This is a genomic window from Bradyrhizobium sp. IC4060, from assembly GCF_020193715.1.
Lineage (GTDB): Bacteria > Pseudomonadota > Alphaproteobacteria > Rhizobiales > Xanthobacteraceae > Bradyrhizobium > Bradyrhizobium yuanmingense.
Genome location: NZ_JADYVJ010000001.1, coordinates 227,441 through 279,106, shown reverse-complemented (window position 1 = coordinate 279,106; position 51,666 = coordinate 227,441). Strand labels below are relative to the sequence as shown.

The 51,666-nt window shown below is 63.7% G+C and carries 66 protein-coding genes, 2 tRNA genes and 1 pseudogene (1 of these 69 running past the window's edge); 37 read left to right on the top strand and 32 right to left on the bottom strand.

The window, feature by feature from the left end; all coding sequences use genetic code 11:
- Nucleotides 1-31: 31 nt before the first annotated feature.
- A complete protein-coding gene (locus I6F16_RS01345; RefSeq protein ID WP_225173372.1) occupies nucleotides 32-697 on the bottom strand; it encodes a GntR family transcriptional regulator in 666 nt (221 codons plus the stop codon).
- Between the two features lie 117 nt (nucleotides 698-814).
- On the opposite strand from I6F16_RS01345, the gene I6F16_RS01340 reads away from it, so the two are divergent.
- From I6F16_RS01340 to I6F16_RS01305, 8 genes are all read left to right on the top strand, one after another.
- Complete coding sequence (locus tag I6F16_RS01340) at nucleotides 815-1,609, top strand: enoyl-CoA hydratase/isomerase family protein (RefSeq protein ID WP_225173371.1); 795 nt, start codon at nucleotides 815-817, stop codon at nucleotides 1,607-1,609.
- 9 nt (nucleotides 1,610-1,618) lie between these two features.
- Nucleotides 1,619-2,872 carry a CoA transferase gene (locus I6F16_RS01335; protein WP_225173370.1) on the top strand — a complete coding sequence of 418 codons (1,254 nt, stop codon included), beginning with the start codon at nucleotides 1,619-1,621 and terminating at the stop codon, nucleotides 2,870-2,872.
- Between the two features lie 52 nt (nucleotides 2,873-2,924).
- Nucleotides 2,925-3,917, top strand: coding sequence for a tripartite tricarboxylate transporter substrate-binding protein (locus I6F16_RS01330; RefSeq protein WP_225173369.1), 993 nt, complete (start codon nucleotides 2,925-2,927; stop codon nucleotides 3,915-3,917).
- An 11-nt stretch (nucleotides 3,918-3,928) separates the two neighbouring features.
- Nucleotides 3,929-4,411 (top strand): tripartite tricarboxylate transporter TctB family protein, encoded by a 483-nt coding sequence (locus tag I6F16_RS01325; protein WP_225173368.1) that lies wholly within the window; start codon nucleotides 3,929-3,931, stop codon nucleotides 4,409-4,411.
- Between the two features lie 12 nt (nucleotides 4,412-4,423).
- On the top strand, nucleotides 4,424-5,962 hold the full coding sequence (locus tag I6F16_RS01320; RefSeq protein WP_225173367.1) for a tripartite tricarboxylate transporter permease: 1,539 nt from the start codon (nucleotides 4,424-4,426) through the stop codon (nucleotides 5,960-5,962).
- A complete protein-coding gene (locus I6F16_RS01315) occupies nucleotides 5,959-6,963 on the top strand; it encodes a 4-hydroxythreonine-4-phosphate dehydrogenase PdxA (RefSeq protein ID WP_225173366.1) in 1,005 nt (334 codons plus the stop codon). The genes I6F16_RS01320 and I6F16_RS01315 overlap by 4 nt, the downstream gene beginning before the upstream one ends.
- Nucleotides 6,964-7,099: 136 nt before the next feature.
- Entirely contained in the window at nucleotides 7,100-7,315 is a 216-nt protein-coding gene (locus tag I6F16_RS01310) for a hypothetical protein (protein ID WP_074447910.1), read from the top strand.
- A 131-nt stretch (nucleotides 7,316-7,446) separates the two neighbouring features.
- On the top strand, nucleotides 7,447-8,508 hold the full coding sequence (locus tag I6F16_RS01305; RefSeq protein ID WP_057029103.1) for a glycosyltransferase family 4 protein: 1,062 nt from the start codon (nucleotides 7,447-7,449) through the stop codon (nucleotides 8,506-8,508).
- Nucleotides 8,509-8,696: 188 nt separating this feature from the next.
- Here the strand turns inward: I6F16_RS01305 and I6F16_RS01300 are convergent, their stop codons facing one another.
- Nucleotides 8,697-9,773 (bottom strand): methyl-accepting chemotaxis protein, encoded by a 1,077-nt coding sequence (locus I6F16_RS01300; RefSeq protein WP_225113566.1) that lies wholly within the window; start codon nucleotides 9,771-9,773, stop codon nucleotides 8,697-8,699.
- Nucleotides 9,774-10,059: 286 nt separating this feature from the next.
- Between I6F16_RS01300 and recJ the strand changes: the two genes are divergently transcribed.
- From recJ to I6F16_RS01285, 3 genes are all read left to right on the top strand, one after another.
- Nucleotides 10,060-11,901 (top strand): single-stranded-DNA-specific exonuclease RecJ, encoded by a 1,842-nt coding sequence (recJ, locus tag I6F16_RS01295; protein ID WP_225173365.1) that lies wholly within the window; start codon nucleotides 10,060-10,062, stop codon nucleotides 11,899-11,901.
- 82 nt (nucleotides 11,902-11,983) lie between these two features.
- Complete coding sequence (locus I6F16_RS01290; protein ID WP_036033467.1) at nucleotides 11,984-12,793, top strand: glucose 1-dehydrogenase; 810 nt, start codon at nucleotides 11,984-11,986, stop codon at nucleotides 12,791-12,793.
- Nucleotides 12,794-12,890: 97 nt separating this feature from the next.
- Entirely contained in the window at nucleotides 12,891-13,688 is a 798-nt protein-coding gene (locus tag I6F16_RS01285; RefSeq protein WP_225113568.1) for an aldolase, read from the top strand.
- A 39-nt stretch (nucleotides 13,689-13,727) separates the two neighbouring features.
- Here the strand turns inward: I6F16_RS01285 and I6F16_RS01280 are convergent, their stop codons facing one another.
- A complete protein-coding gene (locus tag I6F16_RS01280) occupies nucleotides 13,728-14,585 on the bottom strand; it encodes a LysR substrate-binding domain-containing protein (RefSeq protein WP_225173364.1) in 858 nt (285 codons plus the stop codon).
- Nucleotides 14,586-14,720: 135 nt separating this feature from the next.
- Here I6F16_RS01280 and I6F16_RS01275 point away from each other — a divergent pair, with 135 nt between their 5' ends.
- Nucleotides 14,721-15,410, top strand: a complete 690-nt coding sequence (locus I6F16_RS01275; protein WP_225113570.1) for an NAD(P)H-dependent oxidoreductase — start codon at nucleotides 14,721-14,723, stop codon at nucleotides 15,408-15,410.
- Nucleotides 15,411-15,461: 51 nt separating this feature from the next.
- Here the strand turns inward: I6F16_RS01275 and I6F16_RS01270 are convergent, their stop codons facing one another.
- Nucleotides 15,462-16,691 carry a lytic murein transglycosylase gene (locus I6F16_RS01270; RefSeq protein WP_225113571.1) on the bottom strand — a complete coding sequence of 410 codons (1,230 nt, stop codon included), beginning with the start codon at nucleotides 16,689-16,691 and terminating at the stop codon, nucleotides 15,462-15,464.
- A 191-nt stretch (nucleotides 16,692-16,882) separates the two neighbouring features.
- Between I6F16_RS01270 and I6F16_RS01265 the strand changes: the two genes are divergently transcribed.
- Entirely contained in the window at nucleotides 16,883-17,134 is a 252-nt protein-coding gene (locus tag I6F16_RS01265; protein ID WP_035999836.1) for a hypothetical protein, read from the top strand.
- A 35-nt stretch (nucleotides 17,135-17,169) separates the two neighbouring features.
- On the opposite strand, the gene I6F16_RS01260 is transcribed toward I6F16_RS01265, so the two are convergent.
- Nucleotides 17,170-17,688, bottom strand: coding sequence for a MarR family transcriptional regulator (locus tag I6F16_RS01260; protein WP_225113572.1), 519 nt, complete (start codon nucleotides 17,686-17,688; stop codon nucleotides 17,170-17,172).
- A gap of 54 nt (nucleotides 17,689-17,742) precedes the next feature.
- On the opposite strand from I6F16_RS01260, the gene I6F16_RS01255 reads away from it, so the two are divergent.
- Both I6F16_RS01255 and I6F16_RS01250 read left to right on the top strand, forming a co-directional pair.
- A complete protein-coding gene (locus I6F16_RS01255) occupies nucleotides 17,743-18,228 on the top strand; it encodes a carboxymuconolactone decarboxylase family protein (RefSeq protein ID WP_225113573.1) in 486 nt (161 codons plus the stop codon).
- A gap of 21 nt (nucleotides 18,229-18,249) precedes the next feature.
- Nucleotides 18,250-18,753, top strand: a complete 504-nt coding sequence (locus I6F16_RS01250; RefSeq protein ID WP_036022958.1) for a cupin domain-containing protein — start codon at nucleotides 18,250-18,252, stop codon at nucleotides 18,751-18,753.
- A 29-nt stretch (nucleotides 18,754-18,782) separates the two neighbouring features.
- Here the strand turns inward: I6F16_RS01250 and I6F16_RS01245 are convergent, their stop codons facing one another.
- From I6F16_RS01245 to efp, 3 genes are all read right to left on the bottom strand, one after another.
- Entirely contained in the window at nucleotides 18,783-19,769 is a 987-nt protein-coding gene (locus I6F16_RS01245; RefSeq protein WP_035999800.1) for a DUF808 domain-containing protein, read from the bottom strand.
- Between the two features lie 80 nt (nucleotides 19,770-19,849).
- Nucleotides 19,850-21,451, bottom strand: coding sequence for a M23 family peptidase (locus I6F16_RS01240; RefSeq protein ID WP_225113574.1), 1,602 nt, complete (start codon nucleotides 21,449-21,451; stop codon nucleotides 19,850-19,852).
- 45 nt (nucleotides 21,452-21,496) lie between these two features.
- On the bottom strand, nucleotides 21,497-22,063 hold the full coding sequence (gene efp / locus I6F16_RS01235; protein ID WP_028136595.1) for an elongation factor P: 567 nt from the start codon (nucleotides 22,061-22,063) through the stop codon (nucleotides 21,497-21,499).
- Nucleotides 22,064-22,225: 162 nt separating this feature from the next.
- Between efp and epmA the strand changes: the two genes are divergently transcribed.
- The 3 genes from epmA to I6F16_RS01220 all read left to right on the top strand — a co-directional run bounded on the left by epmA (nucleotide 22,226) and on the right by I6F16_RS01220 (nucleotide 24,692).
- Nucleotides 22,226-23,278: an EF-P lysine aminoacylase EpmA gene (gene epmA, locus I6F16_RS01230; protein WP_225113575.1), complete on the top strand. Its 1,053-nt coding sequence runs from the start codon at nucleotides 22,226-22,228 to the stop codon at nucleotides 23,276-23,278.
- Nucleotides 23,275-24,369: a lysine-2,3-aminomutase-like protein gene (locus tag I6F16_RS01225; protein WP_035999791.1), complete on the top strand. Its 1,095-nt coding sequence runs from the start codon at nucleotides 23,275-23,277 to the stop codon at nucleotides 24,367-24,369. The genes epmA and I6F16_RS01225 overlap by 4 nt, the downstream gene beginning before the upstream one ends.
- 68 nt (nucleotides 24,370-24,437) lie before the next feature.
- Entirely contained in the window at nucleotides 24,438-24,692 is a 255-nt protein-coding gene (locus I6F16_RS01220) for a hypothetical protein (RefSeq protein ID WP_035999808.1), read from the top strand.
- Between the two features lie 62 nt (nucleotides 24,693-24,754).
- Here I6F16_RS01220 and I6F16_RS01215 read toward each other — a convergent pair whose 3' ends face one another.
- The 7 genes from I6F16_RS01215 to I6F16_RS01185 all read right to left on the bottom strand — a co-directional run bounded on the left by I6F16_RS01215 (nucleotide 24,755) and on the right by I6F16_RS01185 (nucleotide 31,126).
- Nucleotides 24,755-25,840: a 3-deoxy-7-phosphoheptulonate synthase gene (locus I6F16_RS01215; RefSeq protein WP_225113576.1), complete on the bottom strand. Its 1,086-nt coding sequence runs from the start codon at nucleotides 25,838-25,840 to the stop codon at nucleotides 24,755-24,757.
- A gap of 236 nt (nucleotides 25,841-26,076) precedes the next feature.
- Nucleotides 26,077-26,655 (bottom strand): HdeD family acid-resistance protein, encoded by a 579-nt coding sequence (locus I6F16_RS01210; protein ID WP_057029113.1) that lies wholly within the window; start codon nucleotides 26,653-26,655, stop codon nucleotides 26,077-26,079.
- A 70-nt stretch (nucleotides 26,656-26,725) separates the two neighbouring features.
- The gene (locus tag I6F16_RS01205) at nucleotides 26,726-27,766 is read right to left on the bottom strand and encodes a PrsW family glutamic-type intramembrane protease (protein ID WP_036022963.1); all 1,041 of its coding nucleotides are present in this window, start codon (nucleotides 27,764-27,766) and stop codon (nucleotides 26,726-26,728) included.
- Between the two features lie 295 nt (nucleotides 27,767-28,061).
- A complete protein-coding gene (locus I6F16_RS01200) occupies nucleotides 28,062-28,304 on the bottom strand; it encodes a hypothetical protein (RefSeq protein WP_225113577.1) in 243 nt (80 codons plus the stop codon).
- Nucleotides 28,305-28,401: 97 nt separating this feature from the next.
- On the bottom strand, nucleotides 28,402-29,028 hold the full coding sequence (locus I6F16_RS01195) for a pilus assembly protein PilZ (RefSeq protein WP_036022965.1): 627 nt from the start codon (nucleotides 29,026-29,028) through the stop codon (nucleotides 28,402-28,404).
- Between the two features lie 214 nt (nucleotides 29,029-29,242).
- Nucleotides 29,243-29,833 (bottom strand): hypothetical protein, encoded by a 591-nt coding sequence (locus I6F16_RS01190; protein ID WP_225113578.1) that lies wholly within the window; start codon nucleotides 29,831-29,833, stop codon nucleotides 29,243-29,245.
- Between the two features lie 1,218 nt (nucleotides 29,834-31,051).
- Nucleotides 31,052-31,126, bottom strand: a tRNA-Glu gene (locus tag I6F16_RS01185).
- 225 nt (nucleotides 31,127-31,351) lie between these two features.
- Between I6F16_RS01185 and I6F16_RS01180 the strand changes: the two genes are divergently transcribed.
- The 3 genes from I6F16_RS01180 to I6F16_RS01170 are packed head-to-tail and all read left to right on the top strand — an operon-like array spanning nucleotide 31,352 to nucleotide 32,076.
- A complete protein-coding gene (locus tag I6F16_RS01180) occupies nucleotides 31,352-31,606 on the top strand; it encodes a PilZ domain-containing protein (RefSeq protein WP_057029117.1) in 255 nt (84 codons plus the stop codon).
- 48 nt (nucleotides 31,607-31,654) lie between these two features.
- Nucleotides 31,655-31,903, top strand: coding sequence for a hypothetical protein (locus I6F16_RS01175; RefSeq protein WP_225113630.1), 249 nt, complete (start codon nucleotides 31,655-31,657; stop codon nucleotides 31,901-31,903).
- Nucleotides 31,904-31,908: 5 nt separating this feature from the next.
- Nucleotides 31,909-32,076, top strand: coding sequence for a hypothetical protein (locus I6F16_RS01170; RefSeq protein ID WP_036022969.1), 168 nt, complete (start codon nucleotides 31,909-31,911; stop codon nucleotides 32,074-32,076).
- A 128-nt stretch (nucleotides 32,077-32,204) separates the two neighbouring features.
- Here the strand turns inward: I6F16_RS01170 and I6F16_RS01165 are convergent, their stop codons facing one another.
- The 7 genes and pseudogenes from I6F16_RS01165 to I6F16_RS01135 all read right to left on the bottom strand — a co-directional run bounded on the left by I6F16_RS01165 (nucleotide 32,205) and on the right by I6F16_RS01135 (nucleotide 38,374).
- A complete protein-coding gene (locus tag I6F16_RS01165; protein ID WP_225113579.1) occupies nucleotides 32,205-32,843 on the bottom strand; it encodes a glutathione S-transferase in 639 nt (212 codons plus the stop codon).
- A gap of 376 nt (nucleotides 32,844-33,219) precedes the next feature.
- Nucleotides 33,220-33,672 carry a VOC family protein gene (locus I6F16_RS01160; RefSeq protein WP_225113580.1) on the bottom strand — a complete coding sequence of 151 codons (453 nt, stop codon included), beginning with the start codon at nucleotides 33,670-33,672 and terminating at the stop codon, nucleotides 33,220-33,222.
- 787 nt (nucleotides 33,673-34,459) lie between these two features.
- Nucleotides 34,460-35,260, bottom strand: a complete 801-nt coding sequence (locus tag I6F16_RS01155) for a hypothetical protein (RefSeq protein ID WP_225125495.1) — start codon at nucleotides 35,258-35,260, stop codon at nucleotides 34,460-34,462.
- A 658-nt stretch (nucleotides 35,261-35,918) separates the two neighbouring features.
- Nucleotides 35,919-36,626 (bottom strand): hypothetical protein, encoded by a 708-nt coding sequence (locus tag I6F16_RS01150; protein WP_225113582.1) that lies wholly within the window; start codon nucleotides 36,624-36,626, stop codon nucleotides 35,919-35,921.
- Nucleotides 36,627-36,920: 294 nt separating this feature from the next.
- Entirely contained in the window at nucleotides 36,921-37,580 is a 660-nt protein-coding gene (locus tag I6F16_RS01145; protein ID WP_225113583.1) for an oxidoreductase, read from the bottom strand.
- A 202-nt stretch (nucleotides 37,581-37,782) separates the two neighbouring features.
- Nucleotides 37,783-38,069: pseudogene (locus I6F16_RS01140) on the bottom strand (type II toxin-antitoxin system RelE/ParE family toxin).
- On the bottom strand, nucleotides 38,066-38,374 hold the full coding sequence (locus tag I6F16_RS01135) for a type II toxin-antitoxin system RelB/DinJ family antitoxin (protein WP_225113584.1): 309 nt from the start codon (nucleotides 38,372-38,374) through the stop codon (nucleotides 38,066-38,068). The pseudogene I6F16_RS01140 and the gene I6F16_RS01135 overlap by 4 nt, the downstream one beginning before the upstream one ends.
- A 178-nt stretch (nucleotides 38,375-38,552) precedes the next feature.
- Between I6F16_RS01135 and I6F16_RS01130 the strand changes: the two genes are divergently transcribed.
- Together I6F16_RS01130 and I6F16_RS01125 are read left to right on the top strand one after the other, a co-directional pair.
- Complete coding sequence (locus I6F16_RS01130) at nucleotides 38,553-38,753, top strand: hypothetical protein (RefSeq protein ID WP_036033381.1); 201 nt, start codon at nucleotides 38,553-38,555, stop codon at nucleotides 38,751-38,753.
- Nucleotides 38,753-39,016 carry a hypothetical protein gene (locus I6F16_RS01125; protein ID WP_036033380.1) on the top strand — a complete coding sequence of 88 codons (264 nt, stop codon included), beginning with the start codon at nucleotides 38,753-38,755 and terminating at the stop codon, nucleotides 39,014-39,016. Before I6F16_RS01130 ends, I6F16_RS01125 begins: the two co-directional genes overlap by 1 nt.
- A 4-nt stretch (nucleotides 39,017-39,020) precedes the next feature.
- On the opposite strand, the gene I6F16_RS01120 is transcribed toward I6F16_RS01125, so the two are convergent.
- Together I6F16_RS01120 and I6F16_RS01115 are read right to left on the bottom strand one after the other, a co-directional pair.
- Nucleotides 39,021-39,173 (bottom strand): hypothetical protein, encoded by a 153-nt coding sequence (locus I6F16_RS01120; RefSeq protein WP_157783960.1) that lies wholly within the window; start codon nucleotides 39,171-39,173, stop codon nucleotides 39,021-39,023.
- Nucleotides 39,174-39,231: 58 nt separating this feature from the next.
- Entirely contained in the window at nucleotides 39,232-39,423 is a 192-nt protein-coding gene (locus I6F16_RS01115; RefSeq protein WP_035999694.1) for a DUF3072 domain-containing protein, read from the bottom strand.
- Nucleotides 39,424-39,521: 98 nt separating this feature from the next.
- On the opposite strand from I6F16_RS01115, the gene I6F16_RS01110 reads away from it, so the two are divergent.
- From I6F16_RS01110 to I6F16_RS01100, 3 genes are all read left to right on the top strand, one after another.
- Nucleotides 39,522-39,755 carry a hypothetical protein gene (locus tag I6F16_RS01110; RefSeq protein WP_035999688.1) on the top strand — a complete coding sequence of 78 codons (234 nt, stop codon included), beginning with the start codon at nucleotides 39,522-39,524 and terminating at the stop codon, nucleotides 39,753-39,755.
- The gene (locus I6F16_RS01105) at nucleotides 39,752-39,976 is read left to right on the top strand and encodes a hypothetical protein (RefSeq protein WP_085974320.1); all 225 of its coding nucleotides are present in this window, start codon (nucleotides 39,752-39,754) and stop codon (nucleotides 39,974-39,976) included. Before I6F16_RS01110 ends, I6F16_RS01105 begins: the two co-directional genes overlap by 4 nt.
- Nucleotides 39,977-40,684: 708 nt before the next feature.
- Nucleotides 40,685-40,912: a hypothetical protein gene (locus I6F16_RS01100; protein WP_035999684.1), complete on the top strand. Its 228-nt coding sequence runs from the start codon at nucleotides 40,685-40,687 to the stop codon at nucleotides 40,910-40,912.
- 57 nt (nucleotides 40,913-40,969) lie between these two features.
- Here the strand turns inward: I6F16_RS01100 and I6F16_RS01095 are convergent, their stop codons facing one another.
- Nucleotides 40,970-41,272, bottom strand: a complete 303-nt coding sequence (locus tag I6F16_RS01095; RefSeq protein ID WP_035999680.1) for a hypothetical protein — start codon at nucleotides 41,270-41,272, stop codon at nucleotides 40,970-40,972.
- A 115-nt stretch (nucleotides 41,273-41,387) separates the two neighbouring features.
- On the bottom strand, nucleotides 41,388-41,879 hold the full coding sequence (locus I6F16_RS01090) for a hypothetical protein (protein WP_035999676.1): 492 nt from the start codon (nucleotides 41,877-41,879) through the stop codon (nucleotides 41,388-41,390).
- 267 nt (nucleotides 41,880-42,146) lie between these two features.
- Here I6F16_RS01090 and I6F16_RS01085 point away from each other — a divergent pair, with 267 nt between their 5' ends.
- The 3 genes from I6F16_RS01085 to I6F16_RS01080 all read left to right on the top strand — a co-directional run bounded on the left by I6F16_RS01085 (nucleotide 42,147) and on the right by I6F16_RS01080 (nucleotide 43,754).
- The gene (locus I6F16_RS01085; protein ID WP_008558895.1) at nucleotides 42,147-42,443 is read left to right on the top strand and encodes an HU family DNA-binding protein; all 297 of its coding nucleotides are present in this window, start codon (nucleotides 42,147-42,149) and stop codon (nucleotides 42,441-42,443) included.
- A gap of 493 nt (nucleotides 42,444-42,936) precedes the next feature.
- The gene (locus I6F16_RS37955; RefSeq protein WP_260347228.1) at nucleotides 42,937-43,071 is read left to right on the top strand and encodes a hypothetical protein; all 135 of its coding nucleotides are present in this window, start codon (nucleotides 42,937-42,939) and stop codon (nucleotides 43,069-43,071) included.
- A 485-nt stretch (nucleotides 43,072-43,556) separates the two neighbouring features.
- Entirely contained in the window at nucleotides 43,557-43,754 is a 198-nt protein-coding gene (locus tag I6F16_RS01080) for a hypothetical protein (RefSeq protein WP_035999739.1), read from the top strand.
- Between the two features lie 13 nt (nucleotides 43,755-43,767).
- Here I6F16_RS01080 and I6F16_RS37950 read toward each other — a convergent pair whose 3' ends face one another.
- Nucleotides 43,768-43,893, bottom strand: a complete 126-nt coding sequence (locus I6F16_RS37950) for a hypothetical protein (RefSeq protein WP_035999737.1) — start codon at nucleotides 43,891-43,893, stop codon at nucleotides 43,768-43,770.
- Between the two features lie 77 nt (nucleotides 43,894-43,970).
- Entirely contained in the window at nucleotides 43,971-44,213 is a 243-nt protein-coding gene (locus I6F16_RS01075) for a hypothetical protein (RefSeq protein ID WP_225113586.1), read from the bottom strand.
- 270 nt (nucleotides 44,214-44,483) lie between these two features.
- Between I6F16_RS01075 and I6F16_RS01070 the strand changes: the two genes are divergently transcribed.
- Nucleotides 44,484-44,768 carry a hypothetical protein gene (locus I6F16_RS01070; RefSeq protein WP_036045604.1) on the top strand — a complete coding sequence of 95 codons (285 nt, stop codon included), beginning with the start codon at nucleotides 44,484-44,486 and terminating at the stop codon, nucleotides 44,766-44,768.
- Between the two features lie 98 nt (nucleotides 44,769-44,866).
- Here the strand turns inward: I6F16_RS01070 and I6F16_RS01065 are convergent, their stop codons facing one another.
- Complete coding sequence (locus tag I6F16_RS01065; protein ID WP_167361660.1) at nucleotides 44,867-45,031, bottom strand: hypothetical protein; 165 nt, start codon at nucleotides 45,029-45,031, stop codon at nucleotides 44,867-44,869.
- Between the two features lie 252 nt (nucleotides 45,032-45,283).
- On the opposite strand from I6F16_RS01065, the gene I6F16_RS01060 reads away from it, so the two are divergent.
- The 4 genes from I6F16_RS01060 (at nucleotide 45,284) to I6F16_RS01045 (ending at nucleotide 47,676) form a co-directional block, all read left to right on the top strand.
- Nucleotides 45,284-46,045, top strand: coding sequence for an NAD-dependent protein deacetylase (locus tag I6F16_RS01060; RefSeq protein WP_225113587.1), 762 nt, complete (start codon nucleotides 45,284-45,286; stop codon nucleotides 46,043-46,045).
- A gap of 198 nt (nucleotides 46,046-46,243) precedes the next feature.
- Nucleotides 46,244-46,906 carry a cold-shock protein gene (locus tag I6F16_RS01055; RefSeq protein WP_057029133.1) on the top strand — a complete coding sequence of 221 codons (663 nt, stop codon included), beginning with the start codon at nucleotides 46,244-46,246 and terminating at the stop codon, nucleotides 46,904-46,906.
- A 115-nt stretch (nucleotides 46,907-47,021) separates the two neighbouring features.
- Entirely contained in the window at nucleotides 47,022-47,507 is a 486-nt protein-coding gene (locus tag I6F16_RS01050) for a DUF192 domain-containing protein (protein WP_225113588.1), read from the top strand.
- Nucleotides 47,508-47,599: 92 nt separating this feature from the next.
- Nucleotides 47,600-47,676: transfer RNA gene (locus I6F16_RS01045), tRNA-Pro, on the top strand.
- Nucleotides 47,677-47,899: 223 nt separating this feature from the next.
- On the opposite strand, the gene I6F16_RS01040 is transcribed toward I6F16_RS01045, so the two are convergent.
- The gene (locus I6F16_RS01040) at nucleotides 47,900-48,061 is read right to left on the bottom strand and encodes a hypothetical protein (protein WP_225113623.1); all 162 of its coding nucleotides are present in this window, start codon (nucleotides 48,059-48,061) and stop codon (nucleotides 47,900-47,902) included.
- A gap of 329 nt (nucleotides 48,062-48,390) precedes the next feature.
- Here I6F16_RS01040 and I6F16_RS01035 point away from each other — a divergent pair, with 329 nt between their 5' ends.
- Nucleotides 48,391-48,585 (top strand): hypothetical protein, encoded by a 195-nt coding sequence (locus I6F16_RS01035; protein ID WP_036027955.1) that lies wholly within the window; start codon nucleotides 48,391-48,393, stop codon nucleotides 48,583-48,585.
- 12 nt (nucleotides 48,586-48,597) lie between these two features.
- Here the strand turns inward: I6F16_RS01035 and I6F16_RS01030 are convergent, their stop codons facing one another.
- Nucleotides 48,598-49,770 (bottom strand): OpgC domain-containing protein, encoded by a 1,173-nt coding sequence (locus I6F16_RS01030; RefSeq protein WP_036027956.1) that lies wholly within the window; start codon nucleotides 49,768-49,770, stop codon nucleotides 48,598-48,600.
- 253 nt (nucleotides 49,771-50,023) lie between these two features.
- On the opposite strand from I6F16_RS01030, the gene I6F16_RS01025 reads away from it, so the two are divergent.
- On the top strand, nucleotides 50,024-50,329 hold the full coding sequence (locus I6F16_RS01025; RefSeq protein ID WP_024337795.1) for an ETC complex I subunit: 306 nt from the start codon (nucleotides 50,024-50,026) through the stop codon (nucleotides 50,327-50,329).
- A gap of 213 nt (nucleotides 50,330-50,542) precedes the next feature.
- Entirely contained in the window at nucleotides 50,543-51,037 is a 495-nt protein-coding gene (locus I6F16_RS01020) for an Lrp/AsnC family transcriptional regulator (RefSeq protein ID WP_035999653.1), read from the top strand.
- A 45-nt stretch (nucleotides 51,038-51,082) separates the two neighbouring features.
- Here the strand turns inward: I6F16_RS01020 and I6F16_RS01015 are convergent, their stop codons facing one another.
- Nucleotides 51,083-51,666, bottom strand: partial view of an AraC family transcriptional regulator gene (locus tag I6F16_RS01015; RefSeq protein ID WP_036027957.1) — the 3' portion only. Its footprint extends 445 nt past the window's final position; the window shows 584 of its 1,029 coding nt (coding positions 446-1,029); its start codon lies off the right edge, out of view; its stop codon occupies nucleotides 51,083-51,085.

Sequence of the window (51,666 nt, the reverse complement as noted above, 5' to 3'; positions counted from 1 at the left end):
GCAAAGCTGCGCCAAGGCGCAGAATTGCGCGTCACGCAATTCTCAACGTGATGTCACTACCTTCCGTCTCGGCAAAGCCCGCCTGTAGCACTTCCTCGCGCTTGTGACGGAGATGCGCCCGCAGGATGTGGGCGAGGCCGACGCTGTCGCGGCGTTGGAGCGCGTTGAGGATCGCCTCGTGCTCCTTCACGGCGAGCGCCCAGCGCTGCGGCGTCATCGGCGTGACATAGCGCGCGCGCCGGATGCGCGCGGTCACCGAGGCGTAAAGCCCGGCGAGCACAGGATTTCCCGCTGCGGTCACGATGGCTTCGTGAATCGCACGGTTGCCGCGGTAGTACTGGATCAGGTCGCGCTCGCGATAATGCTGTACCATGTCCGCATGTGCGGCGGCGATCGCATCGATCTCGGCGTCGCTGATGCGCTCGCAGGCGAGTTCGCCCGCGAGAGCCTCCAGGCCCTGGCAGACCTCGAACAGGTCGCGCATGTCCTTGTCGGTCAGCTTTGCCGCGCGCGAGCCGCGATGCGGCAGTAGCTGCACGAGCCCTTCCGCGGCCAGCACCTTCAGCGCCTCGCGCAGCGGCGTGCGCGAGATTTCGAGCCGCTCGCACAGCTCGCGCTCGGGAATCCGCGCGCCCGGCGGGATTTCGCCGTCGAGCAGGATGGCGCGGATGCGGTTGACGACCTCGTCGTGAAGCATGGCTCTGAGCTCAGTTTTGAATGCAAAAAATGAACTTATACGCCCGTACGGCCAAGTTCCAGCTTGAAAATCCCAAGTTTTGCATTCAAAAATGTAAAAAACAGAAGGTATGAGGAAATGGACCTGCAAGTGGAGGCAGAAGACCTCGTGTTCGAGCGCGACGGCGGCATCGGGCGGATCACCTTCAACCGCCCGCAGGCCCGTAACGCCTTCACCTTCGCCATGTACGAGCGGCTCGCCGCGATCTGCGAGGAGGCCGACCGCGACCATGCGATCAAGGTGCTGGTGCTGCGCGGGGCCGGCGACAAGGCGTTCGCGTCAGGCACCGACATCAATCAGTTCCGCGAATTCAAGTCGCCGCAGGACGCCATCGACTACGAGAACCGCATCGATCGCGTGCTCACCACGCTCGAGCAGTGCCGCGTGCCGACGATCGCGGCGATCAACGGGTTCTGTACCGGCGGCGGGGCGGGCATTGCTGCGGCCTGCGACCTCCGCATCGGCACGACAAGCGCAAAAATCGGATTTCCCATCGCCAGGACGCTCGGCAATTGCCTGTCGATGTCCAATGTCAGCCGTCTCACCGCGCTGATCGGCGCCGCGCGCGTCAAGGATCTCATCTTCACCGCGCGCCTCGTCGACGCCACGGAGGCTGCAAGCGTCGGACTGCTCGGCGAGGTCGTCGACGATCTTGCCGCCCTTGAACGACGCGCCGACGAGGTGGCCCGGCTCGTCGCCAGTCATGCGCCGCTGACGCTGAATGCGACCAAGCAGGCTGTCGGCCGTCTGCAACGGCGGCTGACGCAGGACGAGGGCGAAGACCTCATCCTGATGTGCTACACGAGCCAGGACTTTCGCGAAGGGCTCGATGCTTTCCTCAACAAGCGCGCGCCGCAATGGCGCGGCCAATAGGACGAGCCGATGCAAAGTTCGCAATCCACCTCCCGCCATTCGGGACCGCTGGCCGGCCTCAAGGTCATCGATCTCACTCACGTCATGGCGGGACCGACCTGCACCTTGATGCTCGCCGACATGGGCGCCGACGTCATCAAGATCGAGAAATGGCCGAACGGCGACGACACCCGCCATTCGGTGCCGCCGAAGATCGGCGACGAGGCGGCGTCCTTCCTGATGATGAACCGCAACAAGCGGGGCATCGTGCTGGATCTCAAGACCGACGGCGGCAAAGAGGTGCTGCGCCGGCTGATCGCCGATGCCGACGTGCTGGTCGAGAACTTTGCGCCGGGCGCGATGGAGCGCCTCGGCTTCGGCTATGAGGCGCTGCACGCGGAATTCCCGGCGCTGATCTATTGCTCGCTGTCGGGTTTCGGCCGCACCGGCCCCTACAAGCACCGCAGGGGTTTCGACCTCGTCGCCCAAGCCATGAGCGGCATCATGAGCTTTACCGGCGAGCGGCCCGACGGCCCGCCCGTCAAGTGCGGGCCGCCGCTGTCCGACATCACCGCCGGCCTGCTCGCGAGCATGGGTATCCTGGCGGCCTACACGCATCGCCTCAAGACCGGTGAAGGGCAGTGGGTCGAGACCTCGCTGTATGAAGCCGCCCTGGTGCAGACCTATTGGCAGTCGACCATCGCGCTCGCCTCGGGCACTGCGCCGCGCGCGATGGGCTCGGCGCATCCGCTCAACGCGCCGTACCAGGCGTTCGAAGCTTCGGACGGCTGGCTCGTGGTCGGCGGCGCCAACAAGAAGCATTGGCTGTTGATGCTGGAAGCGCTCGGCGCGAGCGAGCTTGCCGACGATCCGCGCTTCGTCACCGGCGCCGATCGCATGGCCAACCTGAAAGAGCTCGAAGCCGTCCTCAGCGAGCGCTTCCGTACCCAATCGCGGGCGCATTGGCTCGCGGCGCTGGACGAGAAGGGCGTGCCGTGCGGCCCCGTGCACGACATGCTGGAGGCGCTCGGCGATCCGCAGACGCTGGCGCGCGAGATGGTCGTCGAGGTCGAGCACTCCACGCTCGGGCCCGTCAAGACGATCGGACTTCCGATCAAGTTTTCGGAGACCCCAGGCAAAGTGCGATCAGGCGCACCGGTCTATGGTGAACATACGCGAGAGGTTCTGGCCGAGCACGGGTTCGACCAGTCACGAATCGAAGCGCTCGAAAAAGAAGGCGCAATCGTCTCGGCCCTGGAACGACGCGAGGAACACGTCGCCTGACCGGACGTCGATACGACAACAACAAAAGACAAAAAATCAGCTGGAGGAAATCATGGGTCGGACGTCAACATTTCTGCTCTCCGCAGGCGCAGCCGTGCTCGCCGGCACCATGCCGGCGCTCAGCGCCTGGCAGCCGCAAAAGCCGATCGAGTTCGTGGCCACCGCCGGCCCCGGCGGCGGCACCGACAATCTCGCGCGCGCGGTGCAGAACATCATCACCAAGCACAAGCTGATCGAGCAGCCGATCGTCGTCGTCAACAAGGGCGGCGGCAGCGGCGCCGAAGGCTATGTCTATGGCAAGGCCTCCGCGGGCGATCCCTACAAGGTGATCTTCGGCACCTCGAACGCCTGGCAGCAGCCGCTCGTCTCCAAGGTCGCCTTCAACTACACCGATCTCACCCCGATTGCGGCGATGGCGCAGGACGAGTTCCTGCTCTGGGTCAAGCAGGACGCGCCGTACAAGACCGCAGGCGATTATCTGAAGGCGGCCGCAGCGGGCGAATTCAAGATGGGCGGCGCGCAGTCGAAGGATACCGACGAGGTGCTGACGCGCATGATCGAGAAAACCGGCAAGGTCAAGCTGACCTACATCCCCTTCAAGAGCGGCGCCGAGACCGCCGTGCAGCTCGCGGGCGGTCATCTCGACTCCCACGTCAACAACCCCAGCGAAAGCCTCGGGCAATGGCGCGGGGGCACGCAGCGACCGCTCTGCGTGTTCAGCCCGAAGCGGCTGCCGCAGGGGCCGAAGGTGACCGCGACGGAAGGCTGGGGCGACGTTCCGACCTGCGTCGAGCAGGGCCTCGACATCAAGCAATACGAGCAGCCGCGCACCGTGTGGCTGCCCGGCAAGGTCGCGCCGGAGCAGGCCGCGTTCTATGTCGACCTCATGAAGAAGGTGCAGGCGACGCCGGAGTGGAAGGACTACATCGAGAAGACCTCTCAGGTCGACACGTTCCTCACCGGTGCCGAGCTCGAGAAATTCATCAAGGAGGACCTCGAGCGCGTCAAGCTGGTCGCGGGCGAGCAGGGCTGGCTGGTGAAGTAAGGCATTACGCCATGATCTCCCGCCGCGCGCTTGAACTTGCGACCGCCGTGCTCACCGGCAGCTTCGGCGTGGCCGTCGTCGTCTCCAGCCTCGACAACGGCATTGGCTGGTCGAGCGCAGGCGTGGACGCCGGTACCTTCCCGTTCCTGACCGGGACCATCGTCGTGCTCGGCAGTCTCTACAATCTGGTGCGCGGCGTGGTGCCGGCCGCGACGCTCGCAAACGTTCCCATCGCGATCACGTCGATCGAGCTGCGCCGGCTCGCCGGCCTGTTCGTGCCGGCTGCGATCTTCGTCGCCGCGATCCCGCTCGCCGGGATGTACGTCGCCTCGGCGCTCTACGTCTTCGCGGTGCTGGCGATCCCCCGGCACCAATCCGTGCCGCGCGCGCTGGCCATGGCAGGAGCCACGGCGCTCGCGCTCTACCTCGTGTTCGAGCGCATGTTCCAGGTCAGCCTGCCGCACGGCGCGCTCGCTTCCGCGCTCGGGTTCTGAGGGAGCGGCGGGATGGACAATCTCCAGGAGCTCCTGCACGGCTTCACCATCGCGGTCACGGTGCCGCATCTGGTCCTGATGGTGGTCGGCGTGCTGCTCGGCATTCTCGTCGGGGTGTTGCCGGGGCTGGGCGCGCCGAACGGCGTGTCGTTGCTCCTGCCGCTCACTTTCGGCATGCAGCCGGTTTCGGCCATCATCCTGCTCTCCAGCATGTATTGGGGCGCACTATTCGGCGGCTCGGTGACCTCCATACTGTTCAACATTCCGGGCGAGCCGTCATCGGTGGCGACCACCTTCGACGGCTATCCGATGGCGCGCGACGGCCGGCCGACCACCGCGCTCGCGACTGCCTTCGGCTCGGCGGCGTTCGGCGCGCTGATTGGCGTCATCCTGATCACCTTCCTCGCCTCCTGGGTGGCGCAGGCTGCGCTCGCGTTCGGGCCGGCCGAGTATTTTGCGGTCTATTTTCTCGCCTTTGCCAGCTTCGTCGGCATGGGCGGTGCGGCGCCGATCAAGACCGTCGTGGCGCTGGCGCTCGGCTTTGCCATCGCCGCCATCGGCATCGACACGGTGTCCGGCAGCGTGCGCCTCACCATGGGCGTGGATGAGCTGGTCAAGGGCGTCAGCTTCGTCGTCGCGGTGATGGGCCTGTTCGGCATCGGCGAGCTGCTGGTGGCCGTCGAGGAGGAATTTCACGCCCGCGCCGTCTCATCCAAGATCGATTGGCGCGAGGTCTTTCGCGCCGTCGGCCGCCTGCCGCGGTACGGCATCGCCCTGTTGCGCAGTGCCGCGATCGGCTGCTGGATGGGCATCACGCCGGGCGGCCCGACCGCGGCCTCCTTCATGAGCTACGGCATCGCCCGCCGCTTTTCACGCCGCGGCCGGCATTTCGGCACCGGCGAGGTCGAAGGCATCGTCTCGCCGGAAACGGCCGATCATGCCGCCGGGACCAGTGCGCTGCTGCCGATGCTCTCGCTCGGCATTCCCGGCTCGGCGACCGCGGCCGTGATGATGGGCGGGCTCATGATCTGGGGCCTCAATCCCGGACCCATGCTGTTCGTGGACCAAAAGGATTTCGTCTGGGGCCTGATCGCCTCGATGTATGTCGGCAACATCGTCGCCGTGGTGCTGGTGCTGCTGACCGTCCCGGTGTTCGCCGCCCTGATGCGGATTCCCTTCGTGGTGATCGCGCCGCTGATCGTGATCATCTGCGTCGTCGGCGCCTATTCGGTGTCGAACTCCTATCTCGACGTCGTCATGATGCTCGGCTTCGGGGTCGTCGGCTATCTCTTCAAGAAGCTGTTCTATCCCTTAGCGCCGCTCGTGCTCGCGATCGTCATTGGCGACAAGGCCGAGGACGCGTTCCGGCAGTCGATGCTGATCTCAAAGGGGTCCTTGGGCATCTTCTTTGCGAACAAGCTGGTGACGTGCCTGATCGTGGGCGGCATCGCGCTGCTGCTGCTTCCGCTTCTGTTGCAGCTGCCGCGGCTCTGGCGCAAACCCGCATCCCCTGCAACCGATGCGCCAGTCCAGGAAAGGGCGATCATATGACCGCAAAGCCGCTGATTGCGCTGGCCATGGGAGATCCCGCCGGCATCAGCCCGGAGCTGACGGCGAAGCTCGTGGCGCAGGACGACATCCGCGCGCGCTGCCGGCTCGTCGTCATCGGCGACCGCCGCATTTTCGACGAGGGCGCGCGCATTGCGGGCGTCAAGCCGGAGCTGAAGGTGATCGAGCAGGGCGCCGACCTTCGCGCAGCGCAGGCAGATGCGCTGTTCGTCGATCTCCGCCACCTTGCTCCCAGAGAGGTCGAGCCGAAGGCCGCGACCCTTGCCGGCGGAAAATTCGCGCTGGCCAATTACAGGCACGCTCTCGAGCTCGGCCGCGACGGCCATGTCGATGCGGTCTGCTTCACGCCCTTCAACAAGCAGGCGATGCGCCTTGCCCGTGCCGAGTACGACGATGAGATCGCGTTCTCGGCCGAAATCGTCGGTCTCAAGACGCCGGCAAGCGAATTTAACGTGCTGGACCGGCTCTGGAATGCGCGGGTCACCTCGCACATCCCGCTCAAGGACGTCGCTGCGAAGCTATCCGGCGAACGCATCCATCGCGCGCTCGAGCTGACCAATTCCTGCATGCGCAACGCCGGCTTTGCGCGGCCGCGCATCGCGGTGGCAGGCCTCAACCCCCATGCCAGCGACGGCGGCAATTTCGGCCGCGAGGAGATCGACGTCATCGCGCCGGTGGTCGCAGCAAGCCAGCGCGAGGGCATTGCCGCGGAGGGACCGTTTCCCGCCGATACCGTATTCCTGCGCGCCAAGGCTGGCGCCTTCGATGCCGTGCTGACGATGTATCACGACCAGGGTCAGATCGCGATGAAGCTGATGGGTTTTGATCGCGGCGTGACCTTGCTCGGCGGCTTCCCATTCCCGATCTGCACGCCCGCGCACGGCACCGCCTACGACATCGCGGGACAAGGCATCGCCTCGATCGGCGCCAGCCGCGCAGCGTTGCTGCTCGCCGCGGAGATGGCGGCGCGTCGTCTCGGCTGAACTTGCACGCGCGAAGGGAGCGACCGCTGATTGCGCTCGCCTTGCGCGCAGACTTAGACTTTAGGGAAAAACTGGAAACTTCCGCCGTCGCGAGGAGTTGGCGCCCCATGAACATCTTCCACGTCGGAGCTGGAACATGGTCGACGACAGCCCGCTACGAACAGCGGTGGACACCGCTTGGTGCGTGTACCTTGCCCGGCATCGCAGCGTCGATGCAGCGGATGGCCGTCGTTGCCTGCTCGAGCGTCATCTGCAAGGGAGGCGGGAAGCGCGCGAGAGTAACGGTGATGCCCAGGAACTCGCAGCATTCGGGCTTGCCTATCTCGAGCGGCTTTCCGATGACGAATGTTGAGGCTCATCGAGGGCGGTATCTGTCGGCTGGCTAGCGCGAGCGCAAGGCCGGATTGGACCTTGCTCGCGATTTCGAACCTTCTGTCTGCGGCCATCGTGCTGATCGTGCGTTCAGCGATATAGCGAGCTCCAATGCGTATCGCCCAGCTGGCTCCGCTTGCCGAAAGCGTCCCTCCGAAGCTCTACGGCGGCACCGAGCGGGTGGTAGCCTGGCTTGTGGATGAGCTTGTCGAGCTCGGTCACGACGTCACGCTGTTTGCCAGCGGTGACTCCCGAACGAGAGGCAAACTCCACCCGGTATGGCCACGCGCGCTGCGTCTCGGCCGGAAGGGCGCCGATCCGAACGCAGCCTGCGCGATGCTGCTGGAAGCGATCGCGAGACGAGCCAACGACTTCGACGTGATCCACGCCCATATCGACTGGCTTCCGCTGCCGTTGCTCAGTCGCCTTGGCGTACCGTTCCTGACGACCATGCACGGCCGCCTTGACTTGCCTGGCTTGCCTGACGTGGTTCGGCAGTTCCCAGAAGCAAGCTTCGTGTCGATCTCGGATCACCAGCGCCTGCCGCTTCCGGATGCGAAATGGATTGGAACGATCCAGCACGGGCTGTCGTCGGAGCTGTTGGATCCATCCTATGAGGAGGGATCCTATCTGGCGTTTCTTGGCCGTCTCACGGAGGACAAGGGTCCGGAGGACGCCATCCGCATCGCGCACGCAGCCCGGATGCCTCTTCGCATCGCCGCGAAGATTCCACGCGCCGAGACTGCCTACTTCAGGAAACACCTTGCGCCCCGGATCGACGGCGAGATGATCCAGCTTATCGGCGAAGTCGACGACGTGAAGAAGCAATCATTCCTTGGCGGAGCAGCCGCTCTGCTATTTCCGATCGCTTGGCCGGAGCCTTTCGGGCTGGTCATGATCGAGGCGATGGCGTGCGGAACGCCCGTGATCGCCTATCGCTCCGGCTCTGTCCCTGAGGTCATCGAGCACGGCCTAACCGGTTTCATCGTCGAGAACGAGGAGCAGGCGGTCAAGGCGGTCGGCGAATTGGGCAAGCTGGATCGAAGGAGAGTGCGCGCCCGCTTCGAGGAACGCTTCACCGCATACCGAATGGCGCGCCAGTACGAAGATCAGTACCGCAAGCTGGCTGCCGCGGCAGCTCGGAAGGTCAACACGCAAATGTCGGAAAGGTGAAGGGAGGCGGCGATGTCGCTGTGCTAGATCGCCGCGCCCGATGAGGTGTCGCCGAGCCGGATTCCTTCTGTTTTGCCCGACGTGTCAAAGAATCTTCGCGCGTGCAAAAACAGCGAGGTAAGACAACCCCTTGGCTACTGTGCATGGGGTTGTTTTCGCGAGTTTTGATCGAGGCGGGCCCGCTCGCCTCACGCGCCGCAGACGATCACGCCGTACCAGCCGAGCCCGCGATAGGTCTCGTAGCCTGGGGTGGCATGGAACGCGACCAGTGTGCCCGTGCGTTCCTGATAGAAGCCGGAGCGCTGGCCGTTCAGCGACAGCGAGATGCGTTCGCTGAGGATGCCCTGGCCGTCGGAGGCCGCGATCACGCGAAAATTGGAATCGACCAGCAGCACGCGCGCCTTGTCGCTGTCGCCGACGCGCACGCCCTGCACGATGGCGCGGGCCTGCGGCTCCCAGTCGAAATGGATGGCGAGCACCCCGATCGGTGCGCCATGAGCCTGGCCGCCGGCGCGGACGCTGGCGCAATAGGTCGCGACCTGCGCATTGCCGAGCAGCGGCTGGTTCTCGACGTCGCCGGCGACATAATCGTCGCCGGAGCGAAGGCCTTTCGCATCGCGAAACCATCTGGTGTGGGCGACGTTCTGGCCGACGACGCGGAAGCGGTCGGCGCGGCCGTTGGCGATGACGTTGCCGTCGAGGTCGCAGAGCCAGAGATCGAGATAGACGGTGTAGGCCCCGAGGATCACGCCGAGGCGCTGCGAGGCATGGGAGACGGCCGCAGCACTGGGCGAGGCCGCGCAATCGACCACGGCGGAATCGGTCGCCCACCAGCGCACATCGCAGGTGCGTTCGTAGAGATTGCGGTCGATCAGCTCGATCGCGTTGAGCGACAGGTCGACCATGCGCTCGCCGCGGGAGCGCTGGCTCATGCGGTCGATCGAGGCGACGAGATCGCCGGTGCGTTTGGTCAATTGGGTCTCGAGCTCGCGGGCGATGGTCTCGACCTGCTGGCCGACGCCGCGCACCTCCTGCGCCACCACCGCAAAGCCCGCGCCTTGCGCGCCGGCGCGCGAGCTCTCGATCAGCGCGTTGAGCGCCAGCATCTTCATCTGGTTGGTGATCTGCTGGATCGACTTGGTCTTGTCGACCGCGATCTGGTTGACCTCGGCGGTGAGACGGTTGATCAGCGCGGAGATGTCGGAATCATCGTCCGCGGGCTCGGTGGCGATCGGCTTGGCTTTCAGACCCAGCGCAGCAGACATCGGGGACTTCCCTTGGCAATGAGGTCTGATCTGCAATGAACCCGGAACAACGACTTACAGATCGAATACGATTCTTTTTCGAGGATTCCGCCTAACGCCTGCTTAATTTGCTGTTTGACGGGATGCCTAAATGATAGTCAGTGCGCCCGTCGGGGCGGCCATCCACCGCTTTGTGCGGCCGGACCGTTGCAAATCCGTCCCGGATGCCGACCAATCCCCTGAAGCCAGTGACTCTGCGTTCGCGTGACCGCCTGGCCCTTCGAGTTCCCCAACATCTGCCTCTGTCATGACGCCGCCAGCCACCGCCTTGCCTATCGAAGCGCCCCAGGCCTTCCTGGGCGTGGCGCGCTCGCTCACCGACAAGCTGTGGCGCGACCGGCTTGATGCCCGCGGGGCAGCCCAGGCGCTCGCCATCGTGCAGCGGCACCAATTGCCGGAACTGCTGGCGCGGGTACTGGCGGGCCGCGGTGTCGACATCGACGCGGTGTCCGACTTTCTCGATCCGACCATCCGAAAGCTGCTGCCGGACCCGTTCACGGTGACGGAGATGGAGGCCGCTGCCAAACGCATTGCGGATGCCGCGACCAAGGGCGAGAAGGTTGCGATCTTCGGCGACTACGACGTCGACGGCGCGACCTCGGCGGCGCTGCTGGCCTGGCATCTGCGCCATTGCGGGCTCGATCCGCTGATCCATATTCCCGACCGGATTTTCGAGGGCTATGGCCCCAACACGGAAGCGGTGCGCGCGCTCGCGGCCAAGGGCGCCACGCTGCTGATCACAGTCGATTGCGGCACCACCAGCATAGAGCCGCTCGCCGAGGCCAAGCGCCTCGGCATGTCCGTGGTCGTGATCGACCATCACCAGGCTGGCACGGAGCTGCCGGTGGTGGATGCGCTGGTCAATCCGAACCGGCTCGACGATCTCTCCGGCCTCGGTCATCTCGCCGCCGTCGGCCTCGTGCTGGTGACGCTGGTGGCGGTCAATCGCGAGCTGCGCCAGCGCGGCTTCTGGACCAGCGAGATGCCCGAGCCCGATCTCCTGGGCATGCTGCATCACGTCGCGCTCGGCACTGTCGCCGACGTCGCGCCGCTGATCGGTCTCAACCGCGCCTTCGTCGCCAAGGGGCTGATCGCGATGCGTCGGCGCGACCATGTCGGCCACACCGCGCTGATGGACGTGGCGCGGCTCAACGGCCCTCCGGAGGCCTGGCATCTCGGCTTCATGCTGGGCCCGCGCGTCAATGCCGGCGGTCGTATCGGCCGCGCCGATCTCGGCGTGCGGCTGCTGCTCGAAGGCGACAGCGTCGAGGCAGCGCGTATCGCGGCCGAGCTCGACCGTCTCAACAGCGAACGTCGCGTCATCGAGCAGGCGGCGGAAGCCCAGGCCGAAGCCGAGGCGCTGGCCTCGATCGGGCTGGAGGACAAGCTCGCCGTCATCGTCACGGCCTCGGAAGGCTGGCATCCCGGCGTGGTCGGCCTCGTTGCCTCCCGCCTGAAGGAGAAGTTCTCGCGGCCGGCCTTTGCCATTGCGCTGGAGCCGGGGGGGATCGGCACCGGCTCGGGCCGCTCGATCGCCGGCGTCGATCTCGGCAAGGCGGTGCGGCAGGCGGTCGCCGACGGCATCCTGCTCAAGGGCGGCGGCCACGCGATGGCCGCGGGCGTGACGCTGCGCAAGGAGAAGCTCGCCGAATTCCGCGCCTATCTCGAGACCGCGCTGGCGCGCGACGTCGCCGAGGCGCGCCACGTCAACGAGCTCTATATCGACGGCGCAGTCACCGCCCGTGCGGTGACGCCGGAGCTGGCGACGACGCTCAACCGCGCAGGTCCCTTCGGCAGCGGCAATCCCGAGCCGGTGCTGGCGCTGCCGGCGCACCAGCTCGTGTTTGCCGACGAGGTCGGCCAGGCACATCTGCGCCTGCGTTTCAAGGCGGGCGACGGCTCCATCGTCAACGGCATCGCGTTCCGTTCGATCGGCCAGAAGCTCGGCAATGCGCTGCTCGCCAATCGCAGCCAGCAGATGCATGTCGCGGGCTCGCTCTCGGTCGATCGCTACCAGGGCGCCGAGCGCGTGCAATTCCGTGTCGTCGACGTCGCGCTACCGGACCAGGGGCCATCCGTGATTAGATGACGCATGATCCGGAAAAGTGCGAAGCGGTTTTCCGACAACGATCAAAGACAACGGTTCCAAACAACAAAAAAAGGGAGTGAGCATGGCAGGGCAGGTTGAGGGCAAGGTCGCGCTGGTGACGGGTGGCGCCTCCGGCATAGGCGAGGCCATCGTCGAGCTGTTCGCGCGCGAGGGCGCGACTGTCGTCATCACCGATATCGACGAGCTGCGCGGCCCGGAGCTCGCCAGGCGCGTAACAAACGTGGGCGGCAAGGCGATCTTCCTGGAGCAGGATGTCACGAGCGAAGAGCGCTGGATCGAGATCGTCGCCGAGATCGCAAAGCGATATGGCCGGCTCGACGTGCTCGTCTCAAATGCCGGGATCGGCATCTCCGTGCCTTCGATCGTCGACATGACCCTCGCCGACTGGCGCAAGCAGAACGCGATCAACCTCGATGGCGTGTTCCTCTCGGTCAAGCATTGCCTGCCTTTGATGCGCAAGATCGGGGGCGGCTCGATCGTCATGATGTCCTCGCTGGCGGGACTGCGCGGCTCGCCCGGATTGTCGGCCTATTCGGCGACCAAGGGCGGCGTGCGGCTGTTCGCCAAATCCATTGCGATGGAGTGCGCGGCGGCAGGCGACGGCATCCGGGTCAACTCGGTTCACCCCGGCATCATCGACACCCCGATCTGGGGCAAGATCCCGACGGGGGCGGCCGGCGCCGGCCAGAATGCCCCGATCGATCCGGAGGAGCGCGCCAAGGTGGTGACGCCGCTTGGTCGTGCGGGCCAGGCGGCGGAGATCGCCTCGGGCGTGCTATACTTGGCTTCCGATGCCTCGCGCTACGTCACCGGCAGCGAGCTCGTCATCGACGGCGGCATGAATGCCGGCGGCGTGCCGCGGCGCGCTTGAGCTGCGCAGGGCAGGGTGGCGGCCGCAGGGGCTGACGCGCAGGCGCAGTCCCTGTACAACACTGGGCAGCTCCCGACCGAAAGAGGTGTCCTTCGCCATGGCGCACAGCCTTCACGCTTCTTCACCCGCGCCCGCGCCATTCCGTTCCAACCGGCCGGATCTCGCCACCGACGCGATCCGCACCGCGCGCGAGGATCTCGCCGCCTGCTTCCGCATGGCCGCGCGCAACGGCTTTGAGGAGGGCATCTGCAACCACTTCTCGGCCGTGGTGCCCGGTCATGACGATCTGTTCCTCGTCAATCCCTACGGCTACGCCTTCCGCGAGCTGACCGCGTCGAAGCTGTTGATCTGCGACTTCCACGGCAACGTGCTCGACGGCGAGGGCGTGCCCGAGGCGACCGCGTTCTACATCCATGCCGAGATGCACAGGCTGCTGCCGCGCGCCAAGGTCGCCTTCCACACCCACATGCCCTACGCGACAGCGCTGTCGATGACCGAAGGCGAGCCCCTGATCTGGGCCGGCCAGACCGCGCTGAAATTCTACGGCCGCACCGCGGTCGACCGCGACTACAACGGCCTCGCGCTCGACAGCCGCGAAGGTGCCCGCATCGCCTCCGCCGTCGGCGCTGCCGACATCGTCTTCATGAAGCATCACGGCGTGATGGTGCTGGCGCCGACCATCGCGGAAGCCTGGGACGATCTCTATTATCTCGAGCGCGCCGCCGAGGTGCAGGTGCTGGCGATGTCGACGGGGCGGAAGGTGCTGCCGGTCGATCCCGCCGTTGCGGCGGAGACCTACAGGCAGATGCGCGAGGGCGATTCCGAATCCGCCCGGCTGCATCTCGCCGCGATCCGGCGGCAGCTCGATGCGGAGGAGCCGCAATATCGGCACTGACCACGATGTCATGCCGCGGCGCGGGAGCTGCGCTGCGCATCAGCGGGCCGCGTCGAACTCTGACTTCAGCCAGTGCCGTACAGCCTCGACCGGCTCGGTGAGCGGCCGGTTGCGGCTGCGGACCAAGTGCAGCGAAGAGCCTTCCAGCTCCGGCCCGAATGGTGCGACCAGCGTTCCCTGCGAAAGTTCGTCGGCGACGAGCACAAGACTGTGCAAAGCGACACCAGCGCCGGCGACGGTTGCCTGGATGGCATGGGTTTCATCGCTGAAACGCACGCCGGCGCGCGCATCAACGTCGTCCATGCCGGCCGTCTTGAACCAGCGCCGCCAGGTCGGATTTCGGGCATCACGACGGTGCCAGTCGAAATGTAGCAGCGTTGCTGAGCGCAGGTCGCTCGGTCTTCGGATGCCCAAGCGCGGACTGACCACCGGTGCGAAACGATCGACCGTGAGCGGCTCGGCAATCAGATCGGGATAAGGACCGGAACCGTAGCGAAGTGCGAGATCCGCGGTCGAATTGAGATCGGCCACCTCCAAGCTCGCAAGCAATGTGAGATCAATGTCGCCTCTGCTCTTTCGGAGCCCAGCAAGACGCGGCACCAGCCATTTGGCTGTGAAAGCCGGCGTCGCCGAAAGTGTGACCACCGCCCGGCGTCGCTTCCGGCTCAATCCCTCCAGAACACGCGCAAACGCATCAAAGCCGTCGCGCAGGACCGGAAGCAGGACCTGACCTTCCGCGGTGAGCAGAACCTGCCGCGTCCGGCGCTCGAACAGCCTGACCCCGACCGTCTGCTCCAGCTGTCGCACCTGATGGCTGATCGCGGTCGGCGTGACGTGAAGCTCATCGGCGGCGCGCTTGAAGCTGAGGTGACGTGCCGCCGCTTCAAATGCACGCAATCCCGCCAGCGGAGGAAGCCTTCTCATCGCGAACTCAAGGATGAATGCAGTTCATCCATAAGCTGAGCAACTTTCGTTTGTCAACGACGGGGCCTGAACCGATCTATTGGGCAAACAGATGAGAGGAGTTCTGCAATGCAACTGCTACAAATCGATTCAAGCGCGCGGTTAGAGCCTTCAGATGCAAATCCGCGCGGTTCGCACACCAGGCGTCTGACTCAGCGTTTCGTCCAACGATGGCTACAGTCGCGGCCGGGGGATCGCGTCGTCTGCCGCGACCTCGGTCGCTTCGCACCGAGTCCGGTGACGGACGACTGGGTCAAGGCGGCCTTCGCGAAGCCCGATCGGCGCGAGCCATGGATGAGAGAGGCTTTGGCGGAAAGCGATGCGCTGGTCGACGAGTTGATCTCAGCTGATCTGATCGTCGCGGGCGTGCCAATGTACAACTTCGGTGTGCCAGCGCAGTTCAAGGCATACATAGACAACATCGTTCGGGTCGGACGCACGTTTGGCTTCGACCGATCACGCCCGGACAATCCATATTCGGCGCTGCTTGAGGGCATGGACAAGCGTCTTGTCCTGCTCGGTTCGCGCGGAGACTACGGGTACGATCCGGGCGGGCGTATGGCCGCCGTCAATCATGTCGAAGGAGCCGTCCGGGACGTGTTTGCTTTCATCGGGATCACGGCCTTCCACAGCATCGCAGTCGAGTACGACGAATTCGCCGACGATCGGTTGCAGGCGTCGATTGCCGCGGCCGAGCGTGCCGTGGATGACCTCGTCGACGAGATGCTGAAGCTGACAGAACAGCGAAACGCGGCTTAAGGGTCGGCTGCAGCGGCGGCGGAGGCGCCAGCACCGACGCTCCCAGCCGTGCTAGTTGGTTTGCCGCAGCTTGGCCAGCACTTTGAGCCCGCCGTAGCCGTCGGCGGGCGCGATCCCGACCTTCTGCTGAAACTCCTTGACTGCCTTCATGGTGTCGTTGCCGACCCGGCCGTCGGTGCCGCCGGTGTCGAAGCCGGCCTTGGTCAGGCGCGTCTGCATCTCCTGCACTTCGGCGAGCGTCAACGCACGCTCGGAGCCCGGGAAGGGCTGGATGAAGGGCGGAGCTCCCAGGCAGCGATCCCCGAGATGGCAGATCGCCAGCGCGTAGTTCATGGAAGGGTTGTAGCTCTTCACCGAGTAGAAATTCGGCCCGAGCAGGAAGGTCGGCCCGCCCGCAACCGGCGTCCACATCTGCGCGGATGCGTTGGGCTGCGGAAACGGTTGGCCGTCGGCACGCGTCACGCCGGCCGCCTGCCAGGCCGCATAGGTCCGGCTGCCGCTCATGTTGGCGGGCGCGCGCACCTCGTAGCCCCAGTGCTCGCCGCGATGCCACTTGCCACGATTGACGAGATACTTTGCCGTCGAGCCCAGCGCGTCGTCGGGCTTGCCGAATGGCGAGACCTTGCCGTTGCCGTCATAGTCGATGCCGACATTGAGCCAGACCTCCGGCATCCATTGCGAATGGCCCATCGCGCCGGCCCATGATCCCCGCATGTCCTCAGGCGTGGACCAGCCCTTGTCGACGATGCGCAGTGCATTGATCAGCTCGGTCTCCCAATAGGCCTTGCGGCGCGGCTCGTTCCAGGCGAGCGCGGCGAGCGAGGGAAACACCGGCCTCATGTGGTTCTGCTGCACCAACGGATCGCCATAGGCGGACTCGACGCCCCATAGCGCCAGCAGCGTGCCGCGCTCGACCCCGAAATCGCGCTCGATGCGGGCGAACAGCGCCTCATTGTTCTTCAGCGCGATCTTGCCGTTGATGATGCGCCAGTCCGAAACGCGGCGGTTGATGTACTGCCAAACCTGCTCGCGGAATTCGGGCTGGTTGCGCATCTGCGCGAACACGCTCATGTCCGGTTCGACCCGTCCCATCGCGCGCTGCCATGTCGCGGCGGAAATGCCTTTTGCCATCGCGCGCGCACGGAAGCTCTCGCGCCATTCGTCGAAGCCGGGAGGCGCGGCGAGAGCGCGGGTGGGAAGCGCGAGCAAAGCGGCTGCACCGAGCGTCGATTGGAGCAGCGCGCGGCGTGTGTGACGGGGCGTGGAATCAGTGTGCTTCATGGGCACATTCTAGCCGGAAACATGGCACGTGTGAGTCGGTTCCGAAATGGCCGCGTGCGTCAACTCGGCCCGACCCCGTCGGTCGTTCCCACCGGAACAAGTGCCGCACTCCCGCATTCCTCCCACGCCAGGAGGAGAAGAGTCGGTCCTGGTACGGCCGTCCTTCCTGTTCATCGAAGCATTGGGGTGGAATGAAGATACGCACACATGCCGAAAGCCATATCGTCGAACTCGACGACGGATCGCAATGGAAGATCTTTCCCGGCGACCTCGCGACGACGCTGAGCTGGAAGCCCGAAACCGATCTGCGTCTGGAGCCGAGCGGTGAGCGGGTGAATTCGCACGTGCTGGTCAATCCCGCCGACCAGACCCGCGTGCGGGTGATCGCGGCCGACGAGAGCTGGCCGGACGGCGCAGTCAAGAACGCCTTGAAAGGCGGGTAGCACCAAGGGCCACGATAGCCGCGAATGCCGGCCGCCTAGTCCTCCTTAAGGTCAGCCGCGATTCCGGAAAGCCAACGCCGGATCGTGGTTTCCGCCTTTGAATCCAAATTGCGAGCGAGGCGCTTCTCCAATTCGAGCACACGCTGCCGGCACGCCTTCAAAAGAGTCGCGCCTCGCGGCGTCAGCGTCCATTGCTGGATGCGGCCGTGAACGGGATGAGGCGTCATCGCAATCGCGCCGTCGCGCTCGAGATTGCGGATGATGACGCCGACGGTCTGGGGCGTCAGGAAGGTGAGACGGGCGACATCGGCCCCCGACAAGCCCGGATAGGCGTTCAGCATCGTCAGCACCGCAAATTGCGGCGAGGTCACGCCGAGATCGGCGAGCGTGCGCTCCATCGTCAGGCGAACCGCGGCGTGGGCCTGGCGCAGCAGGTAACCGAGATTGCCTTGCTCGCCGCGCTTGCCTTCGCCCGGTGCTGGAACGTGCACCGCACCGGCTGCAACGGCCTTGGGTCCCGATTGCGATTTCGCGACATTCGTCTTGCGCGACATATAAGAGCTCTTATAAGATGTCCGTGCTCTTATAATATGCCGAGGTGAATGGCAATGTCACACGCCCGCAGCGAATATGAAGATTTCAAGCGGATCGCGCCCGATGCGTTTGATCTGGTGCTGGCGCTGGGCCAGCTTGCGGCCAAGGCCGGCCTCGACAAGCAGCTGCTCGAGCTCGTCAAGCTGCGCGCCTCGCAGATCAACGGCTGCGCGTTCTGCGTGCAACACCACGTCCTGCTGTCGGAACGGATCGGCGTTCCCCTCGACAAGCTTCATCTGCTCGCGGTCTGGCGCGAGGCGCCGATCTTTTCGCCGCGCGAGCGGGCCGCGCTCGCCTGGGCCGAGGCGCTGACCTGTCTGCCTGACGGGGTCAGCGAGGAGGTTTACGCCGAGGCGTCCCGCGAATTCTCCGAGACTGAACTGACGTATCTGACCTCGGCGGTCGCCTCGATCAACGTCTGGAACCGTTTTGGTGCGGCGTTTCGCTGGACGCCTGCAAAGCGGCCGGTCGCAGCGGCCGCCGCTGCAGCTTCGTCCTGACGGAGAGAGGGGAGGATCACGATGACAGTCATGAGCCTTTCGGCCCTGCAGTACCCGTTGCCGTCACGTTCGACAGCGTTCGCCGTCATCGCAGGATTAGTCTGCGCGCTGGCAATCGGCAAAGCTCTGCCGGTGACGATCGACAGCGTGTCCAGCGCCCTCGCGCCGCTCTGCGCGACGGCGGCGGAGGGCTCGCCGCTCGACAAGGTCGAGCCGATCGGCTCCTACGCGCTTCCGAACGTGCCCGGCAAGCGCGTGACCATCGTGCGCGTGTCCTATGGTCCAGGCGGGTTTTCGCGGCCGCATCGTCACTCCGGCTCCGTCACCGCCTACATCACCAAGGGCGAGATCCGCTCGCAGCTCGGCGGCGGCCCGGTCGAGACGTTCGGCGTCGGCCAGTCCTTCTTCGAACCGCCGGGCTCGACGCATCTGGTCTCGGCCAATGCCAGCATGACCGAGCCGGCGGAACTGATCGCGGTGTTCGTGGCGGATGAGGGCGCGCAGCTGACGACGTTCCTGGAATAGGCTGCGCGCGTCATCCGCAATGGCCGTGCTCAGGCCGATCGCGATCGCCTCAACCGCTTCCAGGCCGGCGCGAGTCCGTATTGGACGACCGGAATGGCGACTGCGCCGACGAGCAGTCCAAGCGCACCCGAGATGGCTGCCTCGACCGACCATTCGACGATGCCGGCAACGGATGGAAGGAGATGTGCGGCAGCCTCGGTTATGGCATGGACCGTGTGGCCGATCGCGGGTGGGCCGTACTTCTCGATGCCGTGCAGGATGATGCCACCGCCGACCCAGATCATGGCGGCGGTGCCGATCGTGCTCAGCACCGCCAGGAAAACGGGCATGCCGCGGACGAGCGCGCGCCCAAGCAATCGGATCGCGCCGCCGGCGAGCGAGGCGCCGTCGAACCGCGCGAGGGCGATGCCGGCATCGTCCGCTTTCACGATCAGGGCCACCACGCCATAGACACCAACGGTGATGAAGAGGCCGACCAGCGCCAGCACCAGCGCCTGCGTCCAGATGCTGCCCGCCGGGAGGGCCGCCAGCGTGATCGCCATGATCTCCGCCGACAGGATGAAATCCGTCTTGATGGCGCCAGCGACCTTCTCGTCCTCGACCGACTGGGCATTCAACGCAATCGGCTCGAGCTGAGCTTCGTGCTGGTGCGCATGATGCGGCATCACGGCTTCGAGCACCTTTTCGGCGCCTTCATAGCAGAGAAAGGCGCCGCCCAGCATCAGCAGCGGCGTGACCGCAGCGGGAAGGAAATAGCCGAGCAGCAGGGCAATCGGCAGCAAGATCAGCAGTTTGTTGCGTAGCGATCCGACCGCGATCTTGCCGACGATCGGCAGCTCGCGTTTCGAAGCGAAACCGATGACGTAGTTCGGCGTGACCGCCGCATCGTCGATGACCACGCCAGCCGCCTTTGTGCCTGCCTTGGCTGCCTGGCTAGCGACATCGTCGAGCGAGGCTGCAGCCACCTTTGCGATCCCCGCGATATCGTCGAGAAGACCGATCAGTCCGACACTCATCAACTCATCCTTCTTCGTTCGAGGGGGGGAGTGCGCGACCAGATGCGTGCTGCCCGCTCCAGCAACGAACCAGCACGCTGTCAGTTCTCCTCGCCGCCCGCTCCCTCGCGCAGGTCAGGCTTGAGCACGTCTTCCGGCAGCGCATGGGCCACCGGCTGCGCCGTGACCGCGATCTCCGGGCCGATCTCGCGGCCGCGCGCGCGGATCAGCCGTTCATAGGCCGAGACCAGCGTCGCGTAGGGGCTGACCCAGATCCAGCCATCGCGGGTGAACACCTGGACGTCGAAATGCAGGTGCATCGAGGTGCCGGCGGGACGGTCGAGGTAGTTCGAGATCACGCCGATCTTCTCGCCTTCGGTGACGATGCGGCCGTTGATGACGCCATCGGCGTTCATCGCATGCGGATTCATGTGCATGTAGCGGAAACGGATGTGCTCGGTGCGGCTATTGACCTGAAGCGTCGCGGCCTGGTCCTTGGCTCCACGGATGACGATTGCGTCACGCACGGCGACGACGCCGCGCCGCTTGGAATCGCAGGGCTCGCGGCCTTCGCCGGGCGGCGGGCAGTCGGCGGCGCGGATGTCCTCGCCCTGGTGGCCGTAACCTCCGCCGCATTGCCACACCTCGAAACTACGCGACTCGCAGAAATTGTCGCGCCAGGGATAAGCGGTCGGGCCTTCGCTCTTGTCGCGCTTGCCGAAGGATTGGGAGCGCACGAAGGCGGGCGCCTTCTCCAAGGGAAAGCGGATCTGGGCATAGGCCATGGCGTCGGGATGACCGCCCTGCTTGCGGTAGCCGGTGTTCGGAATGATGTCGCCGCTCGGCCGGTAGCTGAAATCCGGTGAACGCACCGCGGGCCGGTCGATAATGTTGGAGGCAACGTCCGCCAGGGGCCGCATGCGCTGGCCCCCTGCGACGCGCAGTGCCTTGAGGAAGCGCTCGGCGACTGGATAGGCCTCCTTGCAGGCGAGCCGCCGTGGCCTCGCGACACTGTCGAGGCACTGGATCGAGACCACATAGGTGGCGCCGAAGCGGGTGAAGGCGTAGCGCACATAGCCTTCCCGGATGAACCTACGCAGATCCGGGTAGGTTGCGGCGAGCGGCTTGACTGGCTCGCCCTTGCCCCCGGCCGGATCGGCGATGTCGTAGATCAGCGCCGAGCCCGTGATCTGCACCTCGACGGGCTTTGCGTACACCCGGCTCGGCATGCCGTCACCGGCGCCGGGCTCGAGCGAGAAGGTCGCGCTGTAGCCGGCAGGACCGGCATCGAACATGTCGACGGGATTGAAGTCGGCCTGGTAGCGCGACAGCGCGAGCGTCGCCGGCGCGCCGCTGCGCTGCGCATCGAGATACGCGGCGGCGTCGAACGGCAGCAGCACGGGGACGGGACTTCGGGTAATGCCGGTGAAGAAGCGCGAGGAGACCGCGTTGAGCTGCACCAGTGCCGGCATCGCGCGCGGATCGTAGCGCGGCACCGAACGGCGCGGTGCGAAGATGAAGTCGCCCGCAATTTGCGGACGGCTGTTGATCTCGCTGCGAAGCTGATCGAGCGCCGCGCGCCACTCGATGCGCAGGGCCGTCAGCGAGGGACTGCGGAACTCGTCCGCAGCGATCGGTGCAGCAACGAGGAGCGACGGCAACGCCAGGAGAAGCGAGACGAAGCGGAGACTGTTCCTGCCCACTGCTTCGCCCCCCGGCGGTACCTGTTCCGATCCTCGATGGCTCGTTTAGTCCTTAGCACGCTCGGAGTAGGAGCCGTCTTCGGTCATCACCACAATGCGCGTGCCGACCGAGATGTGCGGCGGCACGGTGGTGCGCACGCCGTTGGACAGCACCGCCGGCTTGTAGGAGGAGGAGGCGGTCTGGCCCTTGGTCACCGGCTCGGTCTCCACCACTTCCAGCGTCACGCGCTGCGGCAGTGCGATCGACACCGGATTGGTGTCATGCATCGACAGTTTGACGGTCATGTCCGGCTGGAGATACGCGGCCGCGTCGCCGACGACGTCCTTGGAAACCTGAACCTGGTCGTAGGTCTCCGGGTTCATGAAGTGGTAGCCATCGCCATCTTCGTAAAGGAAGGTGTAGTTGCGCTCTTCGATGGTGGCCTTTTCGACCTGGTCGGTGGTCTTGTAGCGTTCTGAGATCTTTACCCCGTCCGAGATTCGGCGCATTTCGATCTGGCTGACCGGGGTTCCCTTGCCGGGATGGATGTTCTCGGCGCTCACGACGACATAGAGCTTGCCGTCTTGCTCGATCACGTTGCCCTTGCGGATAGAACTGGCGATGACTCTCAAAGCTGTATTTCCTGCTTGCTTGGCCCGGCACCAGCCAGGACGTGGTCGAATTGCTGGGGGACTTGGGGCCTCAATTCGGACCTCGGCACCCGTTTCGGGCCGCAACATACTGATTTTGCCGTTGGATGCCAGCATTTTGCTGCCGGCTGGGGCGGTCGGTTGATGGCTGGGGACAAGCCGATGTCGCCGTTTTGGTCGCCCGCGCGCCACCTCGACCGACGGCCGTTCCTCCAGGCTAGGGGCGCCGTGACCGGAGCTTTGCGGGGGTTTTTCGCCGAACAGGGGTTTGTGGAGGTCGAAACCTCCGTTCTCCAGGTCTCTCCGGGCAATGAGACCCATCTGCACGCCCCCCGGACCGAGATCATGCGGCCCGACGGCAGCCGGGCCAGCCGATACCTGCGCACCTCGCCCGAATTCGCCTGCAAGAAGCTGCTGGCGGCGGGCGAGACGCGGATTTTCGAGTTCGCACGGGTGTTCCGGGACCGCGAGCGCGGCGACCTGCATCTGCCCGAGTTCACCATGCTGGAATGGTACCGGGCGGGAGCGCCCTATGATGCCATCATGGCCGATTGCGTCGTCGTGATCGCTCGGGCGGCGCAGGCGACCGGGATCGGGACCTTCTCCTTCCGCGGCCGAACCGCCGATCCCTTCGCCGAGCCGGAGCTCCTGACGGTCGCAGGCGCCTTCGCGCAGTTCGCCGGCATCGACCTGCTGTCGACAATCTCGGGCGGCGAGGGTAACCGTGCGGCGCTTGCCGCTGCGGCAGCCGGGAAGGTCCGTGTCGCCGAGGATGACACCTGGTCCGACATCTTCAGCAAGGTGCTGGTCGAACACGTCGAGCCACATCTGGGGCAGGGGCGTTTGACCATCCTGTTCGAATACCCATCTCCAGAGGCGGCGCTGGCGCGGGTGAAGACGGACGATCCGAGGGTCGCCGAACGTTTCGAGGTCTATGCCTGCGGCGTCGAGCTCGCCAACGGCTTTGGAGAGCTGACCGATGCCGGGGAGCAGCGCAAACGCTTCACGGAATCCATGACGGAGAAGCAGCGCCGCTACGGCGAAGCCTATCCGCTCGACGAGGATTTTCTGGCGGCGGTCGCCGCAATGCCGGAGGCGAGCGGTGTCGCGCTCGGCTTCGACCGGCTGGTGATGCTGGCGAGCGGCGCCACACGAATTGATCAGGTGGTGTGGACACCGCCTGCGGATGAGAGATGACAAAGACGAACCTTGCACGCACTCTGCGCGAACCTGCCGAGCTGGTAGCCGAGGGCCTGGTCCCCGCATCGGCGCTGCCGGCGCTCGAACGCGTCGCCGCGCGCTATGCTGTGGCGATCACGCCGGATCTGGTCGGGCTGATCGACGCGACGGATCCCGACGATCCCATCGCGCGGCAGTTCGTTCCTGTTTCGGCCGAGCTCGAGGCGCAGCCGGGCGAGAATGCCGATCCGATCGGCGATCACCCGCATTCGCCGGTGGCGGGAATCGTGCACCGCTATCCCGACCGGGTGTTGTTCAAGCTCGTGCACGTCTGCGCGGTCTATTGCCGCTTCTGCTTCCGCCGCGAGATGGTCGGGCCCGGCAAGGAGAATGCGCTGTCGGAGAGCGCCTATCGCACCGCGATCGACTACATCCGGTCGCATGACGAGATCTGGGAAGTGATCCTGACCGGCGGCGATCCCCTGATGCTGTCGCCCCGGCGGATGAGCGAGATCATGGCTGACCTTGCGGCCATCGATCACGTCAAGATCATCCGTCTCCACACCCGTGTCCCGGTGGCCGAACCAGCGCGCGTCAGCGCGGAGATGGTTGCAGCCCTGAAGGTTGCGGGCGCGGCCACCTGGGTCGCGGTACACGCCAATCACGCGCGCGAACTGACGGGGGCCGCGCGCGATGCCTGCGCGCGGCTCGTCGATGCTGGAATTCCCCTGGTGAGCCAGTCCGTGCTTTTGCGCGGCGTCAATGACGACATCGCCGCTCTCTCGGATTTAATGCGAGCTTTCGTCGAATGCCGGATCAAGCCCTATTATCTGCACCACGGCGATCTCGCCCCGGGAACGGCGCATCTGCGCACGACGTTGGCAGAGGGGCAGGCCTTGATGCGGCAGTTGCGCGGGCGGGTGTCGGGCCTGTGTCAGCCGGACTATGTCATCGACATTCCCGGCGGTGCCGGCAAGTCGCCGGTGGGTCCGAATTACGTGTCGGCGGTGAAAAATACCGCAAACGAGACAAGTGAAGCGGAATCAGAAACGCGCTATCGTATCGTCGACTATTGCGGCGACGTTCATCTCTATCCGCCCGAGGCATGAGTGGCGATAGCATCGACGCTGACTTGAGTGCTGGGCTTGGACGCTGATTTGAGAATGGAGAAATGGACATGACGAAGATCATGCTGGCAGTATCGCTCGTGGTCTTGCTTGGCGGCGCGGCTGTTGCGCAGACCGGCGGCTCCAAGGGATCGACCTCAAGCGGCGCATCGTCCGGGTCGGTGTTGCCGGCGCCGGTCGGTCATCGCCAGCCGCGTGCCAGCGATGTGCCTAGCGAGAAGAATCTGAGCGATCCCAACGATCCGCTCAGCAAGGAAAACCAGGCGCTCGACAAGAAGATCAAGAGCATCTGCCGCGGCTGCTGAGGCTTTCACCTCTCCCCGTCGGGGAGAGGTGAGGAATGAGCCATCCCAAGCTCGGCCATCCGTCAGGCTGATCGCTCGTGCAGTCCGGCGCGCCGGATGTTGCGGCGGATTTCGACCGCGTCGGCGAGCTGCTCGAGCGTCTTCGACGTCGTTGCCCAGTCAATGCAACCGTCCGTGATGCTCTGCCCATAAGTGAGCGGCTTGCCCGGTACGACATCCTGCCGGCCGGCGACGAGGTTGCTCTCGATCATCACGCCCATGATGCGGCTCTCGCCGCCCGAGATCTGACGGGCGATATCGGCCATCACCAGCGGCTGGTTCTCCGGCTTCTTGCTCGAATTGGCATGGCTGGCATCGACCATCACCAGCGGGGCAACGCCGGATTTGGTCAATTCGTTGCAGGCCGACGCAACGCTTGCCGCGTCGTAGTTCGGCTCAGCTCCGCCGCGCAGGATGATGTGGCAGTCCTCGTTGCCGGCGGTCGAGGCGATCGCCGAGCGGCCGAGCTTTGTGACGGCCATGAAATGATGGGGATGCGAGGCTGATTTCACCGCATCGGCCGCGATCCGCACATTGCCGTCGGTGCCGTTCTTGAAGCCGACCGGGCAGGACAGCCCCGACGCCAGCTCGCGATGGATCTGGCTCTCGGTCGTGCGCGCGCCGATCGCGGCCCAGGAGACGAGGTCGGCGATGTATTGCGGCGTGGTCATGTCGAGGAACTCGGTGCCGGCGGGCAGGCCGAGATTGTTCACCGCCGCGAGCACGTTGCGCGCGAGCCGCAGCCCCTTGTTGATGTCGAAGCTGCCGTCGAGGTCGGGATCGTTGATGAGGCCCTTCCACCCGACCGTGGTGCGGGGCTTCTCGAAATAGACCCGCATCACGATCTCGAGCTGATCGGCGAGATCCTCGCGAAGCTTTGCTAGCCGCTCGGCATAGTCGAGCGCCGCCTTGGGATCATGCACCGAGCAGGGGCCGACGACGACCAGAAGGCGGTCGTCCTGATTGCTCAGGATGGCATGGATGGCGTTGCGCGCGGCCATCACCACACGCGTCGCGGTGAGCGTGCGCGGGACTTCCCGCATCACCTCTTCCGGCGTGCTCAGCTCTTTCAGTTCGCGGATACGAAGATCGTCGGTCGTGCTCAGCACGGCGGGCTCCTGTCTGTTTTAGAACCTGCCGGCCAACAAAAAAGCCGCCAGGGTCTGGCGGCTGTTCGGACGTTTGCTGCAATGTTTCAGATTGAGCGCGATCCTCCCGCCGCCAGCGAGCTGTCGTAGCTAAAATACCAAAAATAGCTGGTGGCGACGGTGATCATGGAAAGGCCATATAGCGTGCTGCTGGCGCCTTGTCACCCCCCAATCAGAATGTGGAGCGACGAGGCGCCTCAGGTGTTGCCATTGCGTGCCGCCAGCGCCATGCCGATCAGGGTGGCGCCGCCGAACAGCAGGTTGATGCCGACGAGGACGCCAATGGCCCACTCCGCCGAGCTCGGCAGTCCCGTGATCACCATGAACGAGATCGCGATGTCGACGAGGCCCGAGATCAGCAGCCACGACCAGCGGCCGCTGAGCTCACGGCGGTGCTCTAGCGCGTACATGATGGTGGCGACGCCCTCGGCGAGGAAATAGGCGCCGAGCACGATGGTCAGCGTCAGCACGGCCTGCATCGGCCGGGCCAGCAGCAGCAGGCCGGTGAGCACGGCGAGCGCAGCCGAGATCAGCGACCACCAGAAGCCTGGCGTGCTGCGCGCCCAATAGGTCGCGATCAGTCCGCCGATGCCGCCGATCAGGAACATCCAGCCGAGGAAGATCGCGGTCGCAAGACTGGCGAGCGGCGGCACGACGAGCGCGGCAATGCCGAGGACGGCGAGCAGGATCCCTTCGAACAGAAAAGCCTTCCAGTGCGCCTTGACCGCCTGGTTCATCTCGGATTGGAGGCGGGCAAATTCCTCGGGCGATGTCATCGTCTGGCTCCGGAACGAGAGGATTGCGTCCCAATCTAGTGGGCCTGTCGCGCGTTCGCCATGCGTTGGATCAAGTGCCGCCGGGCGCCGACGAAAAGCCTTCCGCGTTGGTGCGAATGCGGTTGCGGCCGAGAATGTAGATAGCTGATGTGACAATCAGAAGCGCAAGGCCGAGCAGGATCGAGACGAAACCGATCGGAATCAGCGCCAGCGTCAGGTTGCGCTCGGGGTTGATCAGCCAGTGATGGATCGAGGTCAGGACAAAGGCGAGCCCGACGAACCCGATGCCGCCGCCGGCGAGCAGCAGCGCCCACATCCGGCGCAGCTGGCTGAGCCGCTCGCGCGCGACATCGGTTCGCGGCGCGTGGTGGCGCGCGACGCGCCGGACCAGGCGGATGGCGAAGGCGATCGAGCCGAAGCCGATCAACAGGCTCGCAGCGCCCAACCACATGCGGAGTGTCGGATCGAGATCGGGCATGCGCTGGAGCGTCAGCAGCGGGAAGTCGAAGGCCGTATGAAGCGCGAGCGGGCCACCGAAGATCAGCAGCCGGCTGGAGAGACGGGCCCAATCGCGATGGTGGCGGTTTGCGCCAAGCGCCGTGCCCGCGCGCGCGATGGTCAGGTAGGCGCCAGCGATGATGCCGAGCGCGCCGTGGAACGGCACGGTCAGGACGCTGCGCAGCGCGGCAAGCGAGCGCCACATGTCGGCGTGCTGGACCAGGTAGGCGAGATTCTCGTAGGCGGCGAAGCCGAGGCCGACCGCGGCGCCGTAGACCACGGTGTCCATCGGATTGGCAAAGGTGCGTCGCTTGGTCGAGGAGACCAGCACGATGGCGAGCACCTTGACGGCTTCCTCGGGCAGCGCGACGCCGAAGATCGAATGCATCGCCAGCGCCGCCCAGGGATCGTCGGGGGCGGCGATCATCTTGGCGAAGGGGGCGCGGGCGAGGCCCAGGAGCGAAATGCTCGCCGCCCCTAACAGGAATGCGGTCCAGACCTGGGCCGGCGGCCCCGGGCGTTCCTCGGCAGCGATGACGAGCCAGAGCAACAGCAGCGCCGGGGCGATAGCGGCAGTTCCGATGACGGTGGGGAGCGCTTCGATCAGGTACATTGGCGCCGAAAATAAGTTCCCTTGATCCGCTTATCTACGTTCTCCGATGCGACCATGTGTCATGCGCCGGCTGTCGGCTCCCTGAAGGTGCGCGACAGCTGCCGTTCATCCGGGCTCATTGTGGGGAGTAGAATACGAGCGCAATCAATCGCATGATGGCAGAAGCTCGCCAGTCACCGCAACGATTGCCCGGTGCGCTGCGGATCGAGATTCGCAAGCGAGCTCAAGGAAATGCGCGGGATTCCTCGATTCTTGGCGCATCTGCGCAGCGTGCCGGCTGCTGGCCTTAGTCTAGTCAGTGCGTCGTGATCGCGGGCGGCGCGTCGGGTGCGACGTCGAAGGCGCCGAGATGGAATTCCTCGCCGGCGGACTCGGGCGACCCGGAACTCTGCGCCAGCAGCGTGAACGCGGCGCGCGGATATCGTTTCCAGATTTCGAGATCGCCGGCGGTGATGGTGAGCCAACCGAACGTGTACATGTAGCGTCCGGGCTCGGTGACCCGGCCGACCCTGTCCCAAGTGATCTTGTCGACTGCCATTCGGTCCCCCGATCGCAAGTCTGCAAAATGACGTCCGGCCAGAGGCACAGACCTGCAAAAGCTGATCCGGCATTGGGGCCGCTATAGGGCGGCGAATTCAGGCCGACTTCAGCAAGGGCGCGCGGACGATCAGGCGGACGAGGTCGTCCCGGTCCAGCTTTTCGGCGAATTTGACCGCAAAGCCGTGCTCGAACTTGCGGATCACCCGCCCGACACAGGCGCCGACCGCAAGCGGGGTTCCGACCACCGGATCATACTCGGAGGACACCGCGACGCCGGCCGTCGAGACGTCGATGATGAAGCACGGATGGCAGCTGCCGTCCGCGAGGGTCAGCACGGTGTGCGAGACTTGCGGAACGAAACGCGCGTCACGCCGCAGGTCCCGAACATTGACATCCTTCTGCTTCTTCTCGAGCCAGGTCAGCTTTTCCGACATCCAGGCGCGCCGCGCCCGCGTCATCTCGAGCTCCATCAGGAAGCCCGCCTTCAGCGTCGCGCTGATGGTGCCCTGGAATTCGCCGAAATCCTCGAAGTAGGAGGTCAAGCGCTCGCCGACCTTGCCGACCACGGGCACGTCCACGATCATCCGGAACGGCGAGACGCGCTTGGTGCGGCAGGCGAAGCTGCGGAGCTTGCCCTCGCAATCGTACCAGCGGGGCAGCGAGTAGCTGCCGCTGACCGTAACATCCACTGCTCGCTGCCTCAGGAAGTCTGCGACGGACATGAGCGCTGACCGGGGGTTCGGGTGATTGCCGTAGTTCCACGGTAGCGAGCAAATTCTAAGCAAATGATACTGCTGCCTAATAGCTGGGGTGAATTTTCGGTAAATGGCGCGGGTCGGCAGAGCAGCGGGAAGCGCGGCATAAGCGACGGCTAGCGAGGTCCGAACAGCACCAGGATACCCAATGCGGCAAAGGCGAACTGGATCATCGTCCATATCAGTCCGTTCGGACGATCTCCCATCGCAGGCGCGGCAATGCGCGCCGCAGCGCGAGCCCGGTCAATGCTTCGACGAGGGCGAGCAGAATGGCAATGCCGGCCAGGGAAGACCATGACTGGGTCGGAGGCAGCCAAGACGCGAGCCAGGCGGGAACCGAGGCTTTCAGGGGGCCGAGCAACGCGAACCATCCGAACCAGAATACAAAGCGCTTGACGAGGTCTTGGCCGATCATTTCAGGCTCGAGGCGGATACCGATGCTTGCCAGCGCGCTTTCGATGCGCTCGCCATCGGTCAGGAAGAGAAAGGCACCGAGGTAGAGCGGAACGCGCGAATGGACGAGCAGGGCGATGACACCGAACAGCACGATGTAGCCGAAGGCATCGCCGAGAATGTCAGCGACGGCCTGGCCTGACCGCTCCGGCGAGGGCGGCGTCAACGCCGCCTGGCGCTCCGGCAGTGATTGGAGGTGGGCCATGTGCGCCAGCATCTTGGCGCGCCGGTCCGGCGCATGCTGGCGCGGGTGGCGCAGCCATGTGGGAAGCGCCGGCATCTGCGATGCGTCTGCAATGTCGGCTTTGAGCTGCGGCATGGGCCTCGACCGGTTTCGACCTGACATTGGTCGGAGACGAGGGGCGAGGAGGTTCATGCTGCCGCGGCGGCTTGCGCCTCTGGCGCTCCCTAGCGGAATCGAACCGCTCTCTCCACCGTGAAAGAGATGAGAATAGGTCCATGGCCGTCCACCTCCTTAAAAATAGACATCGACAAGGCACAAACGAAGCTCAGGAAGATCCGCGGGCAGTGGCAAAGGAGAAGCCCATCACCCGCGCTGGCATCACGCGGCGCCGCAACGCCGCCAAGCGTCGGCGGCTACGCCTCCGGACACCGTTGGGGGCGGCTCGACGCCGACGGCGCGTCGTCAGCGCAGAACAACAACCGGCGCCTGTTGTGGCTCGCGATCGAATGGGGATTGGAGCGAGCTCCGAAGGTCGGCGCCGAGCTGTGCGACTACTGCCGGAAGCACGGGATCAACGTCGACTGGATACTCGACGGCGATCTAAGGGGCCTCAAGAGGATGATCGACGAACGCCGAGGGCACCAGAGGGCTGAGCGAGCCCTTTCGCGAGGTATGCCCAGCTCACGCCTGAGCACCAGCTGATCGTGACGGCCGAGATCAACCGCATCCTGGCGGAGCGCGACCAATGAAGCACCATTGACCAGGGCCCGCCGGTTCACGCTGGCGGGCCGTTCGTTTCAGGCATTTCTGCGTGGAACAACTGCCATTTGCAATGGAACCGGAATTAACATATGATATTTTTATTACAGTTGAATTATTACAGTTCAGAGTTGTGTTCATTGAAGCAGATTGCACCCCAGGGGCTCTGTCGGCGCCCCGCTCTCGTCACGCCTGAAATGGTTGCACTCGCGATCCTCGGGGGTCTGGCCCTGCTTGCTGTGCTTTGGGGGTGGTCGAGCCCACGAGTTGAAACGCCCCAGCACGTGGTCACAAAGCCCAATCCTCCTGATTGCTACTCAATCGGCAACAGGGTAGCCGCTGGCTGCTTCGAAAAAAAATAAATGAGCGATGCCGGCGGCTTGCCTCGCGGCGACCGCAGGTTGCACAGGAGGCGCGACCGGCCGCGGCTGATGACGCACCGCCCCGGGCTCAGGCGGTAAGCACGATGGCCCGCCGGTTCACGCTCGCGAAGCGGGGCGGCGATCGAGCCCCACGTCCATGGGTGTTCGCACGGGTTTATTGGCCACACATTGGACACGGCGGCAGAGTGGGTCTTTGAGTGATTGATTTTGCTGGCGCTCCCTAGCGGAATCGAACCGCTCTCTCCACCGTGAAAGGGTGGCGTCCTAACCGATAGACGAAGGGAGCAAACGCAGGGCCCTGCCGATTGTCCCGGCACGGCCGCTGGCCGGCCGAACAGGGCCCGGCGGCTTGCAGCGGGCGAACGTATAGTGGCCTTTGCGCTCCCGGGCAAGCCGTTCGGGAAAGGTCTTTCGGGCCCGGTGGATAGCCCCGGGGCGCGGGATCATTCGGAGGCGATTTCAACGGTTTGTTAGCGTTCCCTGCGTAGCGCTGGATGGGGAGATTTTGCCGATGCCACCGCCGAAGAAGCGCGCAGCCCGCAAGCTGCTGTCGCAGCACGCCTGGATCACGCTGGACGGCGGCTTTGCCGCGCGGCACTGCCTAGTCCAGGACATCTCGGATTCGGGCGCCAGGATCACCCTCGACGAGGACGCAAGCCAGCTTCCCGGCGTGATCCGGATGGCCTTCGCACGCGATGCGCGCACCGGGCGGAGCTGCCAGGTGGTCTGGCGCCGCGGCAAGTCGGCCGGCGTCAAGTTCCTCTAGCCGCGGCCGCCGATGGCGCGCGGGTCCGGTCCGGGCTACAAGGCGGCGATGCGCACGCAGCTCCTCATCCTGCTCTCCTTGCTGGCCACGTCCGCGACCGCGGCCGAGAGCCTGCGCCTGCCGCCTGCCGAGCCGCCGCAGGCGGGCAAGGCACTGCCGCTGAACGGCAGCACGGCCGGCAAGGTGAGGGCAGGCGCCTGCGCCGCCTATGGCCCGGGCTTCGTGATGGCGGAGGGCACCGGGACTTGCGTCAAGCTCGGCGGCTCGACCAGCGTCGACGCTGGCATCCGGCGCTGAAGCCCATGCCCGCGGATCTGGTGCGGCTCGACATCATCGTTCCCGTGCTGATGTATTGCGCGCTGCTGTGGTGGGTCGGCCGCGGCCTCAGCTGGACCGCGCGGCTCGCCACGGCTGCCGTGACTCTGGTGCTGATCGTCGTCGTGCTGCTGGTCGAGCGCGGCTGGCGCTAAAGCCTGAAACAAAACCGCGAAAACAACCCCATGCACAGTAGCCGTCAAGCGCGGCGGTGACGCCGCGGGAAGCGCGCCGGAACGAGGATTCCCCGCGCGATCGCCGCAGCTTAAGGCGCGCGAGGGGTTCACGACATCGGCGGTGCGACGAATTGCGCAAATCCGGGCCGCTTGCCGAGCTCGGCGAGCCAGCGCGTCAGGTGCGGCTGGGCCGGCCGGCTGATGCCTTCGACCCCGAGCCAGCGCCGCGCATAGGATCCGACCGCGATGTCGGCGAGCGTGAACGCATCGCCCTCGATGAAGCGGCGCGTGGCAAGCAGGCGGTCGGCGATGGCCCAGACCTCGGCGGCGGCATCGGCATCGCGCTGCACCTGGATCATGTCGCGCTCGGCGGGCGCGGTGCGCACGATGCCCCAGAACACCGGGCGGTCGACCGGCTGCACCGTCGACAGTGTCCAGTCGAGCCAGCGGTCGACCGAGGCGCGCTGCTTCGGCGCCTCGGGATAGATCGGCGTGCCGCGGCCATGCGCGAGGCAGAGATAGCGCATGATGGAGTTGGACTCCCACAACACGAAGTCACCCTCGACCAGCGTCGGGATCCGCGCGTTGGGATTCATCGTCAGATAATCGGCCTCGCGCGTCTTGCCGTATTGCATGCCGGCATCGATGCGCTCGTAAGCCAGGCCAAGCTCGGTGCAGCACCACAGCACCTTCTGCACGTTGACCGAATTGGCGCGGCCCCAGATCGTCAGCTTGGTATCGGCCATGAAGCTCTCCCCGCGGCATTGTTCGGTGTCGTAGCCTGGATGGAGCGAAGCGCAATCCAGGGCTGACAGTCCCGGATTACGCTTGCGCTCCATCCGGGCTACAGATCCACCTCGCTGCGGGTGATAGCGGAATTCGGCGCGCCGAGCGATGCGCGATTGCATCGCGTCCGTCATGCAAAAAGCTCCGCACGCGGCGGAGCCTTCATTGCAAAGTTCAAACTGACGCTCAGCGGCCGAAGAACAGCCACAACAGAATGATCACCGGGATCGGCACGCCAAGCATCCACAGCAACAGCCCTCTCGCCATCGCATCCTCCTCCAAATCGGTTTCGTGAAAGGAGAACGTCCGGCGAGGGGCCTGGTTCCTGCCTATGGCTTACCAATGGCCGGTGTTCGGCATCGACGCCCACGGCTCCTGCGGCGGCTTCGGATCGCCCTTCTGCAGCAGCTCGATCGAGTGCAGGTCCGGCGAGCGGACAAAGGCCATGTTGCCGTCGCGCGGCGGACGATTGATGGTGACGCCCGCCTTCATCAGCTTCTCGCAGGTGGCGTAGATGTCGTCGACCTCGTAGGCGAGATGGCCGAAGAAGCGATCCTCGCCATACTTCTCCTCGTCCCAATTGTAGGTGAGCTCGACCAGCGGCGCCCCGCGCGTCGGCGGCTGTTTCTTCAGTGCCTCGAGATCGTCCGCCGAGCACAGGAACACCAGCGTGAACCGCCCCTTGTCGTTCTCGATCCGCCGCACCTCCTTCAAGCCCAGCGCATCCTGGTAAAACTTCAGCGCGACATCGAGATTGCGCACGCGCAGCATAGTGTGGAGGTATCGCATGGTTGTTGCTCCCTGGAACGGACGGAGGGTTTTGTGTTGGGCCGGGACGGCGGGGGTAGGAAATAGCAGGAAAATGCAGCGGGGGCACTGCCATACGTGCCGCTGACGTGCGGGTAAAACTCGCTTTGTTTTGATGGCGCTATTGCGGAGTTTGGAGGCGGTAGTTAGTCGAGCCCCTGACTGTGGCGGCACCCCTCTTGAGCCCTCGGGCGGGGGGAGGCATGGCGCCGAAGGCGGGGCGTTCGGTAACTGTCAAGAGAGTGGTCGAGAATGAGTGGGGAAAACCACCGCATTCCCTTAGCTGTGGACAGGACGAATATCCCGGATAACTCAGACGCAGCTACGCGCGCACGCGAACCCAGTGATATTGGTTGGCCGTGAGTTTGCGCTGTCTCACCGGGACGTGACCGGCATCCGTATAGGCCCGGCTTCGTACCGAATCCGAAAACATTAAAATGGCGCCAGGCGAGGTGAATCGCCTGACGCCTGGGGTGGAGATCCCGAAGGACTCTCCGCCTGAACAACTGAGGTTCTCGCTCCCCCCAGGCGCCCTGTCAATCCCGCGAGACATCGGTTCTCGCTACCAAAAGGTGTGCCCTGATGAAACGTACCCGCAAGATCACCATTATCGAGGAAGTCGAGGTAATGCCCTCGGCGCGGCCGCCCAGCGGTCGCGAGCGAGGCCCTTGGTAGCTCATCGTTCGTATCGGGTTGGCGATTGCAGCGATCTTCCACGGAGGGCATTAGCCTGCTTGCTCGGTCAGGGTCCGAAGTAAGGGCGCCGCTACTAAGGCAATTTCTTTTCAGCCTCGCTGAGGAAGAGAATAGTTGAAGCAGTCATGTGCAGCACGTAGGACACCAACTCCTCGGGCGGTTCATTATCCGGCAGTGTTCCCGCCCCATGGCCCCCTTGACGGTTGCGAGCGGTGGGAATGCCCGATGAAAGGATGTTTCTCACGCCGGTGAAATGGTTCTCCCAATATGAGGGGATCAAACCATTATCAAGACAGGTCCGAACAAGCTCGGACGCGGTGGAGCGATTGGGGTCAAAGGGCCATCCGCGCTTATGACAGATGACCTTCATCGTGCTCTCGAAGGACTTTGCACAGTCAACCAAAGCTTCTTCATATTTTCCATGCCGGTAATGATCGAAGGCACTGAGAAATTCATCCTGCGCGTTTCTGAATTCCGCTCCTCGCAGAACGGCCAGCGAGGGGACCACTGCCTCGGCATGGACAAACTCAGAGTCCATCCGAATGATCTGACGATTGACAAATTGATAGCCGACGCCGTGCTCCTTAAAGCGGATATTGAGTTCTTCGATAGCCTCGGTGGCGATCTGGTCCGACCTCTGCCGATTAAGGTATTCGAATTTACGCGTATGGCCGTCGATAAGACGAAAGGAGAGCTCGACCGCATCGAGAAGACGATCTGTATCGGTTTCACGTTCAAACCAATCCCGAACGTCTTGATATGAGTCACTCTTCGAAAACCGATCGACGTTCGGGGTCAGTGTCCATGACGCTGAATTCGCGGCGTAGGACCTGAGCGATACCGTAATAGCATTGAAAAATCTGATCGTCGCCACGGCGTCCGCGTGTATGGTAGGGCACACCGATTGCATCGTCCCAAATATGTTTGATCTGAATTTTCAGGCCGTATGGGATATGATCGCATTTATAGACGTCCGGCTGGCTGCGGCTTTCGCGCGCCTTGCGTTTTGAATAGAGGTCGTAGACTGGCATCTTCCCCTCCTGAAAGAGGAAGTCTTACACCGGCCAACGTTTAGCTGGAACTGCCCCGACTTTTAAGCGGCAGAGTTCTCAACGGCATTGTTATTGGCAGCTCAGAGCAGTTGCGAAATCTGTTGCGCAACAAGACCCGCATGCGTTTCGCTTCGCTCTACCCATCCTACCGAGCTGGTTGCGGGGCTGAGCATCTGCGTTCAATAAGTGTGTCCGACAATCATAAGGGCCGTCCTTCCCTGACCCCTTGATATTGGCTTTGTAATAGCCCAGTGAAACTCCGCGTAATAGCCCAGTGAAACTCCGCTGAAAGGAGGGCTCTACCGTCGATGTCGGTATCTCGCAGCAGTGTTAGTCGGTATCCTTCAGAAGGATACTGGTTCTTCGCGTCGTGGCAAGTGAAGGGTTTGAGGTCCACGGGACCGCGATATTCACGTTGACGACCTCGGCGTAGGCGCCCGTTGGTAAAATCAAGAACAGCAGCGTTTCATATCGATCCCCCTACTGATAATCGAAGACCCGATAATTAAGGGCAACACTCTTCCAATCATCTTCTGTAAGCAAATCTCGCGGCGCGCCAACGACCAAAGGGTTAGTTTCTCCTAGGTATTCGCGCCTGGCCATATCAACGGGGCCGCATTGGTTCGTATAAACTGACTTGAGTTCGGGATAGTGTACAAGAAATCTGAAAACGCTGGTGTCAGCTATTGCTGTTCGCAGATCCTCTATTGATTGCTTCTGAGTCGAACCGTCCTTTTTGAATAGGTTCATCACGTAAGGCGGCCCAACAGGAAGCCCCTGTTGAGTAACTATCGACGGAATCCACTGCATGTAGTCGACCGTGGATTTCTGCAGCAAGAGACTTCTCGATAACTTCTCCAAAGTCGGGTCGTCGGGAATGATCGCGAGGCTAGGCGCATCGGCGTATATTTTTTCGACATCGTCGTACTCGTGAGAAAGAACCTTGAGACGAGTAAGTTGGGTCACAATCTTGTTGGCCTTATCAACGATCCCGTCTGTCAGCGTAGTGGCTGACAACGTGCATTCCTTATAAGATTTGAGATACCAACCTCCTGCGGCTATTGCGGCAGAGATTATCGCCAGGAATGCTCCACTGTTTACGACAGTGAACAAGCGGCGATACCTTGGTTCTTGTAGAACTTCAAGTGCGTCGGGATTTTCCTCTGGAGGCATCTCGTGCGCGTTCATGTTCAACCTACAAATGAATCAAATGGAAGGGTGTAGTATTCCAAAGCTGCAACCAAAATAGAAGCCCTCCTGAGAGGGCTTCATTGGCGGTGGGCCCCATACATCGAACTGATCGCAGGTGGAGAATCCCAAAATCCAGGCATCAGCTGGCTACGAAGGATCCATACGGCGCCTGAGACTGTCTTCAGTCCAACACCTAGCTGACTGCCTGCGCCAGCAGCCGAGCAGCGTTGTGAATCCACTGACCGCGTTGAATATTGCGGCGCAAAGCGCGCCGGTTGGGCTTGATCTGCATCACGTTCGAAGCAGCTCCGCCATCTCTTTCCAATGATAGATGCGCACCTTCCCGGTTTGATGCCGCGCGGCTTGGGCGATGGCGTGCGCGATGTCGTTGCCGGTGAGCCCGCGATACCGGTCGGCGGGACCGAGGAGCAGCGGATTGAGCACGCCCCATATCGCGGCGATGAGGCGTTCACGCGGGCGATCCTCGTCGCGCGCGCCGAGGATCATTGAGGGGCGGAAAATATGCGTGTGCTCGAAATCGAGCGAGAGAATGTCCCGTTCAACTTCGCCCTTGGTCCTGAGATAGAACACGCTGGAAGCGGCGTTGGCGCCAACGGCTGTGACCAGAAACACCGACCGCGCGCCATTCGCCCTGGCAATCTCGGCTGCCAACACCGGATAATCATGATCGATCTTGTAGTACTCGGCCTCGTCAGGCGTGTGCTTGCGCGTCGTCCCCAGCGCGATGAAGATCTCGTCCGCAACCAATTGGGATTTAAGTGCGGGCAGGGAAGCGAGATCGCCGATCAGCACCGTGAGCTTCGCATCGCTCACCGCCAGCGGCTTGCGGGCCACCGCCACAACCCGCGAATAGTCCGGACTGTCCAAGAGATCGCGCAGCAAATGCGAGCCGATGAAGCCGGATGCGCCGAAGACAAGTGCGGTTTTCATTCAAGCCACCGGTTTGCGTTGAGAGACCAATGCAAGTTGATGAATGCAGATCAGGAGGCCCAAGGCAACTTGGATTAGCTCGTGGGATGGGTAGAGCACTTGCGAAACCCATCATGTTTCGTAACGAGGCGCTCGATGGGTTTCGCTCCATCCTACGCGCTGTCAGTTCATGGAGCCCTGACAGCTTTCCGCAGCCTCAATCTTAGGGAAGCTCATCGGGCCACTTCTGGGCGCCGTGCAGGACGCGCAATATCCGGATCGAGCTTTCCGTTACGGTATAGGCCGCGACGTAGGGAGTGCCGACAATGACGAGCTCGCGTGTGCCGGCGACACGGCCAGGCGCCCACTTTCGGGAAACTCGACAAGTCGATGCGCAGCGGCAGCGATCCTCTCGTCGAGCGCTATGGCTGCCCGAGGATTTTCAGCGACGATGTGGGTGAAGATGCCGTCGCGGTCCGACAGCGCGAACGCGGACCAGACGAGCTTCACGACTTTGGTTCATCCGCCCTGCGCCGAGCCGCCGCCCGCCGCTTTGCGAAATGCGCTTCAGCCTGTTCGTCGGAGGTATCGGGCCGGGTATCGTTCAGCGCCTCCAGAACCTTCGCGCGAAACCAGGCGTCATGAGCCTTGCCGTTCGTGAGGAGCTCGAGCGGTAGCGCGCCCTCATTGGCAGTCCGGGTGAGCAGGATGCGGACCGCGTCCGACACCGTTAGCCCCATCTCCTCAAGGACGGCCGAGGCGCGATCACGGACTTCGGCGTCGATGCGGGTCTGAACAAGGGCATTTGCGGCCATGTTACTTTCTCCGAAGCGATACGTCCAAGGTAATTCAATTGAATGACGAGTGCAAGGCGCCCGCGGGAGCGCGGCGCGGTAAGCGTGCTGTGTCATCGCCTATCGGCTCGCGTTCGGCCGATCAGCCACCGCGATGACTGCTCGTGAACCCCGCCAGAGCTGGCGCCGACCAAACGCCATGGCCGCACTCGTTGCAGAACTCCTGTTCGATCTCGTCAGAACCCTCGTGGGTAGCTGGCTGAGACAGGCTGCGGTGGCCATCTGTGCGTGGCTCGATACGAAGATTCACGGCCGCGCGGCACGCTTTGTCGTGGGCGGGCTACTCGGGATCGCCGCCTTTTTCCTCATTCCTGTTATCGCTGGCCTGCTGGGTCTTTGATGCCCTGGCTGAGGACATATCTCGTCATCGCATTGGCCGTGGGGGCGCTCGTCTCGACGGTGCTCCTCGTGCTGGAGCCGCTGACCGACTTCGCGTTGCTTTGGCTGGAGTGGCCGGGCATCAGCGCAGCGTATTTTTTCCGGGGAGCGGTCGGAGGCTCCGCCTTCCTCGGCATCGCCATTTCGTGGGTCGTGAATGCGCTGACCTACGGTCTGGGTGCTTTCGTCATTCTCAGCGCCTTGAAGGTGCTGAGGGACGCATGATCCCTCACGCCGTCTCCTCGTCGCCCTTGGCGACGATCTCGACTTCGAAATAGCCCATGTCGCGGAGCTCGGCGGCTTTCTTCTCGGCCGCTTCCCTTGTGTCTCGCTTCAAGATGATCTGGCCCGCTCCGTCGCGGGCACAAACGAAATAAGGCATTCTCGATTCCCAATTTCGTTTGCATACGCACGGAGCCGGGTTCCCGCAATCGGACGGCTCACTCGTCCAACCCGGCCTTTTGCCGCATCTTGTCGATCAGCTCGGAGGCCTCGGCCTTGGTCAGCTCGTCCTCGGGCAGGTCCTGGTGCGCCTGCTCGGCGAGGGTCTTGAGATAGGATTCCTGGGCTCCCGTCATCGGATCGTCGCCGGAAACCCAATCCTTCGGGTCCTTCCGGGTGTTGTCGGCCATCGCACATCTCCTATTCCGTTTTCCGTAGAACGTCGGACTCGACTCTTCGTTCCGTTTTTGTTCTCATGGGCCATATCTCGAATTCGCGAGGCGGAACAATGCCGGACCTGGACTTTCTCAGGCGGGAGATCGAACGGATGCGCATCCAGATGGGCAGGCAGAGGAAGGAGATCCTCCAGCTGCAGCGGGCGGGGATCGGGACGGCCTCGGCGCAAGCGCTGCTGTCGCGGATGGAGGCGAAGGTCGAGAGCCTGTGCGCGCAACGCGACGCGCTGAAGGCGGCAGAGCCGCGCCAGACCAAGGGCAGGGTGCTCGGCGGGAGGACATGGTGAGCAGGCGATGGTTCGACGACGAGCGAGACCTGTCGCCCTTCCTGACCGCGCTCGAGGACGTTCGCCGACGCGCGACGCGGGAAGGGTGGTGCTATGCCCACGTCCAGGCCATCATCGTCGCCATCGACCAATACGCGGAAGCGGCGACGGGCAACCGCGAGTATTTCCTCAACAAGCCGGTTTCGATCGGGGACAACCGGAAGGCCGCGGACATTCCGTGAGCGCCCAAGCGGCTCTCGGGACTGCGCGGCTATCGTTGCCGATCAGCGCGGTGAGACCGAGGAGGAGGGCGCTGACCTCGTGCGCGCGGGCGAAGCGGTCTTGCTTCGCGGCGAAGCAGCCGCACGGCTCTTGCCGGACTTCGGGCCAGCTTTTGGTGTGATCCCGTTCTGCTCGTCGAACTGCTTCAGCCAGGCCGCGATGTATCGCGGGTCGTCGGGACAAAGCCGCTCGAGCAAACGAAGGTTCTGCGCTCTGAATTCCACAAGGGTTTTCGGCATCACGGCTCCTCAAAACCCTGCCCGTCGCAAAAAGTGCGGCCGGACGGCCGCCGGGTCAACGGCAAAGAGCGCTTGAAATCCCGGGCGAGCTGATGCAGCGCCAAAAGCGAAAACCCCGCCCTTTCAGGAGCGGGGTTCTCTGTCGAGGTGAAGCTTAGGGACGCTTCAACTGTAAGACGCGCGAGCGGCAAGAAAGTTCAAAAGAACATGCGCCAGCTTCGCTGGAGTGGGGAGGCGCTCGCGCCGGGCAATTACAAATCCGTAAGTCGGTTGAAAATCGACGCCGAAAAACTATCTCTGCGTCAGGCGGCAGCGTAACAAGCCGCCCCTCAACTGACACCCAGCCGCCGCGCTCAGAAAAAGGCGAAGCTGGGTCCTTTGACATTCCCTGCTCAGGTCCCGCCTCATTGGCCTCAGAGGCAAACGTCGATGGCTGCCCGCACCTATAACCACGAACGCTGGTCGGAAGACGACGACCGGCTGCTTCGATCCATGTGCGAAACGGGAAAGAGCCTCACGCTGATGATCGTGAAGCTCAAGCGTCCCATTGCATCGATCAGGTCGCGTGCGATCGAGCTTGGCATCAATCTTCCGGGCACGCGCATCGGTCTGCGACGGAAGCGGCGAACAGCCCGCACGCCCAGACAAAGCCGCTGAAGCGACCACGACAATTCCGCCGCGCCGCTCTATGCGAGCGGAGCGGCTGAACGATGCTCAGGCCGCAATCCGCTGTTCGACCGGCGCCGTCAGGAACTTGAGCGCTTCGGCGTGGGCGAGATCCGGAACCGCGATCGCCGTGTGGCTGTACATCGCGTGTGTGCGCGACGTCGCGATCTGGTCCAGGATCCCCTTGCCCTTGACGACGTGGAGGCCCATGCCGTCATCGACGGGGAAGATCGCCAGCACCACATCGTAGGCCGCGATCACGGCTCTGAGCGCCTCGGCCTTGTCTTCGGCGACATCGACAAAAACACGAACATCTGCCGCGAGTTCACGCAGCTCGTTAAAATCCAGCACTTTGAGGATACTCCAACGCAACCAACCTGACAGAAGCTTGGTCGCGTTAGGTTACTGAAGCGTCAACAACGGATCGCCGGCCACAAGTTTCACGAACGAGGAAGCGCGATGCGATCTAGCGCTTGGCGTCCTCCTTGCGCAGCCTGGCCTCGGCGGCCTCGTCGACGAGAGTCAAGCTGGCGCCGTCATAGCTCAGCTTGAAACCGCGGCCGACGATCCAGATCCAGCCTTCCCGGTCCTTGATGGCGGAGGCGTTGAACTGCTCGGAGATGGATTTGACGGCAGCTTCCTGCGATCCCGGATTGTTCAGCGTCGCATTGACGCGCCAGATCGGATGCCTGGGATCGGTCTCGTCGCCGTCGACGGCGACCTTGGCGCCGTTGATGTCGCACGCCAGCGTGTACGGACCTCGGCTCGGCCGGCAGAGATAGTGGCGTCGCGCGACGAGCTTGTTGGCCTCCTCGAATGACATCCCGGGCGAGAAGCCGAACATGTCGGACTTTTTCACGAGGGCGAAGGACGCGGGCTTCAAGAAGCTAGGCTGGATCGCGACGAGGGCTGCGACGGCGACCACGATCAAACCTGCGATGACGATAGCGACCTTCATCAGAACCCCATCAGATACCTTTCCTGGCTTATAGCAGCCGCGGCGCTGTGCCGAGAAAATTGCAGATCCTAAAATTGCAGGTCCTGCAACGTCTTGCACAGGAAGTCGGGAACCTCGGTGAGCCCGTGCTTGCGTTTTCGGCCTCGATAGGGTCTAAGCCCGATCGCTTCATGACTTCTGGCATGAATCAGCAGCGCGCACTCGCGGGTCCGGCCGCGTCCCCAGCAGCAGAATTGCTCCGCGCACCCATTCAAAGGAATTCAGACCATGGCGAAGATGACGAAGACCCAATTGATCGATGCAATTGCCGAGGGCACGCAGCTTTCGAAGAACGACGTGAAGTCGGTGATCGAGTACATGGCGACGGTCGGCTACAAGGAGCTCAACGAGTCCGGCGAGTTCGTCATTCCCGGCTTCGTGAAGATGTCGGTCGTGAACAAGCCGGCGACCGAAGCCCGCATGGGCATCAATCCCTTCACCAAGGAGCCGATGCAGTTTGCAGCGAAGCCCGCCAGCAAGTCGGTCAAGGCCTCGCCGCTGAAGGTGGCCAAGGACGCCGTCTGACGTGCCGGCGATGTCGGTGCGGTGGGCTCATTGACGCGCCGGCGCAGCAATCAACGGCCGAGGACCAGGTGGTGCTCGGCCATCGCGATGCCCGAACACCAAGACGACCATCAGGGTAACAGCACGCGGTACTCGCTTCGTCCTGAACGACGAGCTTCGATTCCTCACCATCCTTATCCGCTTCACAAGAAAAAGCCCCGCGCTTTCGCGCGAGGCTTTTCTGGCTGACGGCGTTGGGATTTCAGCGCCTGGCCGACAGCCATGGCTTTAACCTAAAGTTGAAATCGCAAAAAGCAACAGCGCCGCCACGACGGAGTATGTTCGTCAGGCGGCGCTGCCGTGTAACTGGGCGCTGAAATCCCCAGCTTCCATAGGTGCTTGCCGCGCCGAAAAGGTTCAACGCCGCGCCCACCAAAATTTTACGTCCGGGGCTGGACTTTTTGTTCTCATTTTGTTCTAGTGAGGCGCCTTGATGGACCGTTGGAGGTTGCTCATGACCGTCGAAAAACAGCGCGAAGTGATCAGGCTCTGGAACGAGCTCAGAAAGGTCGAGGGCCCTGCGGCGGAGGAGCTGCGCATCCAGATCCTCGAATGCTTCTCGAAGGAGAAGCCGAAGCGGGCGGCCTGACCTTTGTCGACGCCACGCGGCAACGCGCAAGCGCGATCCGCTCCGAGGGTTCGCGCTTGGTCTCTCGCCGCGCTGCTTGCCGGCGAAGAGTCTTCTCGAAGTTTTCTCGATGAAGAGTCTTGTTGCAGAAGAGACTTGTTGCAGAAGACACTCATCGAAGAAGGGTCCTGCCGCGTCGACGGTGTGAGCGTGCGCGCTTCATCGATCGTTAGGATTTGCTCTCCGCGCATTCTTGCGACTCCGATTCGTTCTTCGCGAACGAAACGGAGTCGAAGCTGGAACAAAGCCGGGCGTTCTTGCGCGCTCTCGCCGCGATGGTGCCGGATGCGTCTGGCTAACGATAGCTTATGCGGATGCCGATAACCCTATTCGGTTAGGTTAAAAGCCCAATCGCGTTGCGCTTGCTGCGGCTTGGGGTAGGTGTTCGGCAAAGACAAGCAAGAAACGCCTTTGCCGAAAACGATTTGCCCAAGCAGCAATTTGCCATGATGCCTTTTTCAACTCCGTCCTTTTTCCAAGGCGACCGGCACACCTACCGGCGCGTCGCCGTCGTCGGCACGCTGTTCTGCCTTGCTTTCGTTGTGATCAGCTTCTCGCTGCGGCCGCAGGCTGAGGACACGCGCGTTGCGGTCAAGGCCGACCGGCTGGTCCGCACGGCAGGCCAAGCCGCGCGCGCCAACTAACGCCGCGCGCCAATTAACGCTCGTCGCCGCAACGGCGGTCATCGGCCCGCGCCTGCGGGGATCCGGCGCCGCGCGAGGCGAGCGCCACGAAGCCGGCATAGCCGGACAGGTTGAGCAAGACTTCGAGCCAGGCGGGCATATCTCTTTCTCTCCGCTCAGCAGGGAACGGACTCAACGTCCGCGCGCATTCCTGGTTCCATACTCCTGCGAAGAAACTCAGAGCCGGGTGGTCGGGTCGAGCCGGCGGCCGAGGGTCGCGACGGATTCGCTCGACGGCTGCTCCTTGAGGAACTCGGCGATGGCCTGCGCCAGCTCGCGGTCGCTCATCGGCGTCGGCGGCGGGCGCAGCGTGCCGACACCGAAGTTGCGGACGATCTCGTCGTAATGCTCATCCTCGGATCTGGGAACCAATTTGCGGATACGGGCCAGCAAAGCGGATAAGGGCAAACTCTCCTCCATGATTGTCGTCCCCGCTGGCAACCGTCATGGTCTGCTGCCATCTGCTCCCATGAAACTGAAAACCCCGCCAGCACCGCGGAGATGCTGACGGGGTCTTCGTGCTGTCGCCTCGACCCGGATGGCGGAGGCTCCCGCACTTGAGAGGCTAACCCCCGTCTCGCCGTTTCGTTCCCGCTTCATCGACATTTCTTGACTGCGGGCGGGTTCCATCCATGCGCAACCATCGCAGGCGCTCGCCGTTGTCTCCGCGACACGCGAAGGAGGACAAGCATGAAGAAGACACTGGCAGTTCTGGCCACCATCGCGGCGGTCGGTGTGACCGCAGTCGCGGCGCCCGCGCCGGCTGAGGCGCGTGGCCGCGGCGGTATCGGCCCGGGCCTCGCGTTCGGCCTCGCCGCCGGCGCAATCACCGCGGGCGCAGTCGCGGCTTCTCAGCCCTATGGCTATTACGGTCCCCGCTACCGCTACTACGACGGTCCCGCCTATTACGGACCGGGTCCGTACGCCTATTACGGCGGGCCGTACTACCGTCACCACCACTACCGTCATTGGTAGTCGGCGAATAGCGAAAAGCCCGGAGCGGAGCTCCGGGCTTTTTTCATTCGCAGGTCTTGTTTACTCGCCCATTTTTGCGCTTGCCGACGCGATGATGCCTACGGCCAGAGCGAGGGCCGCTCGACCTTGCGGGCATTCTCCAGCGTCGCCACGAAATATTCCTCGCGCTCGCGCTTGAACTTTTCCTGCGTGGCACGGAAGGCGGCGACACGGGCGGCGATTTCTTCGCGTTCGCGCTCTTTGCGTTGTTCGTCTTCGGTCATGTCAAATCCCCTCTACACCTGAGTATGTGCACATCCGAACTCAAGCACTGCCGCCGCAATCACGTTGAGTCGCGTCAACACATCCATTGGCACTTCCGAATGGGGCGTCAATGGGGAGGAGGCATTGCAGGATTGTGATATGCGAAGGTCGGAAGAAATTGCCGAGTGCATTGCGTTAGCGCTTGATAAGAGCGTCAACGATCTTGCCGCTTGCGCATGTTGCTGTCAGGCCAAACTATTCGGGAGGCGCGGTTGATCGCATCGGATGTGCAGAGCGGTATCGAACGGCTCGGCGACATGATCGCCGAGGCCAGGACCATCGTGCCGTTCACCGGTGCCGGCATCTCGACCGAATGCGGCATACCCGACTTCCGCTCGCCGGGCGGAATTTGGACGCGTAACCGTCCGATCCCGTTCGACGAGTTCGTCGCGAGCCAGTCAGCGCGGGACGAATCCTGGCGCCGCCGCTTTGCGATGGAGGAGGTCTTCGCCGCAGCGAAGCCCGGCCGCGGCCATCGGGCGCTGGCATCGCTCTACCGCGCCGGCAAGGTTCCCGCCGTCATCACCCAGAACATCGACAATCTGCACCAGGCCTCCGGCTTCGCGCCGGAGCACGTGGTTGAGCTTCACGGAAATACCACCTATGCGCGCTGCATCGGATGTGGGCAGGTTTACCCGCTCGACTGGGTGAAGCGCCGTTTCGATGACGATGGCATCGCGCCCGACTGCACCGCCTGCGACGCGCCGGTGAAGACCGCCACGATTTCCTTCGGGCAGATGATGCCGGACGAGGAGATGCAGCGCGCGACAGCGCTGTCGCAGGCCTGCGATCTCTTCATCGCGATCGGTTCCTCGCTGGTGGTCTGGCCGGCGGCCGGCTTTCCGATCATGGCCAAGCGCGCCGGTGCACGTCTCGTGATCATCAATCGCGAGCCGACCGAGCAGGACGACATCGCCGACCTCGTCATCCACCACGACATCGGCGAGACTCTCGGGCCCTTTGTCGGCAATTGAGGCATCAATTTGATTCGCGGCTGTGCAAGCTGTTCATAGGTTCCGGCGAATCTCTTTTTTGTCTATGCGTCTCAACCGGGAGTGTTATCTTTTGAGTCGAAAGATTCGCGTCGCGTCGAATTGAGAACATTCTCTTAAGGCGCGTGATTCGGGCGCCGCCAATGTGGCGGGTTGCATGGCAGTGTGGGGTCCGGGGTTATGGGGTCGTCGGACGGATTTGAGTCCAAGAAGCTTGGAGTTCCCGGACAGGGCACCTCGCAGGGGCGATTGACGCCGGGCGAGCATGGCGGAGCCGGCCGCGACAATGCGCTCAATCCCTTCACCGGATTGGGCGAAGCCAGCGGCAACCTCGTCGAGGTCACCGGCGTCATCAAATGGTTCGACGCCTCCAAAGGTTACGGCTTCATCGTTCCCGACAACGGCTGGCCGGACGTGCTCCTGCACGTTACCGTGCTTAGGCGCGACGGCTTCCAGACCGCTTATGAGGGCGCCCGCATCGTCGTCGAGTGCATCCAGCGCGCCAAGGGCTACCAGGCCTTCCGCGTCGTTTCGATGGACGAGTCGACCGCGATCCACCCGGCGCAGATGCTGCCGCCGCGCACCCATGTCACGGTCACCCCGACCAGCGGGCTGGAACGGGCCCAGGTCAAATGGTTCAACCGGCTGCGCGGATTCGGCTTCCTGACCTGCGGCGAGGGCACGCCCGACATCTTCGTGCACATGGAGACGCTACGCCGCTTCGGCATGACTGAGCTGAGACCGGGCCAGTATGTGCTGGTCCGCTTCGGGCCCGGCTCCAAGGGCATGATGGCGGCCGAGATCCATCCCGAGACCGGATCGCCGGGATTGCAGTCGCACTAAGGCTATGACTTCCAGCAATTGTGAGCAGAGGCGCGCTGCAAGTCCGGCGCGCCTCTTTCTTTTCCGGCGGTCGCCGCGTAAGGACTGACTTAAGTCCCACGCCGCGAGAGCCCCGATGAATTCTGATCGAAAGGCCGCCTGGTCCGCTCTGAAGGGCTGGCTTGCCGCCGTCCTCGTCATCGCCGGCTGGGCCGTCGCCGGCGCGCCGGCCGGCGCCGCCAGCTTCCAGCCGCTCGAGATCGTCACCAAGAACGGCGTGCAGGTGTTCTCGGTCGAGATGGCAACGACCCCGGAGGAGAAGGAGACCGGCCTGATGTACCGCAAGGAATTGGCCGACGGCAAAGGCATGCTGTTCGACTTCAATCCCGAGCAGGAAATCTCGATGTGGATGAAGAACACTTATGTGTCGCTCGACATGATCTTCATCCGCGCCGATGGCCGCATCCTGCGCATTGCGGAGAATACCGAGCCGTTGTCGACGAAGATCATCTCCTCCCGGGGACCCGCCCGGGCCGTGCTGGAGGTGGTGGCGGGGACGGCGCAGAAGTACGGCATCCGCCCCGGTGATCGCGTCGGCCACCCCCTGTTCGGCGGCAAATAGGACGGGCAGGGGCGATTGCGGCCCAGGCCGGCGGCTTTGGAAAGCTTGCTGGCGCTCCGGGAAGCGTGTATCGACGGGGCTCGCCGGACATTCGGGGTATAGCGCAGCCTGGTAGCGCGGCAGTTTTGGGTACTGCAGGTCGTTGGTTCGAATCCAGCTGCCCCGACCAGTCCCGGGCGGCGCTGGCCTAGAGGTCAGCATCCAACCGGCATGGCCAGGCACCCACGCGTCCGGCCTCCGCTTCGCCTGGAAATCAGCAAAGCCTCATCGAACCTTCGCCCGTCGCGATAGACAAATCCGTGTTGGGGATTTCAGCGCCCAATGCCTAAACGGACGCCGCCAAGCGATGAATGTTCCGCTTGTGCGGCGTTGCGCTTTGCCCGGCGCGCTCGTCAGTTCGAGGCGTACCAGCCGGGCGGAAATGGCACGTACGGCCAGGCCATCTGATTGTCGTTGGCGGCTTGCGGCGGCCGTTGCGACGCCATGCTCACGATTGGCGCGGGCGGGATCACGCGCAACGCGAGGCGCAGACGCGCACATTGCAATTTCATCATTGTCGTCCCCCCAGCAATCCACTTGCTTCCAAACGTCCGATCGTCTGCAAAGTTCAGTCTTAAAATCGCCCTGCGCCGAAACGGCGCGCTCGTCCTCAAATCACGGGCATTCTAGAAAAACCGGCGCGGGCTTTCAACCAAACGCGCCGCTCCATCCCAAGAAGTAAGGTTGATCGGCAAGGTTAAAGGCGAGCGGCTGTTGCGGCCGTTTGGCTGGCTGCTATCAGATCGGTCCCGGCTCGCGGTGGGCTGTCCACTCTGTGCCACCACAGATGACTGTTCGTCGCGGCGCGCGGATCAGCCTAAGTTCTGCGCCAGCGAGTTCTGCCATGTCTATTGACCGCAACATCGGGACCATCGGTCCGCAGTCAAACTGGACCGAGATCTGGCACCTCTGGACGGTGATCGTGCCGCGCCGCTCCATCAACGGGCAGTTCGTGCTCGGCAAGGTCTGGCGCCGCCATGACGGCCGCGACTGGATCTACAAGAAGTTCACCGAGTTCGACGGCGAAGAGGCGGCCTAACTGCCGCCTCTCTCAGGCCGCCTTCGCTTCCGCAGCCGGCTTGGCCGGCGGCGGCTTCAGCGGCTTGTCCTGCTTCTTCGACCACGAGATGTAATAAGCCACCGTCGTCATGATCGCGATGCCGGCGACGCTGACGAAGATCTGCGCGAGCAGCGACCCTGAGCTCATCGACAGCTCGAAATGACCGACGAAGGACAGGAACACGCCGACGCAGAACACGGCGAGCGACTGCTGGCCACAGACGATCAAGGGGTCGAACACCTTCCACTCCAGCCCCGGCCACTCCTTCGGCACGAAGCGGATCACCAGGATCACGATCACCACGAAGTGGAGGAAGCGATACGGTGCGAGGTTGGTCTTGTCATTGGGGTTGAAGGCCGAGAACAGCCATTCCGGGAACATGCCGCCGAAGGTGGGGAAACGGCCGGCCATGGTCATGACCAGCGCGAACAGGAGATAACCGAGGCAGACCCACAGCGTAACAGGCGAATTGATCAGCGTTGCCGAGCGCCGCGCGCCGCCCATCGAGCACCAGGCGCCGAACACGAACAGCACCTGCCAGCAATAGGGGTTGAAGTACCACTGGCCGGCCGGATAGGCGTTCAGGTTCCAGCCGTAATGGCGCGCGGCGAGCCACAGCACGATCGACAGGATCATCGTCAAATCGGGCTTGCGCAGCATAAACCACAGCACCGGCGGAAACAGGCCCATCAGCACGATGTAAAGCGGCAGCACGTCGAGGTTGAGCGGCTTGAAGCGCAGGAACAGGCCCTGGCGCAGCGTCTCGGTGGCGTTGTCGACGAGGCCGGCGACGTTGAACTCGTTGATCATCTCGGAATCGCCGAAGCGCAGCGCGAGATAGCTGATTGATGCGATGTAGATCACGAACAGGATGATGTGGGCGACATAGAGCTGCCAGACCCGCTTGGTCAGCCGCGTGGCACCGACGATGAAGCCGCGGTCCAGCATCATCCGTGCATAGACGAAGGAGGCGGTGTAGCCGGAGATGAAGACGAACAGGTCGGCCGCGTCGGAAAAGCCGTAGTTGCGGGTCGTGATCCAGTTCACGACGTTGTCGGGGATATGGTCGAGAAAGATCGCCCAGTTTGCGACACCGCGAAACAGGTCGAGCCGGAGGTCGCGACCCTTGTCGGGAAGTGTGGCGCTGACGTTCAGGAAGGCCATGCGTCGGGAGCTTTCAGAGAGGACAGAAGCACGGAGATCGATGAAACCGGGCCGCCAAACGGGGTCCCAGGATGAAACGCGGGTACGCAATTGTCACGGTGCAGCATAATGACTATACCGTTGGCGAGGGTTGCCGGGCCCGGAATCAGGATCAGTTCCCAACCGGCTTCTCTATACTATCCCCGAGATTTCCACCAACTGCCACCGTGACGCATCGAAATCGAACGGAAAGACCAAGAGGCCCGGACCAGTCATGACCGCACGCATTTTCAAGCCCGCCAAAAACGCGATGCAATCCGGCCGGTCCAAGACCAGGGAATGGCAGCTCGATTACGAGCCGGAGCAGCCGCGCTCGGTCGAGCCGCTGATGGGCTGGACCTCGTCGGCCGACATGAAGCAGCAAATAACGCTGCGCTTCCACAGCAAGGAAGAGGCGATCGCCTATTGCGAGCGCAAGGGCATCGCCTACCAGGTGATCGAGCCCAAGGAGTCGATCCGCCGGCCGGTTGCCTATGCCGACAATTTCTCGTTCCGCCGCGGCGAACCCTGGACGCATTGAGGGGCCATTCTCACCCGAAGCATCCAAAGTGCCGTCATGCCCGGGCTTGTCCCGGGCATCCACGTTTTTGGCGGTAGACGAAGAACGTGGATGGCCGGGACGAGCCCGGCCATGAAGAAGGGAGCGGCTGGTCGCCCGCGCCTGAGAACCCTTGGCACCAATTCCGCCCCGTGCTTCGCTGCCTCGCATGACACGACCAGGACGAGGTGGGGGATGGCGGGGCGTGACCAGCTCGACGGCGTCGATCTGAAAATCCTATCCGAACTGCAGCAGGACGGGCGGGTTCGCAACAACGAGCTGGCGCTGCGCGTCGGCGTTTCCGCGCCGAACTGCCTGCGGCGGCTGAAGTCGCTGTTCAGCCGCGGCGTGATCCGGGCGGTTCGCGCCGTGATCGACGAGCGGCTGCTCGGCTACGAGGTGGTGTCGTTCGTCTCGATCCAGCTCGGCAGCCAGGCCCAGCCGGTGCTGGAGGCGTTCGAGAGCTCGATCGCCGCAATCCCGCGCATCCAGCAATGCTGGCGGATTTCCGGCGACACCGACTATCTGCTCAAATGCGTGGCCCCGAGTGTCGAGAGTATGCGGCAGCAGCTCTTGCATTTCGCCGCGATGCCTAACGTCAAGAACGTGCGCAGCTTCCCCGTGCTCGGGGTCGCCAAGGACGTGCCGCTGCCATTGCAGGAGGTCGCGGTGGCAGTGCCGGCGGGGTAGGGCTCCGAATATTCCACGATCAAGTCTGATTCTCAGAAAAGCGCCTCAGCGATACCGCCCCCGAAACTCGCGCGGGGAGGTGCCGGTCCAGTTTCGGAAGGCCCGCGAAAAGCTCTTCTCGTTGCGGAAGCCGGCGATCTCGGCGATGCGCTTGATCGGCGTGCGGCCGCGCATCAGCTCCTGTTTGGCCAGCTCGAATTTCGTCTCCTCCTTGAGATCGCGCAGCGAGGTGGACTCCTCGCGCAGACGGCGATGCATCGTGCGGGTGGAGAGCGCAAGCTCGCGCGCGACGTCCTCGGCGCCGAGGACCCGTCCGCGCGCTTCTCGCAGCACGCGGCGGACGCGCTCGACCAGCAGGCGGTCGCGCCGGTACGGCAGCACGGTGAGCCGGAGCGCGCCCTTGAGCATGTTGTCGAGATCGGCCGCGCTGCGCGTCAGCGGTAGCGACAGATAGTGCTTGTCGAAGACGATGGCCGCGCGGTCCGCGTCGAAGCGGACGTTCCGGCAAAAGATGGTCGGATAGACCGAGACGTGGCCGGGCTCTGAGTAAGGAAACTCAGCCGCGCGGAGCGCGATCTGGGAGTCGACAGCCCAGCATGAGAAGCCGAGGACGTAGCGGAACAGCGTGA

Excerpts from the sequence above, each read along its gene's own strand:
- I6F16_RS01290 (WP_036033467.1), top strand. The coding sequence starts at position 11,984 with ATGGCAGGGCAGGTTGAGGGCAAGGTCGCGCTGGTGACGGGTGGCGCC.
- I6F16_RS01050 (WP_225113588.1), top strand. The coding sequence starts at position 47,022 with ATGAATTCTGATCGAAAGGCCGCCTGGTCCGCTCTGAAGGGCTGGCTT.
- I6F16_RS37955 (WP_260347228.1), top strand. The coding sequence starts at position 42,937 with ATGACCGTCGAAAAACAGCGCGAAGTGATCAGGCTCTGGAACGAGCTC.
- I6F16_RS01120 (WP_157783960.1), bottom strand. The coding sequence starts at position 39,173 with ATGCCTTATTTCGTTTGTGCCCGCGACGGAGCGGGCCAGATCATCTTG.
- I6F16_RS01270 (WP_225113571.1), bottom strand. The coding sequence starts at position 16,691 with ATGAAGCACACTGATTCCACGCCCCGTCACACACGCCGCGCGCTGCTC.
- I6F16_RS01305 (WP_057029103.1), top strand. The coding sequence starts at position 7,447 with ATGCGTATCGCCCAGCTGGCTCCGCTTGCCGAAAGCGTCCCTCCGAAG.
- I6F16_RS01225 (WP_035999791.1), top strand. The coding sequence starts at position 23,275 with ATGACAAAGACGAACCTTGCACGCACTCTGCGCGAACCTGCCGAGCTG.
- I6F16_RS01075 (WP_225113586.1), bottom strand. The coding sequence starts at position 44,213 with ATGGAGGAGAGTTTGCCCTTATCCGCTTTGCTGGCCCGTATCCGCAAA.
- I6F16_RS01195 (WP_036022965.1), bottom strand. The coding sequence starts at position 29,028 with ATGTCCGTCGCAGACTTCCTGAGGCAGCGAGCAGTGGATGTTACGGTC.
- recJ (WP_225173365.1), top strand. The coding sequence starts at position 10,060 with ATGACGCCGCCAGCCACCGCCTTGCCTATCGAAGCGCCCCAGGCCTTC.
- I6F16_RS01220 (WP_035999808.1), top strand. The coding sequence starts at position 24,438 with ATGACGAAGATCATGCTGGCAGTATCGCTCGTGGTCTTGCTTGGCGGC.
- I6F16_RS01245 (WP_035999800.1), bottom strand. The coding sequence starts at position 19,769 with ATGAGTGTCGGACTGATCGGTCTTCTCGACGATATCGCGGGGATCGCA.
- I6F16_RS01020 (WP_035999653.1), top strand. The coding sequence starts at position 50,543 with ATGGCGGGGCGTGACCAGCTCGACGGCGTCGATCTGAAAATCCTATCC.
- I6F16_RS01125 (WP_036033380.1), top strand. The coding sequence starts at position 38,753 with ATGCCCTGGCTGAGGACATATCTCGTCATCGCATTGGCCGTGGGGGCG.
- I6F16_RS01175 (WP_225113630.1), top strand. The coding sequence starts at position 31,655 with ATGCGCACGCAGCTCCTCATCCTGCTCTCCTTGCTGGCCACGTCCGCG.
- I6F16_RS01055 (WP_057029133.1), top strand. The coding sequence starts at position 46,244 with ATGGGGTCGTCGGACGGATTTGAGTCCAAGAAGCTTGGAGTTCCCGGA.
- I6F16_RS37950 (WP_035999737.1), bottom strand. The coding sequence starts at position 43,893 with ATGCCCGCCTGGCTCGAAGTCTTGCTCAACCTGTCCGGCTATGCCGGC.
- I6F16_RS01030 (WP_036027956.1), bottom strand. The coding sequence starts at position 49,770 with ATGGCCTTCCTGAACGTCAGCGCCACACTTCCCGACAAGGGTCGCGAC.
- I6F16_RS01090 (WP_035999676.1), bottom strand. The coding sequence starts at position 41,879 with ATGAAGGTCGCTATCGTCATCGCAGGTTTGATCGTGGTCGCCGTCGCA.
- I6F16_RS01130 (WP_036033381.1), top strand. The coding sequence starts at position 38,553 with ATGGCCGCACTCGTTGCAGAACTCCTGTTCGATCTCGTCAGAACCCTC.
- I6F16_RS01300 (WP_225113566.1), bottom strand. The coding sequence starts at position 9,773 with ATGTCTGCTGCGCTGGGTCTGAAAGCCAAGCCGATCGCCACCGAGCCC.
- I6F16_RS01255 (WP_225113573.1), top strand. The coding sequence starts at position 17,743 with ATGTCACACGCCCGCAGCGAATATGAAGATTTCAAGCGGATCGCGCCC.
- I6F16_RS01165 (WP_225113579.1), bottom strand. The coding sequence starts at position 32,843 with ATGGCCGATACCAAGCTGACGATCTGGGGCCGCGCCAATTCGGTCAAC.
- I6F16_RS01025 (WP_024337795.1), top strand. The coding sequence starts at position 50,024 with ATGACCGCACGCATTTTCAAGCCCGCCAAAAACGCGATGCAATCCGGC.
- I6F16_RS01035 (WP_036027955.1), top strand. The coding sequence starts at position 48,391 with ATGTCTATTGACCGCAACATCGGGACCATCGGTCCGCAGTCAAACTGG.
- I6F16_RS01260 (WP_225113572.1), bottom strand. The coding sequence starts at position 17,688 with ATGTCGCGCAAGACGAATGTCGCGAAATCGCAATCGGGACCCAAGGCC.
- I6F16_RS01040 (WP_225113623.1), bottom strand. The coding sequence starts at position 48,061 with ATGATGAAATTGCAATGTGCGCGTCTGCGCCTCGCGTTGCGCGTGATC.
- I6F16_RS01210 (WP_057029113.1), bottom strand. The coding sequence starts at position 26,655 with ATGACATCGCCCGAGGAATTTGCCCGCCTCCAATCCGAGATGAACCAG.
- I6F16_RS01160 (WP_225113580.1), bottom strand. The coding sequence starts at position 33,672 with ATGCGATACCTCCACACTATGCTGCGCGTGCGCAATCTCGATGTCGCG.
- I6F16_RS01315 (WP_225173366.1), top strand. The coding sequence starts at position 5,959 with ATGACCGCAAAGCCGCTGATTGCGCTGGCCATGGGAGATCCCGCCGGC.
- I6F16_RS01080 (WP_035999739.1), top strand. The coding sequence starts at position 43,557 with ATGATGCCTTTTTCAACTCCGTCCTTTTTCCAAGGCGACCGGCACACC.
- I6F16_RS01135 (WP_225113584.1), bottom strand. The coding sequence starts at position 38,374 with ATGGCCGCAAATGCCCTTGTTCAGACCCGCATCGACGCCGAAGTCCGT.
- I6F16_RS01275 (WP_225113570.1), top strand. The coding sequence starts at position 14,721 with ATGCAACTGCTACAAATCGATTCAAGCGCGCGGTTAGAGCCTTCAGAT.
- I6F16_RS01190 (WP_225113578.1), bottom strand. The coding sequence starts at position 29,833 with ATGCCGCAGCTCAAAGCCGACATTGCAGACGCATCGCAGATGCCGGCG.
- I6F16_RS01115 (WP_035999694.1), bottom strand. The coding sequence starts at position 39,423 with ATGGCCGACAACACCCGGAAGGACCCGAAGGATTGGGTTTCCGGCGAC.
- I6F16_RS01310 (WP_074447910.1), top strand. The coding sequence starts at position 7,100 with ATGGTCGACGACAGCCCGCTACGAACAGCGGTGGACACCGCTTGGTGC.
- I6F16_RS01100 (WP_035999684.1), top strand. The coding sequence starts at position 40,685 with ATGGCTGCCCGCACCTATAACCACGAACGCTGGTCGGAAGACGACGAC.
- I6F16_RS01150 (WP_225113582.1), bottom strand. The coding sequence starts at position 36,626 with ATGAACGCGCACGAGATGCCTCCAGAGGAAAATCCCGACGCACTTGAA.
- epmA (WP_225113575.1), top strand. The coding sequence starts at position 22,226 with ATGGCTGGGGACAAGCCGATGTCGCCGTTTTGGTCGCCCGCGCGCCAC.
- I6F16_RS01205 (WP_036022963.1), bottom strand. The coding sequence starts at position 27,766 with ATGTACCTGATCGAAGCGCTCCCCACCGTCATCGGAACTGCCGCTATC.
- I6F16_RS01330 (WP_225173369.1), top strand. The coding sequence starts at position 2,925 with ATGGGTCGGACGTCAACATTTCTGCTCTCCGCAGGCGCAGCCGTGCTC.
- I6F16_RS01325 (WP_225173368.1), top strand. The coding sequence starts at position 3,929 with ATGATCTCCCGCCGCGCGCTTGAACTTGCGACCGCCGTGCTCACCGGC.
- I6F16_RS01170 (WP_036022969.1), top strand. The coding sequence starts at position 31,909 with ATGCCCGCGGATCTGGTGCGGCTCGACATCATCGTTCCCGTGCTGATG.
- I6F16_RS01335 (WP_225173370.1), top strand. The coding sequence starts at position 1,619 with ATGCAAAGTTCGCAATCCACCTCCCGCCATTCGGGACCGCTGGCCGGC.
- I6F16_RS01345 (WP_225173372.1), bottom strand. The coding sequence starts at position 697 with ATGCTTCACGACGAGGTCGTCAACCGCATCCGCGCCATCCTGCTCGAC.
- I6F16_RS01265 (WP_035999836.1), top strand. The coding sequence starts at position 16,883 with ATGAAGATACGCACACATGCCGAAAGCCATATCGTCGAACTCGACGAC.
- I6F16_RS01145 (WP_225113583.1), bottom strand. The coding sequence starts at position 37,580 with ATGAAAACCGCACTTGTCTTCGGCGCATCCGGCTTCATCGGCTCGCAT.
- I6F16_RS01065 (WP_167361660.1), bottom strand. The coding sequence starts at position 45,031 with ATGACCGAAGACGAACAACGCAAAGAGCGCGAACGCGAAGAAATCGCC.
- I6F16_RS01085 (WP_008558895.1), top strand. The coding sequence starts at position 42,147 with ATGGCGAAGATGACGAAGACCCAATTGATCGATGCAATTGCCGAGGGC.
- I6F16_RS01180 (WP_057029117.1), top strand. The coding sequence starts at position 31,352 with ATGCCACCGCCGAAGAAGCGCGCAGCCCGCAAGCTGCTGTCGCAGCAC.
- I6F16_RS01340 (WP_225173371.1), top strand. The coding sequence starts at position 815 with ATGGACCTGCAAGTGGAGGCAGAAGACCTCGTGTTCGAGCGCGACGGC.
- I6F16_RS01070 (WP_036045604.1), top strand. The coding sequence starts at position 44,484 with ATGAAGAAGACACTGGCAGTTCTGGCCACCATCGCGGCGGTCGGTGTG.
- I6F16_RS01285 (WP_225113568.1), top strand. The coding sequence starts at position 12,891 with ATGGCGCACAGCCTTCACGCTTCTTCACCCGCGCCCGCGCCATTCCGT.
- I6F16_RS01200 (WP_225113577.1), bottom strand. The coding sequence starts at position 28,304 with ATGGCAGTCGACAAGATCACTTGGGACAGGGTCGGCCGGGTCACCGAG.
- I6F16_RS01250 (WP_036022958.1), top strand. The coding sequence starts at position 18,250 with ATGACAGTCATGAGCCTTTCGGCCCTGCAGTACCCGTTGCCGTCACGT.
- I6F16_RS01320 (WP_225173367.1), top strand. The coding sequence starts at position 4,424 with ATGGACAATCTCCAGGAGCTCCTGCACGGCTTCACCATCGCGGTCACG.
- I6F16_RS01110 (WP_035999688.1), top strand. The coding sequence starts at position 39,522 with ATGCCGGACCTGGACTTTCTCAGGCGGGAGATCGAACGGATGCGCATC.